A 43,312-nucleotide genomic window follows, 5' to 3' on the forward strand; every position below is an offset into this window, starting at 1 on the left:
ACCTCCCTTTCTTTTAATTGTGGTGTTCCTGCACCACTGTTAATGGTTCAAGAAAGATGGTAGCCTTTTAACTGTCTGTCGGGCAAGGGGCTTTTATAACATAGTCACTCAAGCTGTTCAAGCGGTTCAAACCGTCTTTCCGTTGTCTTGATTTCTCCTGCTCATCTGTTTTATTCTTCCCCTTATGAAGCTGCTTGTCCTTGGGACCGGGACGGCTATTCCGAGAATTGAGCGGGGGTCGTCGGCGTATCTCGTGACGGCGCGCAGGGTGAAGGTCCTTGTCGACGTGGGTCCGGCCGTTGTGAGGCGGCTCCTGGAGAGGGGATATGAAGTCGACGACGTGGATGTCATAATCCTCACCCACTTCCACGTGGATCATACGGCGGACCTTTCCACATTCTTTTTTGCCTGCAACTACGGGAGGGTTCCCCGAAGAAGGCCGCTCACGGTCATCGGCGGGAAGGGCCTCGCCCGGTTCTACCGGGGGCTGTGCGCGGTTTATCCCTGGATCGTACCGAAGACCTACGATTTGACCATGCTGAGGCTGGTCAATGATTCCCGGAAGATGGCGGGGCTCACCGTCACGACGGCTCCCGTGAACCACAATCCGGAAAGCATCGCCGTGAGGATCGACGAAAAGAGGTCCGTCACCTTTTCGGGTGACACCGACGTCTCCGCGAACCTTGTCCGGCTGGCCGACGGGACAGATACACTTGTTGCCGAGTGCGCCTTTCCCGAGCGGAAGGTGAAGGGACATTTGAACTTTGCCGCCCTGGACAGGATAGTAAGGAAGGCGGAGCCGAAACGCGTCATTCTCACCCACCTCTATCCCGACTGGGACGACTGGACCGGTGTGCTCCACGCACCGTACCTCCTGGGGGAAGACGGGATGGAGATGGAGGTGTGAAGACCGTTGCAGGTTTCAAGTTTCAGGTCTCAAGTTTCAGGTCTCAGGTCTCAGGCTAAAGACAAAGAAACAGAATGTTCCTGATGGCTGGCATGTGCCCGCCAGGCATATAGACGTCCGGGGGGCTTTTCTCTTGTTTCCGTGGAAAAATGTGCTTGCATCGTATACAATCAGGAAAATGGGAAAACTCAAGAGGGAACGGGAAGGGAGGTATGCCTTTGTTCACCGGGGGGAGTCGGTGGATATGGCAGAGCTTGTTGCCGGGATCGAGAGGCCCGCAAGGAGGTTCACCGGGGGGCGGGGCGCGCCGGGGGTCTTCGAGTTTGGGGGCAGGACGGTGGTTTGCAGGCAGTACTTCCATGGCGGCTGGCTCCGGGGGGTGACGGGTGCCAACTTCCTCGGCGAGGAAAGGGCTCTCAGGGAACTTGAGGTGACGGCCTACCTGGAGGAAAGAGGATTTCCGGTGATCAGCCCGGTGGGCTATGTTGTCGAAAAGCAAGCGTCTTGCAGGAAACTTTACTTTCTGTCCCTCTTTCTGCCCGATGCCCGTGATCTCGTGGCATACTTTTTTTCTGCCGGTGTGAGGGAACGACTGAGGATGGCGAAGAAGCTCGCCTCCACACTTTTTGAGATGGGTCGGCTGGGGGTCTATCATCCCGACCTGCATCTCAGGAACGTCCTCGCGACCTCAAACGGGGGGCTTTTCCTGCTCGACTTCGACAAGGCATACCGCAAGGAAGTGGCATCGAGCGATTACGAAAGGATGTTCTGGCGCCTCGACAGATTCGTCAGGAAGTACGCCTCTCTCTTCGGCCGCCCCATAGACGACAGGGAACGCCTCATCTTCCTGCGCACATACGAACGTCTCTCCGGCGACAGGATCACAAAAAGGATGTCCCAAAAACGCGACCAAATGAACCGCACCTCAAAACTGGGCTGGACCATAGACCGTTTGATCTATAGAAGAAAGAAGACCTGAAAAGCCAGCGCCACATCCTGCCGACAAGCGGCAATGCCCGTCGGCGGTGCCCCTTCAAGCGATTCAAGCGGGTCTTTTCCTTCCCCACCGCTGGTGGACCCAGAACCATTCGTCGGGGTACTGGCGGATGATGTCTTCGAGGAAGGCGTTGATCTTGCGGGTGTTCTTCGCGATGAGGTCGTCGATGTCGCCGTCGCGTTCCATGAGGATGGGCTGGCCGCACATGATGGTGTAGCGAAGGAATCCCTTGCGCACGGGATAGCAGGGGACGACCTGGCAGCCGGTCTTCATGGCGATCATGGCGGTGCCCTTCGATGTGGGGACCTTGTGGCCGAAGAAATCGACGAAGACCCCGCGGGACCGCTTTTCGCGCTGATCTCCGAGGATGGCGATGATGGCGTTCTTCTTGAGCAGGCGCATGACCTCCCTCGCGGTGTTGGCGTTGACGATGATGGTCAGGCCCGTCGATTCCCGGAGGCGATTGAGAAAGGTGTTGAGACGGACGTGTTTCTTGAGGGGCCGGGCGAGGGCCACGACGGGTTGGTTGAGGAGCCTGGAGGTTATGCCCATGATCTCCCAGTTGGCGAAGTGGAAGGTGAGCGCGATGACACCGCGGCCTGCCCCGAGGGTTGTCTCGACGATGTCCTTCGGCTCGAGGGAGAACCGCTCCGGGACCTCGCGGAGAGGGAGAAAGGGGACGAGAATGAGCTCTATCATGTTGGTGCCGAGCTTCTGGAAACAGGAGAGGGCAATGTCTTTGGCCTCGCCGGGGGCGAGATCGGGGAAGGCCCTGCGTATGTTGGAGATGGCAATGTTCCGACGTCTCCTCAGCAGGGTGAAGCCCATCCTTCCGAGCCATCGACCGGTGCCCCGGCGAGCGCTCTCGGGCAGGGCCATGAGGCAAAGCTGCAGTGCCTTGATAAGAAAGATGATTGCGATATCCGCGATCACACGAACCTATTTCGGATCGTCGCCGTTGATCGGCAGGGCTTCCTCGATGAGCATCACGGGTATGCCGTCCCGGATGGGATAAAGAAGACGGCAGGCGGCGCATGTGAGACCGTCCCCGGAGGCCGTCAGGACAAGGTCGCCCTTGCATTTGGGACAACAGAGGATATCGAGCAGATCCTGGCTAATGGTCATTCTTCTCCTTCCTTCGGATCAATCCGTGGTATCGCCGCCATTCTTCTTCATGGCCGGTTCAAGAATGTCGCCGAGAGTTGAGAAAGCACCTGTATTCTCCTCGCGCGTCTCCGTGATCACCCGGTTCTCTTTCCTGCGAAGCACCCTGGTGCTGAGCGCTATCCTCTTGTCCTTTTCGTCTATGTTGAGGATCGCTGCCTGTATGGTGTCGTCGAGGGTGAAGACCTCCGAAGGCTGTTTACCCTGGAGTTCGTCCATCTCGGAGACGTGGACGAGGCCTTCGATCCCCTCCTCTATCTCGACGAAGACACCGAAATCGGTGATGCTCGTTATGTGGCCTTCGATGACATCACCCGTGGAATAGCGGCTCGCCACCCCTTTCCAGGGATCTTCCTTCAGACGTTTGATGCTGAGGGAGAACTTTTTCTGTGTCTTGTCGATGTTGAGGACAAAGGCGTCTATGGTGGTGCCCTTCTTGAACTGCTCCTGGAACGTCTTTTTCCTCCGGGACCAGGAGAGCTCCGACATGTGCACGAGTCCGTCGATGCCGTTGCCTATACCGACGAACATGCCGAATTCGGTGAAGTTCTTGACCTTGCCTTTCACGATGGAGCCGGGCGGGTAATTCACCTCGAGATCGTCCCAGGGATCAGGGGCCAGCTGTTTGAGGCCCAGGGAGATGCGTTTCTTCTCGAGGTCGATCTTGAGGACGACGAGTTCCAGGTTGTCGCCTTTGTTGACGAGCTTCGCGGGGTTCTTGAACTTCTTGTCCCAGCTCATCTCGCTGACGTGAAGCAGTCCCTCGAGTCCCTGCTCCAGTTCCACGAATGCGCCGTATTCCACGATCCCGACGACCTTGCCCTTGACCTTGCTTCCGACGGGGTATTTCTCGTCTATCTTCAGCCATGGGTCGGTCTTGAGCTGCTTCATGCCTATGGAGACACGTCCTTTCTCGGTGTCGATGGCTATGATCTTGACCTTCACTTCGTCCCCGATCCTCAGGTATTCCTTGGGATGGGTTATCTTTCCCCATGTCACGTCGTTTATGTGGAGAAAACCGTCGACACCGCCGAGGTCGACGAAGGCCCCGTAGTCGGTGATGTTCCGGACGAAGCCATACAGGATCTGTCCGTCCTTGACGTTCTTCCAGAATTCCTGCCTTTTCTTATCCCGTTCCTCTTCGAGGAGCACACGCCTCGAAACGATGATGCTGCCCTTTCTCCGGTTGGACTTGATGACCTTGAATTTCAGGTTCCTTCCCACGAAGGATGCCGGGTTCTTGACGGGTTTGATGTCTACCTGCGAAAGCGGAAGGAAGGCGTTGATACCCATATCGACGATGAATCCGCCCTTGACCTCGTTCAGGATATGGCCTTCCAGGGGTGTCCCGTCTTCGAGGGACCTGTCGATCTTTTCCCAGGTCTTTATCTCGTCGACCCTCCTCTTCGAGAGTCTCAGGAGACCCGACTCCTTTTCCCTGCCGACGACCATCACTTCCACTTCGTCGTCGACGCTGACAGGCTGGGCCTCTCCTTCTTTCGGAGGGAATTCCTGGAGGGAGACTATGCCCTCGGACTTCAAACCCACATCCACAATGACCGAATCGCCGGTGATGTTGATCACCCTGCCTTTCAGGACATTGCCTTCCTGCAGGCTTTTCATCGACGTTTCGTACAGGGCCTGCATGTCCTCCTGTGAGTTATCTTTCGGTGTCCCGGAATCTGTCTCCACCATGGTCCTGTGCCCCCTAAAAGTTTTTTACACGCCCCTCAACAATATCTATGATAAGGTCGGGAGTTGATGCGCCTCCCGTCAAACCCACGCGGGATACGTTCTGAAACCATTCCGGCCGGAGATCGTCAACGGTTTCGATATGATGGGTGTTTGGTTGTACCTTGTGAACGACCTTGTAGAGTTTTGTGGTGTTGGAACTGTTCTTCCCCCCTACTACCAACATCATATCGACACTGCCCGATAACTCTATGGCCTCATTTTGTCGTATCTGGGTGCTTTCGCAAATTGTATTGTAGATCCTCAGCTCCTCCACGCCTGCGATGAGCTCCTTGACGATGCCGACGAAGGTGCCTTTATCGAGGGTGGTCTGGCTTACAACTCCCACCTTCCTGGCGGCCAATGTTGTTGGTTCCTGTAGTACAATACCATCGTTATCCAAATAACTCAAGACACTTTTGACCTCGGGGTGGTTCCTGTCGCCGACGATCACGACCTGGTAGCCGCTCTTCTCGAGGTACTTTGCGTGCTTTCGAACGCGCTTCACGAAGGGGCACGTCGTGTCTATGATCTTGAGGCCCGTTGTCCGGGCATACTCCTCTTCATCCTTCCGTATGCCGTGGGTCCTGAAGACGATGGTTCCGTCCGTGACCTCGCGGACATCATCGACAGGGGTGACGCCCTTTTCCTTCAGGAGGTTCACCATCTGCGGATTGTGGATGATGGGTCCCAGCGTGAAGACCTTTCCACCCGTCTCCCCGGCGGCCTTGAGGACCATCTTGATGGCGCGCTTGACCCCGAAACAGAAGCCGATGTTCTTCGTTTTGACCACCTTCATTCTACGAGCCGTCCTCCTTATCGATATGCGCGAGGACCATCCTGAGGACGCCCTGCACATCTGTTCCCGTTGTGTCGAGGACTATGGCGTCGGACGGGACGACGAGGGGGGCGATGGCCCGTTCGGAATCGTTCCTGTCCCGCTTTTCCATGTCTTCCCTCACTGCGGACAGGGCGTGGCCCGGGTCCCTCGACACAAGTTCGTTATATCTGCGGTTTGCCCGTTCATCGGGACGGGCGTCGAGGTAGAATTTGATATCGGCGTCAGGGAAAACGACGCTGCCCGTGTCGCGCCCTTCCAGGACCACCTTCCCCTGTCCGGCCAGCTTGCGCTGGATCGCGTTCGCGTAATCCCTCACGACCTGTTTTTGTGACAGAGAGGATGCGAGCAGTGAGATATCGGGCTGCCGGATCTCGCCGGAGATGTCCCTGCCCGCCAGGGCGACCCGCGTATCACCACCGAACTCGAAGGATAGAGGGAGCGTCTGGAGGAGTTCCTCGATGGTCTCCTCGTTCTTCCTCGTCTTGTAGGCGTATGCGATGCCGCGGTAAATGGCGCCGGAATCGATGTACGTGTATCCGGCCGTCGAAGCGAGGAGCCTGGCAATGGTCGACTTGCCGGCACCGCTCGGACCGTCTATGGTGATGATCTTGTTCTTTCTCGGAGTCACGTTGTTTCCCGCAGCCTGAAAAACTGATGCCAGGTAGTCAGTATATACCACTTTTCAGTGAAATTCAAAGCCGAACCCCGCAACACCGCGCGGGGAGAGGGGTGGGAGCGGGGGCAAGCTCAAAGACCTTATCTCACGCCCGTTCGTTGTATTCATCGTGCGGTAAGAGCGGGGGCAAACTCAAAGATATTATCTCTCGCCCGCTTCGCTCAAGACCGCAGAGGACGCAGAGAGAGGAGAAAAGAAAGAAAAGATTGCCGCCGGATTTCGAAGCCTACCAAAATCCGGCGGCCTTCTCGTCCCGCCGTCCCGGCGGGAGAGAAACAATATGGGCTCTTTATCCTGAAGAAGTTATCCCCTCTCATCCCCCCCTGTAGTCATAGGTCCTATAAGTCCTATATGTCTCATAGGTCCTATACCCCATCCTCCAACCCCCATACTACCTTACCCCCCAAGACTTCCATCCCCCCACCTGGAAAGGATTCTTTTCATGTCCCTCCCGTCGCAGACGGGATGCAAGGCCGGCTGGATCTTGGAAGGCTTCGAAATCCGGCCGGATCTTTTCTCTGCGTCCTCTGCGGGCTTGAGAGACGAGCGAAGTGAGGAACGGGCGAGAGGCAAGGCTGTTGTTGAGGCGGCTTAAAGGAGTCTTTTCAGCTCTTCGATGCAGCGAGTGTTCTCGTGGGGGGTGCCGAAGGAGATGCGGATGGAGTCGGGCAGGCCGTAGGCTCCCATAAAGCGCACGAGGACCTTTCGCTCAAACAGCCTTTTCGTGATCTCCTCGGCCCGGGGACCAAGCTTGACGAGGACGAAGTTGGCTTCCGTGGGTGTGTATTCGAGGTTGAGCGCCTTCAGGGAGTCGTAGTAGAAGCTTTTCGCTGCCCTGTTGTTGGCGAGGACGGCGGCGAGGCGAACGTCGTCGTTGAGCGCGGCGCGGGCGGCGAGAATGGCGATGAGGTTGATGCTGAAGGGTTGCTTCGTCCTGTCGAGAAAGGAGACAAGCTCTGCGTCGCCTATCCCGTATCCGACTCTGAGGCCGGCGAGACCGTAGGCCTTGGAAAAGGTCCTCAGGATGAGGACGGGGTGCTCTTCTACAAAGGCGAGTGTTCTGGGGAAGGTCTCGATCTCGGCGAACTCGGCGTAGGCCTCATCGACGACGAGGAGAACGTCGGGCGGGATGGAACCGATGAAGCGTTCGAACTCCTCCTGGTGGTATATGGTGCCCGTGGGGTTCAAGGGGTTGTTGAGGAAGATGATCCGGGTCCGGTCGTCCATCGCGGCCGCTATCTTCCCGAGGTCCGTGGAGAGGTCCGTCAGGGGCACCTTTGTCGTCTCGTACCCGTAGATCCGGGCGGCGATGTCATAGAAGGCGAATGAGGACTCGGTGACGATGACGCCCGTGCGTGTGGCATGCTTCATGGCCCTGAAGGTCATCTCGATCAGTTCGTTGGAGCCGTTGCCGATGAGGAAATTGTCCCCTTTGAGGCCGTAGAGGCCCGCAAGGTCGTCCTTGAGCTCTTTTTCTCCTCCCGGATACCGGTTGATCGCGAAGAGGGCGTCGAGTATGGATTCGAAGACCTTCTCCGAAGGGGGATAGGGGTTCTCGTTGGACGACAGGCGGACCCATCCGTCCTCGTGGCCGTACATGAGGGCCTTCGGGTAGTACGGTATGTTCCTGACACTGTCACTGATGGAGAGCTTCATTGTCCTTACCTTGTTATCTTCCGGATGAGCGCTTCCGCGTTCTGCTGCATGGCGGTGAAATCCTCTTCGCCGAGTCCCGCCCCCAGTGCCACCCTCAGGGCCTCCGCGTCGGTGACGAGGTCCGATGGACTGTGTGAATCGGTGTTGAGGACGAGTTTGGCCCCCGCGGCCTTCGCCAGCTTCGCTACATGACCGTTCGTCAGGGAATGCCCCTTCCTCGTTGTTATCTCCAAAAGGACCCCCCGCTCTTTCGCCGCCTCCACCTCTTTCGGCGTGATGAGGCCGGGATGGGCGAGGATGTCGACACCCGCCTCGATAGCCGCGGCGTTGGTCCCTTCCTCCACGGGCTCCGCGATGGTCTCTCCGTGGACGACAACGTAGGAAAAGCCGAGCCTGCGTGCCAGCGCCGTCAGCTCACCGATCTGCTTCGCCGGACAGTGGGTGAGCTCGGCCCCCGCCACGATCCTCAGGCCCTCGTGCAGCTCGGCGTATTTCAGGAGTTTCAGGATGGATACGGCGACATGCTCTATGGTCGTCTGGTCCACATGGTCCGATATGCCGAGTACCCGATAACCTTTGACCTTTGCCCGGCGGGCGAGTTCGAGGGGGAGGAGTTCGCCGTCGCTCAACAGCGTATGTGTGTGCAGATCGATCATGCTACATCTTGTACTTTCCAAAATCGTCCTGAGAGAGGTTCTCCAGTATGTCCTCCCAATCGGAGCTTTCCGTGACCACCTTGTCGCCTTTCTGAGTGGCGAGGTCCACCTTCGCCGAGCGCTGGATGACGCTTTCCTCGACGAAGATGGGGGCGTTCGTGCGAAGAGCGATGGCGATGGCGTCGCTGGGACGCGAGTCTATGACCATCCTCTTCTTGTTCACGTCGAGGTGGATGAGGGCGTAATACGTGTTGTCCTTGAGGTCGTTCACCTCGATCTTGAGGATCTTTACCCCGAGGCTGTCGAGCAGGTTCTTGATAAGATCGTGCGTCATGGGTCTCGGCGTCTCAATGTTCTCCAGGGCTGTTGCGATGCTTGATGCCTCGAGAAGCCCGATCCAGATGGGGAGGACGTCCTTTTCCTCCGAATCCTTCAGGAGAACGATGGGCGTATTGGTAAAAGGGTCGACGGTTATTCCGGCGACCTTCATCTCTTTGAGCATCGTCTACCTCCCCGGGGTATCCGGTAGTTCTCCCCGTAATGAATTAGCATACCCTTTTATTATATCCACTTCCACTAATTTGTAAACCAGCCCGGGGTCGCCCCTGAAGTTGACGATCTTGCCTGTCCGCGTCCTTCCTGACAGTTCATCGGTGGAGTTCTTGCTCTGGCCCTCAACGAGGACCTCGACACGGGTTCCCTCCATCGCCCTGTTGGAGTCGAGCGTTATCGCCCTCTGTCTCTTCTGGAAACGGCTGAGCCTCTCGTGGGCGATGGCCGGGGGCACCCTGCCGGGGAGGAGGGCCGCGGCGGTGGATCTCCGGGCCGAGTATATGAAGGAGAAAACCCCGTCGAACCGCACGGTCTCCATGAGCCTCATGGTCGCCTCAAAATCGCCCTCGTTCTCGCCGGGGAAGCCCACGATGCAGTCGGCCGTGAAGGCGATCCCGGGACATTGTTCTTTGAGGGCCTCGACCCTGGCAAGATACTCCGAGGAGGTGTAGCCTCTGTTCATGAGGGCGAGGACCCTGTCGGAGCCCGACTGGAAGGGAAGGTGGATCGATTCGCAGAGCGTCTTCAAGGTGCCGAAGCAGGCGATGAGCTCCGGTGAGATGTCCTTGGGGTGCGACGTGACGAAACGGAGCCTGGATATCCCCGGTATCGCGTCTATCTCGCACAGGAGCTCCGAGAAGGAGAGGTCATCACTACCATTGTTATAGGAGTTGACGTTCTGGCCAAGGAGTGTTACCTCCACGATGCCCCGCTCCGCCATTTCGCGGACCTCGGCAAGGACGTCCCCGCTTTTCCTGCTTTCTTCCCGCCCCCGCACGTAGGGCACCACGCAGTAACTGCAAAAGTTGTCGCACCCCTTCATGATGGTCACGTAGCCCTTGACCCCCTTGCGGGTGTTATGGGGCCTGATAAGAAGGGACGGCGAGCGCCCGTTGTCGCCGAACGCGGACGTGCGGATGCGGTCCGCGGCGTTCTTGACCGCCTCGGCTATCAGGTGAATGCTGGAGGGGCCCAGGGAAAAATCGATGAAAGGCAACCGTTCGAATACATTTTCCTTCTCCTGCTGGGCGATGCACCCCGTCACGCCCAGGATGGTCCCCTTTTTCCTGCGCAGATGCTGGAGCCTCCCCATGAGGCTGTAGAACTTCTGCTCCGCTTTTTCCCTGATGCAGCACGTATTGACGATGACGACGTCGGCATCGTCGACGTCCTTCGCCGCCACGTGCCCGTGATCGATGAGGACGGACCCCATCTTCTCCATATCATGGTCATTCATCTGGCAACCGAAATTTTCGATAACAAATTTCATATCAAAAGCTCGTGTTAAGTTTTAAGTGAAAGACAAAGACCATGTCAAGCCTTGAGTGGTTGAGGCCTGACACGGTCTTTGCCTAAAACTTAACACTTAAAACTTAAAACGTTTTTATCCTCTAACCTTGAACTTTGGTTCCAGTTTCTCCATTTTCTTTACGATGCCGCCGTACTCCAGCTCGCTGTAAGGGAGCATTGCCGCGCCGGAGAAGCCCTGCTGTCTGATCTCGGTGGCCTTCCGCGAGACGTTGTTCCTGATGTAGTCCCAGTAGGGATGATCGAAGCAGTCGGCCGCTTCCGTCAGCTTGCCTTCGTGGACGCAGAAGCCCATGGCGGATACGACGGGCGGGCCGTCGAAGTAAGACACACTGGAGTTCATCTTGACGGGCATGAGCGGACCCGTGTGGCTTCCGCGCATGAAGCCGGCAACGTAGTGGCCGATGTTGAAGGGCGCGAGCACCTCGCCCGTGGCGGGGAAGGGACCCTGGCAGCGGACGAGCATGACGGGGTCGTCCTTGCCGGTGTACTTGCCGGCTATGTTGTGGAGCCGGGAGGTGCAGGCGGAAGCGGCGATCTCGCCGGTCTCCCGGGAATAGACCGATTCGACGACGTAGCGTTCGTTGTCCCTGAGGAGGGCGGCTATATCATACAACTCTTCAGGAGCATTGAGCTCGATGACCTTGTCGCCCTCGGTGTGCTCCACGTCCATGATGACGAACTTGAAACCCTTCGCCATGTTGGGCGAGAGAATGAGCCCCGAGTTGTACATGGGGTCGCAGAACATGAGGTAAAGGGGCAGGTTATAGGCGCCGGGATCCGTCTTGTCAGCCGCGAACATGACGAAGGGCTCGTTCGGCCTCTCCTCGAACTCCATCTCCGCGACGGCCGGCCCCATGCCCTTGACGTTGCCCGAAAAGGAGTCTTTCAGAAGGTCCTGGCCCGCCCCGTAGAGTCCCTGCTTCTTTGCCACCTGGGTTCCCGCGAGGAAGGCGTCCCAGGCAAGTTTGTGGAGTTTCTCGAAACCGACTCCGTTCGTGTGGGCGAAGAGTATGGCGATGTCATCACCGGTGTGGCTCACGAAAAAGTCGCTCATGAGATCTTTGCCTTCGGACTCTACGAATTCTATCACCCGCTTGATCAGTTTCTTGCTGGGCTTGATATGCCCGCCGATGCTACCGATGTCAGCTTTGATAATGGATAACGTCATCTTCATAACAACCTCCTGAAGTGTTTTTGGTAAATCTTCATCGAACCGGCGTCCGTTATATCGAGACCCAGGGGTGTGATGGAAACGTAGCCCTTCTCTACGGCGTAGAAGTCAGTACCGCGCCTGCGTTCGTATCTTTCACCGTTGCCGCCTATCCAATAGTATTTCCGGCCCCGCGGATCGACCCTTTCGTGAACAATATCATTATATATCCTTTTGCCGAGCCTTGTCACGGAAAAACCTTTGAGCCTTTCCCGCGGAAGGTTGGGAATATTGACGTTCACGACGGTGCCCTCGAGAAAGACCCCTTCCGTCAGTCTCTCCACGACGATGCACGCGACCCCCGCCGCGTCGTCGAAGAGGAACCCCTCCCGTGCGCAGACGGAAACGGCCATCGACGGGATCCCCAGGAAGCCCCCTTCCCTCGCTGCCGCGACCGTGCCGGAATAGTTCACGTCCCGGCCCATGTTCGGTCCCGTGTTTATCCCCGAGACGACGAGATCGGGTCGCCGGGGGAGGACGGCGTGGACGCCGAGGAGAACGCAGTCAGCGGGCGTGCCGTTCGTCGCGTACACGCCGCGGGAAAGCTCGCGGACCCTCAACGGTTTGTGGAGCGTCACCGCGTGGGCGACGCATGTCCGTTCACGCTCCGGGGCGACCATGTACACGTCGTGTTTTTCCGACAGATGCCTGCCGAGGGTGACGATCCCCCTTGAATGGATACCGTCGTCGTTGGTGAGAAGGATAAGCAAGAAGTACCCGGTCTCGAGAAATAGAATATCGGGGCGACGGGATTTGAACCTGCGGCCTCCTGCACCCCAAGCAGGTGCGCTAAACCATGCTGCGCTACGCCCCGATGCACATCAATATAACGGATAGCGGGCCAAAAGTCCATAGTTTTGGGTGGGGCCATGGGCAAGGTACTCCTTTCTATTGACTTTTTCCGCGTCCTTATCATAATATATGTAGTTTTTTTCAGAACCTAAGGTAAGGAGTATCACATGTACGCGATCATTGAGAACGGCGGGAAGCAGTATAGGATCGAAGAAGGTAAGAAAGTGAGGCTCGAAAAGTTCGCCGGAGTGGAAGGCGACGAAGTGAAGATCGAAAACGTTCTTGCCGTCAATACGGGAGAGACCACACTCATTGGAAGCCCCTATGTCTCAGGTGCATATATCAACGGAAAGGTTGTGGCGCAGGGCAGGGACAAGAAGGTCACGGTCTTCAAGTACAAGAGAAGGAAAGACTACAAGGTCAAAAGAGGCCACAGGCAGCCTTTCACGGAACTGCTTGTAGAGAAGATCACAGTGGAGGCATAACATGGCGCACAAGAAAGCGGGCGGAAGCTCACGCAACGGCAGGGACAGCAAGGGTCAGAGACTCGGCGTCAAGATATACGGCGGCCAGGCCATAAAGGCCGGAAGCATCATCGTCAGACAGCACGGAACGAAGATCCATCCCGGACAGAATGTCGGCATCGGCAAGGACGACACCCTCTTTGCCCTGATAGACGGGATCGTGAGGTTCGACATGGCAGGTGACAGAAGAAGGGCGCATGTCGTACCTGTTTGATGAAGTTCATAGATGAAGCGATCATATATGTTGAGTCCGGAAAAGGTGGGAGTGGCTGTGTAAGTTTCCGACGAGAGAAGTTCATTCCGCGAGGCGGACCCGACGGCGGTGATGGCGGGAAGGGAGGAGACGTTATCATAGCAGGGAAGAAAGACCTCGCAAGCCTCCACGATTTCAGATACAAGCGCAACTACAAAGCTGAGAACGGAAAAGCCGGAGCGGGAAAGAACAAGACCGGCAGGGAAGGCAGGGACGTCATAATAAGCGTGCCCCTCGGCACCGTTGTTTACGACCGTGATACCTCGGAGCTTTTGTTCCAGGTTCTCAAGGACGGTGAGACCCGCGTCGCGGCGAGCGGCGGCAGGGGCGGCAGGGGAAACACGAGGTTCGTCACCTCCACCCACCGGGCCCCCCTTGAGTTCGATGCCGGAGAGCAAGGGCAGAAGCGCTGGCTTCACCTTGACCTCAAGCTCCTCGCCGATGTCGGCCTCGTCGGCCATCCCAACGCAGGGAAATCAACGCTCATCTCCCGCCTCACCCAGGCGAGACCCAAGGTCGGCGATTATCCCTTCACGACCCTCACCCCTGCCCTGGGGGTCCTCGATGACAACGAAAAGACCTTCGTCATCGCCGACATCCCGGGCATCATCGAGGGGGCGTCGAGCGGCAGGGGCCTGGGGCTTGCCTTCCTCAAGCACATAGAGAGGACGAACGCGCTTCTCATCGTTCTCGACCTCTCCTCCGGCGACGTGAAGGGAGACTACAGGACCCTTCTCGAGGAACTGGGAAGCTACAGCGAGGCGATGCTTGAGAAGCGAAGGCTCGTGGTGCTCAACAAGGCCGACCTCGTGACCCCGGACGTGGCCGCCCGGTGGAGGTCATATCTCACGAGGAAGGGAGAGAAGGCGGTCGTCGTCAGCGCCCTCACCCTCGCAGGAATTGACGATCTCGTCTCGGCGATCTCCGGGGGTGTCGAGGCGCTGAGGCAGAACCTCACCCGGGCGGTCTGAACCATGAAGAAAAGCGGCGCGCACATGAACCGTCTCGTTATCAAGATAGGGACCTCCGTCCTGCTCGACGAAAAGAAGAGGATCTCCACCGGCAGGATCGGGGACATCGCCCGGCAGGTAAGGAAGGTCAAGGAGAAGGGCATCGACGTCATCATTGTCTCCTCGGGAGCGATCGGCTGCGGCATGGAGACCATCGGCCTCGTCCGAAAGCCGAAAGAGATCGCGAAGCGGCAAGCCCTGGCATCGATCGGCCAGGTGCTCCTCATGAAAATGTACCGCGAGAACTTCGAGAAGAAAGGCATGAAGGTGGGCCAGATACTGCTCACCCATGAAGACATAAAGAACAGGACGCGCTGTCTCAACCTGACGAATACGCTCGATACCCTCCTCAAGATGGACATCGTCCCCGTCATCAACGAGAACGACGCCCTCTCCTTCACGGAGATAAAGTTCGGCGACAATGACAACCTGTCGGCCCTTATCGCCCAGATCGCGACGGCGGACCTTCTTCTTATTCTCTCCGACGTGGAAGGGCTCTTCGACCGCGATCCCAACCGCTATTCCGACGCGAAGATGATCCCCGTTGTCCACAGGATCGACGAGGAGATAGAAGGGACGGCGGCACAGTCGGCGAGCGAGAAGAGCGTCGGCGGCATGGTGAGCAAGCTTGAGGCCGCGAAAAAGGCGGGGTTGTACGGGATACCCACGCGCGTCGTCCTCGGGGGCAGCAAGGACGTGATCCTGAGGGTTGTCGACGGGCGTGAGGTCGGTACCCTCTTCCTCCCCGGGCGGAAGCTTGCCCGCCGCAAGTGGTGGACCGCTTTCGCCTTCAAACCGAAGGGCGTCATAGTGATCGATGAAGGCGCCGAGCGTGCCGTGGTGGAGAACGGCAAGAGCCTTTTGCCGTCGGGCGTCGTCCGGACCGACGGCCATTTCACGAGCGGCGACTGTGTGGAGATGAAGAGCGTTTCGGGGACTGTCGTCGCCCGGGGCATCGCGAACTACTCCTCCTCCGAGATGGACAGGATAAAGGGCCTGAAAAGTCTTGATATAGAGAAGGAGCTTGGATATAAATACACGGAAGAAGTGGTCCACAGGGACAACATGGTGGTGATATGAGACCGGAAAGGCTTGCTCAGAAGGCGAAAGGCGCGTCCGATGTACTGGCACACGCGTCCACGGACGAGAAGAACGGCGTGCTTGAGCGCCTTGCCGACGCGCTCGGGAAGAACCAGGACTACCTGTACGAAGAGAACATGAAGGACGTCCGCGCCGCCGAGAAGGAAGGCATGGCGAAGAGCCTCATCGACCGTCTCCGCATCGACGACAAGCTGATAAGGGAGATGCAGGGGAGCTTGAGGGATGTGGCGGCCCTTCCGGACCCCGTCGGGGAGATCGTCAAGGTCTGGAAAAGGCCCAACAATCTTCTCGTGGGCAGGATGAGGATCCCCATCGGCGTCATCCTCATCATCTACGAGTCCCGCCCCAACGTGACCATAGAGGCCTTTTCCCTCTGCTTGAAGAGCGGCAACTGCGTCATCCTGAAAGGGGGGTCGGAGGCGTACCATTCCAACAGGGCCCTTTACCGGCTCATCGTGGAGACGCTGAAAGGATCGAAGATATCCCCGGATGCCGTCCAGTTCGTGGATACCGCGGACCGCGACTACATCTACACCCTTCTCGAAAGGGAGGAAGAGATAGACCTCGTCATACCGCGGGGAGGCGAGGCCCTTATCCGCAACATCGTGGAACGTTCCCGCATACCCGTTCTCAAGCACTACAAGGGTGTATGCCACGTATACATCGACGACGAGGCGGACCTCAAGATGGCCGTCGACGTCGTCGTCAACGCCAAGGTCCAGAAGCCGGCAACGTGCAACGCCCTCGAGACGCTCCTCGTCCATGAGAAGATCGCGAAGGCCTTCCTCCCGAAGGCACACAGGGAACTCGCCCGGCAGGGTGTGACGATGAGGGGTTGTCCGGGGACGGTGGCCATTCTCAAGGACATCGGCAGGGCGACGAAGGAAGACTGGTCAGCGGAATATCTCGACCTCACCCTGGCAATCAGGGTCGTCGCGGACATGAACGAGGCCATCGACCATATCAGAAAGTACGGGTCGAGCCACACGGAGGCGATCATAACGGCGAACTACGACAGGGCCTGGAGGTTCCTCCGCGAGGTCAATTCCTCGCTGGTGCTCGTCAACGCCTCGACGCGGCTCAACGACGGTTTCCAGCTCGGTCTCGGCGCGGAGATGGGGATCAGCACCACGAGGCTCCACGCCTTCGGGCCCATGGGCCTCGAGGAACTCACAGTGACGAAATTCATCGCCTTTGGTGATGGGCAATTGCGGACGTAGGGACGGTACAATGGCGACAGGCGTCTTCGGCGGAACCTTCAACCCGGTGCATATGGGGCATTTGCGCGTCGCCGAGGAGATCAGGGAGGATTTTCACCTGGACAGCGTCTATTTCATCCCCTCCCACGTCCCTCCCCACAAGGAAGCCGCGGGCGGGCTCCCCGGCGAGCGCCTGAGGATGCTGAGGGTTGCCGTCAGAGGCAATGCCTTTTTCAAGGTCTCCGACATGGAGATACGAAGGGGAGGGGTATCCTACACCATCGATACGCTGAAAAGACTGGAGAGGCGTTTCGATGATATCTATTTCATCATCGGTGTCGATGCCTTCCGGGAGATACACACGTGGTACCATTACGAAGAGCTCTTCTATCATGCCGGTTTTATCGTCATGACTAGGCCAGCCTCGCCCCCGTCCGGTATTCCGGAGATGCTGCCCGGGGCCGTGCGCGGGAAATTGACGGTTCTCGGAGATGGTGTGTACCGCCACGAATCGGGCAGGAAGATACACCTTTACCCGGTGACGAAGATGGACATCTCTTCGACGAAGATAAGAGATCTCCTCAGGGGCGAACGGTCCATCAGGTACCTCGTGCCGCCCGGTGTGGAGAAGATAATAATTGAAAGGGGGTTGTACAGGTTCTCAGATGAAAACCGATGACATGGTGGAGATATGCGGAAGACTGGCGGATGACAAAAAGGCCCTTGATGTTGTCATAATGGACTTAAGCGGTCTCACGGACATCGCCGATCACTTCGTCATCGCCGGAGGCACCAGCGAACGCCACGTGAGGACCGTCGCGGACGGGATACGGGAAGGCATGAAACAGCAAGGAGTGAGGCCGCTCGCAGTGGAAGGGTACGACGAGGGCCGCTGGGTCATCCTCGATTATCAGAGCGTCATCGTCCACATCTTTCTCGAACCGCTCAGGGAACTCTACGACCTGGAAAGCCTGTGGATCGAAGCAAAAAGACATAGGGTCAAGAACGAAAATAAGAACACAGAGGTGGGGAATGAATAAGGAAAAAGTTGAATTCTACCGCAAGAGACTTCTCAAAATGCGAGAGAACATACTCAACAAGGCGAAGAAGCTCAAAGAGGATTCATATAACCTCGGGACGGATGGGATCCAGGACATGGCCGACGCGGCGAGCAACACTTACAACGCGGACATCCTGATGAGCATCAGCGACAACGATCTCACCATCCTCAAGGACATCGACAACTCCCTCGACAAATTGAGCAAGGGGACCTATGGGATCTGCGAGGAATGCGAGGAGAAGATCAGCGAGAAAAGACTTGAAGCAAATCCCGTGGCACGGTATTGTATAACCTGTAAGCGACAAATGGAGGAGAAAGGTTTATAACGGATGCGGTATAAGATATTCTTTTTCGTTCTGGCGCTTTTTCTTGTCTTCTATTTCTACATAGCGCATCTGAACCCCGAGAATGTGAAGTTCTACTACGGAGGGGCGCGGCCCGTAGAACTGTCGCTGGCCGAGTTCATCATCGCGTCCTTCTGCCTTGGTGTCATCATATCCATCATCATCAGCTTCTTCTATGACGTGAAGACCACGATAACGTCCTGGATGGCGAAGCGCTCCGAGCGCAAGAGCGAGGAGTACCTCGGACTCCTGGAAAAGGCGCGACACTACGATCTCAAGGGGGACCGGGAGAAGGCCATCGAACAGCTTGACAGGCTCTCCCGCAGGAACCCCGGCCGCGAGGAAACATACATAGCCCTTGCCGACATCTACGTCTCCATGGAGGACTACGAGAAGGCGAGGGAGACCCTGGATCTTGCGGAGGCGGCCCTGGGGAAGACGGAGAACGTCCTTTTCAAGAAGGTCAAGGTGAACATGGTCTCCAGGGAATACACCAGCAACGAGGGCATACTGAAGGAGATCCTGCGGCTGAACGAATCGAGCCTCAAGGCAGCGCGGCTGCTTCGGGACCTCTACATATGGAAGAAGGACTGGGACGGCGCCTATGACGTGGAAGTAAAGATCAGGCGCCACGTCAAGACCGATGAAGAGACGAGGCGCCTGATAGGCATCCGCTACGAGAAGGTCTGCACCCTCTTCAACGAGCGGTTCTCCGCCAGCGCGGAGAAGATCATCGACGAGCTCAAGGAGATCATAAGCGAGGACAAGCGTTTCATACCCGCCTACATCCTCCTCGGCGAGGCATACAAGAAGACGGGCAGGCTCAACGAGGCCGGTCGGGTCTACGGAAGGGGTTATACAAAGACGGGCCATGTGGAATTCCTGCTGAAAATGGAAGATCTTTACATAGACAGGGGCGATCCGGAGGTCATCCTCAAGATCTACCGCAGGGTCCTTGACATCTCTCCCGAGGACCACCTCATCTCTTTTCTCTACGCGCGGCTTTGCCTGCGCCTCGAGATGATCGACGAGGCGATCGATACCCTCAACACCCTCGTGGCCGAGGGTGAAGATTTCAAGGGCCTTCACCGGGCGATGGCCGAGGCCTACATCCACCGGGGAGAGCTGGAGAACGCCGTCGAGGAATTCCGGGGCGCCTTTCCGATGGAGCAACAGGCGTACATACCTTTCGTCTGCACCAAGTGCCAGGCCATCAAGGAGGAGTGGAGCGACTTCTGCGAGAGCTGCTACAGCTGGAACACGATCAATGTGAAGAAGGAGGAATTCCTCCACGCCGATATGAACGAACTGCGCACGCTCTACGACGAGGCAGAATGGACCCGAGGTGAACCATCATGATGGACGAGCTTCTCTTATCGAACGATAACAAGATCATTTTTCTCATACTCGACGGCCTCGGGGATATCCCGAACCCCGGCTTCGATCTCAAGACGCCCCTTCAGGCCGCCTCGAAGCCGAACATGGACGGACTGGCCATGCAAAGGGGTGTGCTCGGCAGGATCACACCCGTCGGCACGGGCATCACTCCCGGCAGCGGTCCGGGACACCTCAGCCTCTTCGGATACGATCCCGTGGCCAACGAGATCGGCCGCGGCGTTCTCGAGGTCCTCGGTCTCAACATGGACCTCCGTGACGGGGACCTTGCCGCGCGCGCCAATTTCTGCACCATCAGGGAAGACGTGGTGACCGACCGCAGGGCGGGCAGGATCCCGACGGAGGAGACGGAAAGGCTCTGTGCCCTCATTGCCGCCTCGGTGAAAGAGGTCGAAGGTGTCGAGGTGATCATCAAACCGGGCAAGTCCCACCGGTTCGCCGTCATATTCAGGGGCAAGGGTTTGAGTGACAAACTTGCCGACGCCGACCCCCACAAGGACAACAAGCCCTTCGCGTATACTGCCGCGAAGCAGACGGGCGCGGAATTCGCCGCCAGCGTGGTCAACGGTTTCATCGACAGGGTCAGGGACCTGCTCAAGGCCGAGCCGGTGGCCAACGGGGCCCTGCTGCGCGGTTTCTCCCAGAAACCGGACATAACGCCCTTCGCGAACAAATACCGGATGAAGGCGCTCGCCATCGCGACGTACCCCATGTACCGGGGCATCGCGAAGGTCCTTGGCATGGATGTCAAGGAGGAACCCGGCAGTTACGAGGAGGCCGTCAATATCCTGAAGAAGAACTACAACGACTACCAGTTCTTCTTCTTCCACGTGAAGGAGACGGACCTTGCCGGCGAGGACGGCAATTTCAAGGAGAAAGTGAAGGCGATCGAGGATGTGGACAGATTCCTGCCCGGGATATCGGCCCTCGATCCCCAGGCTCTCGTCATCACGGGCGACCACTCGACCCCCTGCCCGCTGAAAGGACACAGCTGGCATCCCGTTCCCCTTCTCATCGTCACCAAAACGGGTGAGACGGACGGCCTTGCCTTTCACGAGAAGAACTGCATTGTCGGGAGCGCGGGAACCATATACAGCAAGGAACTCATGCCTCTGGCCCTTGCCCATGGAGGGCGGCTCGACAAGTACGGTGCTTAGCCTCTTCAACTGCGCGTTAGCCCTCTTCTATCCCGAATCCTGTGTCGTCTGCGGCGCGGATGGCAGCATCCTTTGTTCACGATGCATCGACGATCTGAGGACCGTCAAGGAGACCGAAGTGTGCCCTGTGTGCGGCAGATGGCTGGGAAGGCGCATTCCATGCGCGGCCTGCAGCGCGGCGGAGATGGGTTTCTCCCGGGGCATCTATGGTTTCTATTACGAGAGGGGTCTGCGGGATGCCGTTCATGCCTTCAAGTTCCGGGGCAGGAAGGATGTCGGCAGGCGGCTCGCCCGGCTCGCCGGGGAGAAGGTCCGCCCCTTGAGGGGCGCCTTCGACCGTATCGTGCCCGTACCCGTTTCGGGCAGGCGGCTCAGCGAGAGAGGCTTTAACCAGTCCTACATCATCTCCGAGGAAATATCGTCCATCACGGGTGGAACCCTCGATCACCGGACGCTCGTCAAGCGCGGCGGTACCCGGGACCAGTTCACCCTGTCGCGGAGGGAGCGCAGGAGGAACGTGAGGGGCGCCTTTCATGTGCGGGACGGGTCGTCCATCGAAGGGGAGCGCGTCCTGCTCGTCGACGATCTCTTCACGACGGGATACACGGCCTCGGAGGCCGCGCGGACCCTTAAGGCGGCAGGCTCGGCCGACGTCACTCTTTTCGCCCTCGCAAGGACACCGTGATGAAGAAGGTCGTTGCCGTACTCTCCCTGTGCGTTGTGGCCGTGGTCCTCGGGATCGTCGTCGTGACCCACAACCTGCCCGCGGTCCTGTCCCATGTCCTTGCTCGGTCAACGGGGATCGCCGTCAGGATCGAAAGAGCGGACATGTCTTTCAGCGACGGCACGGTGGGCCTGACCCTGGGGGACATGCAGTTCAAGGGGGCCATATCGGGCAAGGTCGGGACCCTTGCCGCCCGCATGTGGTTCTCGCGGGGAATATTCCTCGAGCGTCTGACGGTCAAGGACTTCGAAGTCGTCGTCGGCAAGGTCGAAATGGACCGCGGAAACCTCTCAACCGCCATCGGGCTCCTCGAGGTATCGAACGGTACCGTGAGCGTCGGGAACCGCAAACTGGTGATCGGATCCATAGTCGCCGAGAATATCAACACGAAGAAACCCCTGCGTTTCGTTGCGTCCATCACCGATCCCGACCATGCCGGCAAGGTCAGGGTGGTCGGGGACAGTATTGTCGACAGGGGAAAACACCGCGTCAAAGGCTCCGTCGAGGTCGACGCCTTCGGTCTCGAGAAGATAGACCCTATTCTGGGCGGGGTCGTGAACGGGAAAGGGGAGTTCGTCTTCTACGAGGGAGCCCTCACCCTGACGGGGAAATGCGATTCACCGAGGCTCACCATACGGGACACCTGGCTCAAGAAGCCCCTTGTCGTCAACAGGGTGACGGCGAAGTCCACGATCACGACGAAAGGACCCGATATTCACATAGCTGTGTACGACACGAAATACGGGGACGCCCCCTTCACCATCGACGTGAGTATGAAGAACATCCTTTTCTCCCGTCTCGATATCACCTCGGGCCTCATACCTATGAGCTCCGTGAGGGAATACCTTAAGATGGACGGGGTGGGGTATGACGTCTGGGCATATGTCAGGGACGGGTCCCTGAAGATCAGGAAGTTGACCTATGAGAAGAAGAAACCCCTTGTCGCCGAACTGGAACTGAAGGGTATCACGGGCGAATACGAGGGCAAGCGCCTCACCGATGTCTCCGGTGTCCTTGAGATGATGGATGACAAGGGGATCCTGTCGGACGGCAAAGGTTTCTTCAAAGCCAGTTCCTTCCACGACCTCAAGGGGACCATGGAGTTCGGGAAGAAGCCCCGTATGCAGTTGGCGGGAAAGTACGTCATCGATCTGCAGCACGTCGGTGAGTTTGTGGACATAAGGGATGTCGTGGTCCACAGGGGAACCGCGGAGGGCACGGTCGAGGTCGACAGCGGACGGGGGAAGGACCCGCTGAAACTGGGAGGGTTGGGCAGAATAAAAGGCGCCGAGCTCTCCTGGAGGGGGCAGTCCTTTGCGGTGGACGGCCCCTTCAAACTCGCCGGCCGGGAGATGACCTTCGACTCCGTGGTGGTGACGGGCAGGGAAACCCACGTGACCATGCAGGGTAAGTGGGGCCCCGAAGGCCTTGCCGCCTCCCTGAAAGGCCACATCGATCCCGGACTGCCCGGCAGGATGGCGGGAAGGACCGTCCGGGCATCGGGAAAGGCCCTCGTCGACGTCCATGTGACGGTGGCCGACGGGCAGATAGGAGCGAACGGGAACGTCAACATGGATGATGTGGTCTTCGCCGTCCCGGGTTTCATACGGAAGACGAAGGGAGTCCAGAGCAGGGCGGCGGTGAGATTCACGCGGAAGCGGACGGGCGAGATAGTTGTGGATGAGATCTCGGGCAACCTCGACACGATCAACCTCCGTGCCTCGGGAAGGATAAGCGACGAGGGCAGGATCGACAGCCGTGTAACCTTGCGCGCAAAGGACACGGGAAAGGCCGCATCGCTCTTCTCCCTCGGTGAGGACGTGAGGGGCGGCGAGGTCTCCCTCGACCTCACCGTCAACGATCTCCGTTTCCCCGTGACGAAGCTTCCCTGGGTCGTCGGGTCCGCATCGATGAGGAAGGGTTTCATGAAGGTGCCCGGGATCCCGAAGGTCCTTGCCAACATCGACCTCACGGCAGGTTTCCGCGGCCACGAGTTCGACGTCACCGTCAGTGGACTGAAAACGGGTGAGAGCGTTCTCAAGACGGCATCTCTGAAGGTCACGGGCTTCGAGCGGCCGAAGTTCGACCTGCTGGTGAGCATGGACAGGCTCAAGATGGCGGATTTCGGGGGCGGCAAGGAGTTCAAACTCGAGAGCATGGGCAAGGATGGTGTCCTCGCACGGTCGAGCGGAAACCTGTCTCTGAGGGCAAAGGAGGTCAGCTTCGGCAGCATTCCGGCCAGGGACCTCGAGGTAAAGGCCTTCATGACGGACCGGAAGATAAACGTGTCCGACATGAAGCTGCGTGTCTTCGACGGCGAGATGGACATGAAGGGCATGCTGGACCTTTCCGGGCGGGTCCCGTCCCTGTATACGAACGGGAGGATGACGCGGGTCAGGGCAGGGCTCTTCATGGCAGCGTTGGGGGGCACGTCGCAGGAGATATCCGGCGAGGCCTTCATCACGGGCACCCTCAAGACGGAGGGAAGGACGATGAAGGACTTCAAGGCCAATCTCGGCGGCGACACGGCCGTGTACAGCAGGGACGGGGTCATCAAGAGGTGGAAGCTTCTTTCCAAGATATTCGCCCTTCTCAACGTGTACGACCTTGTGCGCGGCAAGATCGATTTCGGCAAGGACGGTCTGGCCTATAACAAGACGGGTGCATCCTTCACCATCAATAAGGGGGTCTATCACACGAGCAACTTTCTCCTCGACAGTCCCTCCATGGTCATAACGGGAACGGGCGACATCGACATCAACAAGGAGACGATCACCGGGACGCTCGAGGTGTCGCCGCTTGTAGCGCTCGACAGGACGATCGACAAGATACCCGTCCTGAGGAGCATCCTCAAGAACAAGAACAAGGGATTCCTCTATGTCACATACAACATCTCAGGGTCATTTGACGATCCCGATATCAGCACGAACTACGTGGGAACGGTGGGCACTAAATCACTTGAGATCCTGAGGAACATACTCGTTTTTCCGAGAGAGGTCTTTGAGAAGAAATGAAGATCGGAATCATAGGAGCTGGAAAAGTAGGCATTTCCCTGGGTTATGTTCTCCGGGGCAACGGGGTTGACGTCTGTGCCATCGCCGACAGGCTTCCTTCGGCCCTGGAGACGGCCCGCGGTTTCCTGGGTGCCGACATGGTCTACACGGCGGACGTGATGGAGGTTGTGGGAAGCTGCAACGTCGTGGCCATTGCGACGCAGGACAGGGAGATAAGCAGCCTCGCGCGGGCCATATTCGAGGCGGCCGATGACGTGACGGGAAAGCTTTTCTTCCACACGAGCGGCGCCGATCCCTCGTCGATCCTCTCCCCTCTCGACCGAAAGGGGGCCCACCTGGGATCACTCCACCCGCTGCAGACCTTTCCCGACATCGAAAGCGCCATCGAGGTCCTTCCCGATACGAGCATATTCATCGAAGGTGACGAGAAGGCCCTTGCCGTGCTCCGGGTCATTGCCGGAAACCTCGGGGCCGCGGTCCACACCATCGCGGGAAAGGACAAGGTCCTCTACCACCTTGCCGCCGTCTTCGTCTGCAATCTCCTGTCGGCCCTCATGTACTCCGGGACGGGTGTCATGGACAGGATAGACGTCGGCCTCGATCCTTTCCTCCCCATCATACGGGCAACGATGAAGAACATCGAGACGCGGGGCCCCCTCGCGGCGCTGACAGGTCCCGTCGTGCGGGGAGACGACAAGACCGTCCGTTCCCACCTTGCCGCCATGGAAGACATGCCGCTCCACAGGGAGATCTACCTGGCGCTCTCGAAGATGGCCCTCGAGATGGTAAAGCAGAGGAAGACCCTCACCGAAACCGAAATCGAAACCCTCCGCCGCGCGCTTGAAGGCGGGGAAAAGACTTAAATACATTATCTCTCGCCCGCTTCGCTCAAGACCGCTTAAGGACGCAGAGAAAGACTGAAATGAGAGAAAAGACTGCCGCCGGATTTCGGAGCCTCCCAAAATCCGGCGGCCTTCTCATCCCGCCGTCCCGGCGGGAGAGAAAGAGAATATCCTTATTCTGAGCAAGCTGTCCCCCTCATCCCCCCTGTAGTCATAGGTCCTATAAGTCCTCTATGTCCCATAGGTCCTATAATCATCCTCCAACCCCCATAGTGCCTCAACCTGCAGATTCCCCTCCCCATCACTCCCACCTGAAGTCACAACTTTTCTTTTGCCTCCCGTCTCAGACGGGATGCAAAGCCGGCCGGATCTCGGGAGGCTCCGAGATCCGGCCGAATCTTTTCTCTGCGTCCTCTGCGGGCTCGAGAGAGGAGCGCAAGCGACGAACGGGCGAGAGGCAAGGTCTTTCGCCTTTGCATGGGACTATTTTCCCCTTCCGGAAGTAATAAAACAGGGAGAATCGCTGCGCCGGTGATGGGAGGGGTAAACAAATTCGTAAGAGTGTGTCATAATTGTTTTGAAAGCGTTGGATCATGTCGGGCGGATGCCCTGGGTAGAAAGATGATAGAAAGGATCACGTAAAAAGGAGGAGCCTCAATGATCAAGAAAACGATAAATGTCAACGGCGTCAATCGGACCATCATTGCCCCTGCCGATGAGACCCTGGCGAATGTGTTGCGGGAGCAGCTTGGGTTGACAGGGACAAAGATCGGCTGCGGGCAGGGTGAGTGTGGGGCGTGCAACGTGATCGTGGACGACAGGCTGGTGCGCTCCTGCATCACGAAGGTGGGGAAGGTTCCCGACGGGGCGCGGGTGACGACGATCGAAGGGGTAGGAACGCCGGACAGCCTGCATCCGTTGCAGCTGGCCTGGATCGCCCACGGCGGCGCGCAGTGCGGGTTCTGCACGCCGGGGTTCATCGTTTCGGCAAAGGCGCTCCTGGCACAGAATCCGAACCCATTCAGGGACGAGGTGCGTGAGTGGTTCAATACGCACCGGAATGCATGCCGGTGCACGGGGTACAAGCCGATCGTCGACGCGGTGATGGACGCTGCGAAGGTGATGCGGGGCGAAATGGACGCGTCGGAGCTCCTCTTCAGGATGCCCGCGGACGGCGAGATCTGGGGCAGCAAGTACCCGAGGCCGTCGGCTGTGGCCAAAGTGACGGGCACAATGGATTACGGCGACGACCTGGGTATCAAGATGCCCGCCGATACCCTTCACCTGGCGCTTGCCCAGGCAAAGGTGTCCCATGCGAACATCAAGAACATCGATATCTCGGAGGCCGAAAGGATGCCGGGGGTCTTCAAGGTGGTCACCCACAGGGATGTGAAGGGCAAGAACCGCATCACCGGCCTTATCACCTTTCCCACCAACGCCGGAGACGGATGGGACCGCCCTATCCTGTGTGACGACAAGGTGTACCAGTACGGCGACGCCATCGCGATCGTCTGCGCCGACACGCAGGCTCACGCGGACGCCGCGGCCGAAAAGGTCAGGGTCGACCTCGAGGAACTGCCGGGATACATGAGCGCGCCTGCCGCCATGGCGGAGGACGCCCTTGAGATCCACCCGGGGACGCCGAACATCTATTTCCGGATCCCCATCGTGAAGGGAGAAGAGACGGCGCCCATCATGGCCTCGGCGGCCCACGTTGTGGAAGGGGAGTATTACCTGCAGCGTCAGCCCCACATGACGATGGAGACAGACGTGGGTTTCGCGTATTACGACGACGAAGACCGGCTCACCATCCATTCCAAGAGCATCGGGATCCACCTCCATCACGCCATGATCGCCCCGGGGCTCGGAGTTGAACCGGAGAAACTGCGTCTTATTCAGAACCCCTCGGGAGGCACCTTCGGATACAAGTTCAGTCCCACCATGGAGGCCCTCCTCGGTGTGGCCTGCATGGCAACGAACCGACCCGTCTTCCTCCGTTACAATTACTATCAGCACCTCACCTACACGGGCAAGCGTTCCCCCTTCTGGATGAAGGTGAGATACGGGGCCGACAGGGAGGGAAAACTCCTTGCCATGGAAAGCGACTGGAGCGTCGACCACGGGCCCTATTCCGAGTTCGGGGACCTGGTGACCGTGCGCGGGGCCCAGTTCATCGGCGCCGGTTACGGGATCCCCAACATCAGGGGCGAGGGCAGAACGGTCTGCACCAATCACGCCTGGGGATCGGCCTTTCGGGCCTACGGTTCACCCCAGAGCTTTTTTGCCGGGGAGAGCCTGATGGACGAACTGGCGGCGAAGATGGGAGAGGACCCGCTGGAGCTCAGGGCGCGCAATGTCTACCGGTCGGGGGACACGACGCCGACGGGTCAGACGCCCGAGGTCTTCTGCTTTGCCGAGATGATCGATAAGCTGCGTCCCCTCTACCAGGAAGCAAAAAGGAAGGCGAAAGCGGACTCCACCGGGGACGTCAGGAAGGGTGTCGGCATCTCCCTTGGTATTTATGGTTGCGGCCTCGACGGGCCTGACAGCTCCGAGATCCGCGTGGAGTTGAACCCCGACAACAGCGTGACGGTCTTCAACGCCTGGGAAGACCACGGTCAGGGGGCCGACATGGGTGCCCTGGGCACGGCGCACAAGGCCTTGAGGCCCTTGGGGCTCACCCCGGAACGGATACACCTCGTCATGAACGACACGGCCCTTACGCCCAACGCCGGTCCCGCCGGGGGCAGCCGCTCCCAGGTGATGACGGGAAACGCCATCAAGAATGGCTGCGAAATGCTGGTGGCCGCCATGAGAAAACCTGACGGCACCTATCGCACCTACCAGGAGATGGCGGCCGAGAAGCTGGCCGTTTCCTATTCCGGCGTCTGGACGGCGTCCATGTGCACCGCCTGCTCGCTGGAGACCGCGCAGGGAGCACCTTTTCCCGTTTACATGTACGGCATGTTCATGGCCGAGGTCGCCGTCGATACGAATACGGGGAAGACCGCCGTGGAAGGGTTCACCGTCATGGCCGACGTGGGCAGTATCAACAACAAACTGGTCGTCGACGGCCAGATCTACGGAGGCATAGCACAGGGTATCGGTCTTGCCCTCACCGAGGACTTCGAAGACCTGAAGAAGCATACGACCCTTCACGCCTGCGGACTCCCGTATCCGAAGGATATCCCCGACAGGATCGATATCCATTATATCGAGACACCCCGTGAGAACGGGCCGTTCGGCGCCGCCGGGGTGGGCGAGCTTCCCCTGACGTCGTCCCACGTGGCTGTCATCAACGCCATATACGATGCCACGGGGGTGCGCATCAGGCATCTTCCGGCGCTGCCGGGAAAGGTCCTCGCGGGACTTAACGCCCTGAAATAGAAAGGGCTAAAAGGTGGACCAGCAAGAACTGCGTCAACGGGAAGAACAGTGCATTCAGGACGAGCCGCCGTGGTGTTCGGCGGCCTGTCCTCTGCACGTCGATGTCCGCGCCTTTGTCGGGTGCCTGGCACGGGAGGACGAAACGGGGGCGCTCAAGGTCCTTGAGAGGACCATGCCCCTGCCCGGCATCCTCGGTCGCGTCTGTGACGCTCCCTGCGAGGTGCCCTGCAAGCGGTCTTGCGCGGGAGAGGTCATACGCATCGGCGCCCTGGAACGCTTTTGCGTGTGCCGCCGGGGTTCGGCAGAGACTCAGAAGCTTTTCCTTCTGCCTCCCCGGGGCAAGCGAGTGGCCATAGGCGGCAGCGGCCTCAGCAGCCTCGCCGCCGCGTGGGACTGCCTGCGCAAGGGATACGGGGTCCGCGTCTTCGAACCGCGGGAGAGGCCGGGAGAGGCGCTGGCCCGTCGCTATCCGGACCTCCTCCCCTGGGAGGTCATCGATGAAGAGATAGCCTTCCTCGTGAAACTGGGTATGGAGATCGAGACGGGTGCCGCGACTGCGGAGAGGGATTTTCCGGAGAGGTGCCTCGAGGCCTTCAATGCCGTCTACCTGGGCCTCGACTCCCTGCACGACGGGGCCTGGGACCTCGAAAGGGATGACTCCGGAGGTATACGGGTCGAAGCGGGGACGCAAAGGACGAGCCGCGAGGGGGTCTTCGCGGGCGGGCTGCCCCGCGGGGGGCGGGTATCGCCCGTCTGGCAGGCGGCCGAAGGGCGCTTCGCCGCCAATTCCATGGACCGCTCCATGCAGGGAGTGTCTCTTACCGCGGGACGGGAAAAGGAAGGCCCGGTATCGACGCGCCTTTTCACCAGCATTGCCGGCGTCATACCCCTACCCGCCGTGAGGCCGGCGGACCCGTCGAAGGGATACTCCGGGGAGGAGGCCCTCCGCGAGGCCCGGCGGTGTCTCCAGTGCCAGTGCCTGGAATGTGTAAAGGTCTGTGTTTACCTGGAGCGGTTCGGCGCATATCCCAGGAAATACACGCGGGAGATCTACAACAACGAATCCATCGTGATAGGGGCGCACCAGGCAAACAGGCTCATCAACTCCTGCAGCCTCTGCGGGCTCTGCGAGGCTGTCTGCCCCGAGGGTTTCGCCATGCAGGACCTTTGCCGCGAGGCGCGCAGGGGCATGGTGGAAAGGGGTAAGATGCCCCCGTCGGCCCACGAGTTCGCCCTCGAGGACATGGCTTTCAGCTTGAGCGAACGGTTCATCCTGGCCCGGCATGAGCCGGGACATACCGCAAGCGCCCGGGCCTTCTTCCCCGGTTGCCAGCTTGCCGGCTCCCGCCCCGACAAGGTCATCGCGGTCTACGAGCACCTCCGTTCCCGGCTTGAGGGAGGGGTAGGACTCGTCCTGGGGTGCTGCGGGGCACCTGCCTTCTGGGCCGGCTCGGATGAGCGCCTTGCCGCGGGCCTCGAAGCCGTGAGAGGACAGTGGAACGCCCTCGGCAGGCCCCGGATGATCCTTGCCTGCTCGACATGCCTTCGGATGTTCAGGGACCACCTGCCGGAGGTCCCTGTCGTCTCCCTGTGGACGGTCATCGACGAGATGGAAGGACCCGTATCGCACGGGGTCCCCGACAAACCGTTCCTCATCGTCCACGATCCCTGCACCACGAGGTCCGAGCCGGGTATCCAGACGTCGGTGCGGCACATACTGGGCCGGCTGGGGGTGAGGGCCGGAGAGCTGGAACTCGGCCGGGAGAAGACGGAGTGCTGCGGGTTCGGGGGGCTCCAGTACAATGCCAACGCGGAGATAGCCCGCGAAACGGCGCGCGTGAGGGCCCACAGGAGCGACGCCGACTACCTGGCCTACTGCGCCATGTGCCGGGACAGACTGGCATCGGCGGGCAAGAGGGTCCTCCACCTCCTGGACCTTCTCTTTCCGGACCCGCGGGTGTCCGATCCGGCGGCCCTCGAGGACCCCGGCTGGTCCGAGCGGCAGGAAAGGCGCTCACTGCTCAAGGAGGGTCTCCTCCAGGACCTCTGGTCCGGGAAGCCATCGAAGGCCGAAGAGCACCGGAGGATCAAGTTGGAGATGCGGCCCGGGGTGCGGACCCTCCTGGAGGAGCGGCGTATTCTCGATGAAGACCTGCAGCGGGTCATTCATCATGCCGAGACGAGCGGGAAGAAGTTCCGCCATCCCGGGACGGGCCGCTTCAAAGCCTCCTTCAGACCGCGCGCGGTCACCTTCTGGGTGGAGTATGACAGGACCGCCGAAGGGTTCATTGTCCACAGCGCCTACAGTCATCGCATGGAAGTGACGGTCTTATGAGCGGTGAAGAAACAGGACAGGATGAATTGAAATGGCAGTGCGAGCGATGCCGGCGGGACCTGGTGACGGGACCCGTCACCGTCACCTACATGGGAAATCGTTTCACCACCGATCTGCCCCACTGCCCCTCTTGCGGGATGGTCCTTGTCTCCGAGGAGATCGCCCTCGGCAAGATGGCGCAGGTGGAACAGATGCTGGAAGACAAGTGACACCGACAAGACAGAAGGCGACGGTCCTTTAAGTATTCGGATTGCCCGCCGAAAATATCCTAGTACGACGCGCAACCATCTCTGAGACTTCATAGGGTCGTACGAAAGGGCTTCTGCTCGGCAGGATGGGTGTGCGCACCGATTACCGACGAGGAGGAACCTTCAGGATGAGACTGCATGATCTGAAAATAGGCAAACGGCTGGCGATCGGATATGCCATTCTGTTTTGCATCATCGCGGCGCTGTGCGTCATCAGCTTCAACAATCTGACCAACACGGACAGACGTGTGGACGAGATCACCGATGTCAGTTTCCGGAAGGCGACACTCGCCAGTTCCGTGCTCGCGAACCTTCTGGTCATCAACAAGGACCAGGCAAAAGCTGTCTACACCAGGGACAGGTCAGCCCTTGAAGGGTCCGGGGAGAGGAGAAAAGCCTACCAGGCGGACCTTGAGAAACTCGAGAAGATGGAAACGAGCAAAGAGGGCAAGGACATCATCGCCCGGTACAGGGCTGGTGCCGCCGAGGCCCGGGAGATCAACGGGAAGATGAACAAGGCCATCGATGAGGGCAATTGGGACGAGGCTCTCAAGTTCATGAAGATGAAGGCCGACCCGCCTCCCTATATGAAGACCGTCGATGAGCTTATCAGATTCCAGGTGGATGGCGTGCAGAAGAAGTACAGGGAGATCCGCGACGCGAACAGGAACCTTAAGTTCGTCCTCATCATCGCGGGGGTCATCGGCCTTGCCCTGTGCGTTTTCGTCAGCATCGTCACCACGAGGAGCATCACCAGTCCCATCCGGAAGAACATCGAGACGGCAAAGACCCTTGCGGACGGCAACCTGGCGGTGGAGGTGGCGTCGGGCCGCGGCGACGAATTCGGCGATGAGGCTGAGGCATTCAGGACCATGGTCGACAAGTGGCAGAGGCTCATCTCGGGTGTGAAGGGTTCGGCCGCGAGTGTTGCCTCCGCGAGCCACCAGCTGAGCGCAAGCGCCGAGCAGCTGGCGAGAGGCGCCGCGGCCCAGGTCGAGCGGACCATCCAGGTCTCGACGGCGTCGGAAGAGATGTCGCAGGCATCTCTCGATATAGCGAAGAGCACATCCAACATCTCCGATTCCGCGAAGGAAATGCTTTCCACTGCCGAGAAGGGGAGCACCATTGTCAACAGGTCCGTTTACGAGGTGAGGGAGATAGCGGAAACGGTAAAGAAGTCCTCGGAGTTCGTGAAGGCCCTCGGGGACCAGTCCGAGGAGATCGGGAAGATCATAAACGTCATCAACGACATAGCGGACCAGACCAACCTTCTCGCCCTCAACGCTGCCATAGAGGCCGCGCGGGCGGGCGAGGCGGGCCGGGGTTTCGCGGTCGTAGCCGACGAGGTCAAGAAGCTTGCCGAGAGAACGAGCAAGTCCACCCAGGAGATAGCCGGGATGGTGACGTCCATAAAGCAGGGTGTGGACGGGGCCGTCGGGTCCATGGGAGAGGTCACGGAGAAGGTGGCGACCGGTGTCGAGCTCTCCAATGAGGCGGGTACGGCGCTCAATGAGATAGTGGGAAGCGCCTCCAACCTCCAGTCCATGCTCCACCAGATAGCGGCCGCCATCGAGGAAATGAACTCGACGACCGCCGAGATCGCGAAGGATATCGAACAGGTGGCGCTGGTCACCAAGGAATCCTCCGGCACCGCGGAGCAGGTGACCCAGGCCGCCCTCGAGCTCTCCACGCTTTCCGTTTCGCTGGAGGGTGCGGTATCGGAGTTCAAGGTGTGAAGGGACTGAAAGCGTAGGGACCTGTCTCACGCCCCTTCGTCGCCTTCGCTCCTCACGTGAGCCCGCGGAGGATGGAAAGAGAAAAGACCGCCCCGTGTTCCCGGCACCCGCCGGGAGCGCGGGGCATTTTCGTCCTGACCTCCCCGGATATGCCCGGGACGGGTTGTTTTTTCTTTGGCGGCATGCTAGAGAATAGTGGGGATCACATTCGATCTGTTAACGGGGGGTTGCATGATGAATGAGAAGCTTTCCCGGCTCTTTTCTCCCGGCTCCGTTGCGGTCATCGGGGCCTCCAACAGTTTCGACAAGCTTGGCTACCACGTGATGAAAAGCCTTGTCGGCAATTACCGGGGGAGGATCTTCCCGGTAAATCCGAAGGGCGGGAAGGTCTGGGATATCTCATCCTACCCTTCCCTGGAGTCGATACCCGGCGATGTGGACCTCGCGGTCATCGCCGTGCCGGCGGGTATGGTGGCCGGGACGCTGCACGCCTGCGGGCGCAAGAATGTGAGCGGCGTGGTGCTCATCACGGCGGGTTTCAAGGAGATCGAAGACCCCGGCGGCGCTTCCCTCGAGGGAGAGATAAGGGACATCGCCGGGCAGTACGGTCTGCCGATCATCGGGCCCAACACCTTCGGTTTTGTCAACCTGAGCTCCTCGGTGAACGCGTCATTCACCTCGGAGTTTTCCAGAATAGAGAAAGGGGGCGTCGCGCTCGTCAGCCAGAGCGGGGGCATCTGCCACCTCTGCGGTTTTCTGGCCATCGAACAGAGGGTGGCCATGTCGAAACTCATGAGCCTCGGCAACCGGTGCAACGTTGATTTCCCGGAGCTCCTGACGTACCTGGTCGACCATGACGACTCCACGAAGGTGATCGCCCTGTACATAGAAGGTCTTGACGAGCCAAGGAAGCTTCTCGATGCCGCGAGGGCGCTTCAGGGGAGGAAGCCCATCGTAGCCCTGAAGGCGGGCAAGAGCGAAAAGGGCGATAGTGCGAGCCGCTTCCATACCGGATCGCTCGCCGGCAGCCACGCTATCTGGAAAGGCGCCCTGCGCCAGGCTGGTATCCTGGAGGTCGCCACGGCGGAAGAACTCCTCGATACGGCAAAGGCCATAGACTCGTGTCCCCTTCCACGGGGAGGGCGTGTTGCCGTCCTCTCGGGTCAGGCGGGTCCCGGGATGATCGCCTCCGATGCCCTCGAGCCTTGCGGGCTCACCCTGTCACGTTTCTCGGAAGAGACCCAGCGGAGGATCAATGACCTCCTGCCTCCCATCGCCATCCGCACGAATCCCGTGGACATGGGACCTGCGTGGTATAATCCGCGGAACATCATTGAGATACTGAGGGCGGTCCTCGATGACGAAGGGACGGACGGTGTCATCTTCCTCGCCATGTACGCGTCGGCAAACCTGAGGCTGGCGGACGGAATGGTCGAGCACATGAAGACGGCCGATCCCTTCGGGAAGCCTGTCATTGCCTGTTTCACCGCTCCTCCCGGCATATGGGACGGACCGATAGGCGCCCTCGACAGGAAAAAGGGGATTGCGATCCTTCCGACGCCTGAGCGGGCCGCGCGGGCCATGGCCAACCTGTGGAGGGTGAACGCGCTGGTAAACGGGAAAGGAGTGAAGACATGGGATCATTGATGCTTTCCGTGGATGCCGTCACGTTCCTTGAGAAGGAAGGGTTCCCCGTCCTCAGGAGCCTTCTGGCGGCAACCGAGGACGAGGCCGCCGCGCGGGCGGCGGAAATAGGTTTTCCGGTCACGCTCAAGCTCTCGTCACCGGACGTGATACACAAGACGGAGGCCGATGGCATACGGGTGGCCTTGAGGGATGCCGCCGAAGTAAGGCAGGCTTTCAGGGAGATCGTCGGGTCCTTCACCACGGGCAACCCCGGTAAGGGACTCGACGGGGTAATGGTGCAGGAGCAGGGCTCCGGCGCCGAGGTGATCGTGGGGATGCTCACCGACGCGCAGTTCGGCCCCGTTCTCATGTGCGGGCTGGGAGGCATCTTCGTGGAAGCGATGAAGGACGTGACCTTCAGGCTCGTTCCGATAGAGCGCCGTGACGCAAGGGAGATGCTGGAAGAGCTGAAGGGGTACGGAGCGCTCAGGAATCCCCGAAAAGGCCCCATCGACCTTGCGGAGGTCGAGGACTTCCTGCTCGGGGTCTCCGCTTTTCTCAGAGACCATCCGGAGGTCCGTGAGATGGACCTCAACCCCGTGTTCATCTCCACCCGGGGCGTCAGGATCTGCGACGCCAGGATAAAAACAGGTTGACGGCGCTTTTTCGCCTGCGCTATCCTGTTATACTGCGGGTGTGTGGCAGGCGGGCGAACCGATGGCCGCATACCCTTCCACAACACTCACGGTACTGTAATGCCCATGATAGTCAGGATCCCAGAACCATTCACCCCGCGGCGCATCAAACGTATCTGGACGGGTACCCTGCTGGGGATCGCGGTGGGCATCGTGTCGGGTCTGGGCGGGATCGTATTCAACTGGGCGATCAAGACGGGTACGAATTTCTTCACCCATGACCTTGTCCTGTACCTCACGCCGGGCCGCCTCCCGGACCTCACCTTTCTCGGTTTCCCTTTCAGTCGATGGATGATGCTCTGGATCCCCGCTCTCGGGGGACTCATCTCGGGCTTTATCGTGTTCCGCTTTGCCCCGGAGGCGGAGGGACACGGCACGGATGCGATGATCGACAGTTTCCACAGGAAAAAGGGCTTTGTGCGCAAGCGTGTGCCGGCCATCAAGACCGTGGCCTCGGCCATCACGATAGCATCGGGAGGATCGGCAGGCAAGGAAGGGCCCATCGCGCAGATCGGGTCGGGGTTCGGGTCCATACTCGCGTCCTTTCTCAAGCTCAGTGACAGGGAGCGGCGGATCCTGCTCCTTGCCGGGGCAGCGGGCGGGATAGGGGCCATATTCAAGGCGCCCCTGGGCGCAGCCCTTTTTGCCGCCGAGGTCCTTTACAGCAGCGCCGATTTCGAATTCGAGGCGATCATCCCCTGCATCCTGTCCTCTGTTGTGGGGTTCATGGTCTTCACGCTCTACGACGGGACGGCGACGATCTTTCAGATCCCCGCCTTCGCGCTGGCAACCCCCGGGCAGTTGCCGTTCTATGCCGGACTGGGGCTCCTGTGCGCCTTTGTGGGGTATCTCTACGTCAATACGTTCTACGGCACGAGAGACCGGTTCTTCAGGCGCCTTGAAATGCCGAAGTGGCTGAAGCCCGCCCTGGGGGGGCTCATGCTCGGCGTGCTCGCTTTCTTCCTGCCGGGCGTGCTCGCGGGAGGCTATCAATGGGTCCAGTCGGCCATCGACGGGCAGCTTGCCCTTGGACTGATGGCCGCCCTCGTGTTTGGCAAGATCGCGGCCACCACTCTCACCATCAGTTCCGGGGGGAGCGGTGGCGTCTTCGCCCCGTCCCTTTTCATCGGTTCCATGCTCGGAGGTTTTTACGGGAATCTCTGCGGAAGGATATTCCCGGAGATCGTGACCCAACCGGCAGCCTTTGTCCTCGTCGGCATGGGGGGCTTCTTCGCCGGGGTGGCGAAAACCCCCATTGCGGCGCTCATAATGGTCGCCGAGATGACGGGAGGCTACAGCCTCATTCTCCCCATGATGATCGTTTCCGCCCTCGCGTACCTTCTTCTCGGGAAGACGACCCTCTACGAGAAGCAGGTGATGACGCGCGTCGATTCACCCGCTCACGTGGGGGATTACTCCGTGGACATCATGGACCACCTCCTGGTGCGGGACGCGGTGGTGCCGGGCAGAAAGGTCGAGACCATCCCCGAAGAGATGGGTTTCGAGGACATGGTCGATCTCATGGGGGATTCCTATCAGCAGGATTTCCCCGTGGTGGACAGGAACGGCAATCTTTCGGGGATCATATCCATGACCGATCTTCGCACGGCCATGGCGGACACCTCCCTCCACCGCCTCCTGGTGGCGCGGGACATAGCCGTGACGGGGGTGACGGCGATTACCCCGGAGGACTCCCTGAACACGGCCCTGCAGCTCATGGCTGACATGGATGTCCGGGAGCTTCCCGTGGTGGAGAGGGAAAACCCGGGCAAGATCGTGTCAATGGTCAGCAGAAGGGACATCACCCGTGCGTACCACAACGAAATGGAACGAAGAAGCACCCGCAGGGCATAAGGGGCAGGGGATGCGGCCCGGGTTTGCGAGGGGGGCAGACGAATGTTACCGGGGCCCCTTCTTTTCTTGAGCTCCTGAACTCTGAAACTCTTGAACCGTCTTTTCATCTTTGACGATCTCTATTTCATTCGATATGGTCGATGTCGGCATCTGTTCGAAAGGTCTCTGGCAGAAATCGAAGCGGACCCTGTATCGGCCCGGTGCCAGGCCCGCGGGGAGGGTTGCGTGGATGGATCGCGACGCGTTCCGGTCCTTTATCATAACGCACTCTTCCCCGTCCCGCCCTTCGACCGTCAGCGCCGTCGTGCCGTTCTTCCCGTCACCGTCCTTGAGCAGCCCGGCGGTCTTCCGGACCCCGAAGGCGAGATCACTCAATGATGTGAGGAAGAAGCGGACCCTTTCCCCCTGCCTGTAGCGGTCGTATTCCGCCGAGAGATAGAGCTTGCGGTTGAATTCGCTCTCCTTTGTGCCCGTCTTCGACGTCGCCGCTTCCCAGAAGCGGGGCCTTCCGGAATCGAAATGGATGTATTTGCCTCCATAATGACCGACGCCGCAGCAGTTTTCCCTGCGGATCATCTCCCAGAGGACCTTGCCGTCAACCCCGTCCAGGTAGAAGTCAAGCGCCATGCCGTCCATGTGGGTGCTCGTCCTCGCCACGTTGCCGCCGGACTTCTTCAATTTCAGGTTATAGGCGGGGCTTCTGTACCCGGAAATGAGGTGGATCGTCTCGCCCGGGGCGATCCTGTCGGTGAAATAGTCGAGCAGGACGAGAAGTCTCAGGGAAATATGCTCTCCCCTCCGGCTGCCGGCAAAACCGAAGACCCTGTCGATGGCATCGAGAGCGTTTTCATTGAACCCGCCATCGGCATCAAAAAGGTTCACCGTCGCCTCCCGCCCGTTGTGCTCGTTCCGTATGCTCATCTTTCCGTCCCCCATCCGGAAGAAGCGGACAGGGTCGGACGATGACATACCCGGGCAGGGGAAGAGTATGAGCAATGAAACGGCGATCAACAGAGACCGGTTCAACAGTGAAAGGCGCGAAGCTGCCATGTCGGACAAAATCATGGAGAATTATAATAGGTTACCAGGGGATATGCAACCCAAAGGCTGTTCAAGGGATAACAAATGTTCCAGGTTCCCGGTTCCAGGTTCCAGGTTTCACGGAACAGACAGTTGCGGGTTCCGGTTGCGTAGTGCGAGTCAAAGCCAAAAGAGTGCAGTTCTGACCCGATCGGTTGCACTGGTCAATAATTGTGTTGACAGGCGCCCGGTACGGAGTTTGTCTTTTTCCTGGAACCTGAAACGTGGAACCTGGAACCGCTTTCCGGTTTTGCCTCTTGCAATAAGTCGGCAATTCATGGACAATGGAGAGAAATCTGGGGCATGAGCAGGGTTCCCGAAGATTCATTTGCCTGCCAGGGAACATCTCAGTCCCAAGACACCCTGGAAGGAGTGCCCGAATATGAGAAAGAGATACATCATCCTTGTCGTTCTTGCGTTTCTCGTGTGCCTTGCCCCGGCGGTTCGGTCTGCGGATGAAAAGGTACAGGACGCTTCCTTCTGGAGGACTGAAGGCGACAAGTATGTCCAGATGCGGGAATACGACAAAGCGGTCGAATGCTATAAGAAGTCCCATGCTATGGACCCCCTGCATGCCCGGACCGTTTTTCGCATAGCGTTCTCCTATGATGCGCAGGGAAAATTCGGTGAGTCCCCGCCTTATCTTGACAAGGCGCTGGAACTTGTCAAGTCGGGGAAGGACAGTTCAAAGCTTCCCATCGGCGACATTTACGCGGAGAAAGGCTACATATTGACATTGACGGGAAAGTACAGGGACGCCTTGCCTGTCTACGACCTTGCCATCGAGAGCGATCCGAAATGGTCCTATCCGGTATTCTGGAAAGCCTACGCGCACTTCAAACTGAATGATTACGGAAAGGCCCTTGAGCTGTGCAACAAGGTGCTTCAGATGGAACCGAACCACAAAGATGCCCTGAAGCTCAAAGGGATGATAGAGCAGCAGCAACCAGCACCGCCGTCATCACCGAAGAAATAGGGGCTGGAGCCACGCTTCGGACTACGCCCGGGGAGAGACGGTTTAAAGTTTCAGGTTCCAGGTTAAGGACAAAGAAAAGAAGCCGGCGGCATCCCGCCACGCAGCATTTGATAATAGTCCGACGTCATGCTATAAACTTCACCTCATCCATACAGAAAGAGGAGGTATTGGAATGGTCACACTTATCGCCAGGCTGCCGATCGTGGAAGGAAAGATGGATGAAGCGTTGGCGGCGTTCAAGGCATTGATGTCTGAAGTAGCCAAGGAAGGAGGTACGGTCCTGTATTCTCTCAACGTGGAGAAGGCCAACCCGAACACCCTCGTCGTGGTCGAGCAATACAAGGACAAGGAGTCTCTGAAGTTCCACTCGTCGACGCCCTACCTGAAAGAGTTCTTTGAAAAGAGCGCTTCATTCACCAGAGGAAAGTCGGACGTCGCCATTATGGAAGAGATAGACAGGGTTTGAGAGCCTGCGGGTTTTCCCGACGCAGTGTCACCCCGTCTGCCGCCCCGGCTACTCCATGATCGTTCCTTTGCCCGTCTTCTGGTATTCGAGGACAACATGCTCGGCGAAGGCCGTTCTCGCCTGGGAATTGGGTATGAATCCCCGCGATCTGCACCAATCGAGAAACGTTTCCGGATCGAAGTCCGCGCGGATGGCTATATTGCCGGCTCGCCTGATCTCTTCGAGCTCCCTCCTGACGAGGGTCTTCCAATCTTCAAAGGTGTCGGGCATGTCCTTCGAATCGGTAAACATCTCCCGCGCCCTGCGGTAGGCAGACTCATCCTTGAAGAACACAATACCTACGATATAGCTCAATGTGCCACCTCCTTCACTATTCTTGCAGACGGGAACCGTCACGAGGACCCGTACCGCACACAGGAGCATCCTCTAGCCGTCCCGGTCCGTCCCCTGCCCGTTCACATCACTGACAACAACCCCTGACAGACGATTCAGCCAGAGACTGAATAAGGGATCGACGATGCGGAACGTCCCTTGAGCGTCCTTTTCGATATAGTCGAGACCGGTCAGCTTCCCCAGGGCCCCCTGGACACCTCCGATGGAACCGAGGTTGTGACGCGTCATGTACTCCGTGGAATAAGGGCTGGCGGTAGGCTCTTTCGCTATGGCGGTGAGAAGCCTTATCTGCATGGGGGCGATCGTCTGGAGATAGGATTCATAGACAGGCTTCTGCTCGCCATGGACCTCCTCGATGCCCTTCGCCAGGTCTTCGCGGGTGATCGTGCCGCCTTCCGTCAGTTCCCGGATGGCATAGGGGATCTTCTGGATGTAGTAGGGGTATCCACCTACAAGGTCATAGATCCTCGCGGCGATATCCTCCGGGCAGGTCTTTCCGTCGGTCCGGAACCTTTCCATGACAAATTGCACCGCCTCCGCCTTCGGCAGGGGGCCAAGTTCGTAGTTGATCGCGCTTTTGTAGAACGGGCGTTTGCTGAGATTGAAGATATCCATCAGGATCCGGCGCCGGCTTCCCACGAAGAAGTAGGAGACGTTGGAATGCCCCTGAATGTGGGAGCGCATCGCCCCTTCTATCTTCAGGGAATCAGGCAGCTGCGTGATCTCCTGGAACTCATCGAAGACCACATGGAAACCCTCCTCGTGCCCTTCGGTGAACTTCCCGAACTGGGAAAGCGTCTCCTCGAGAAGGTCCGTGCCCCGGGAGCGAACCAGCGGCTCGGCTGTGATGATAAAGCCCGGATCCGGATCGGGTCTCACGGTGATGACCGGCCGCCAGGAAGACAGAACGCGGGAGACCTTTGTGAGAAGGGACATCTCTCTGGCGTAATGGGAATACAAAGCCCCGGCAAGCTTCTGTGCCGCCGTCTCCACGGAGTCCACCCCGAAGAAGTCGATATATATCGTGATGGCACCCTTGCCGGTGAGACGGGACTGCACCCGTCTGACCAGCGACGTCTTGCCGTACCTCCTGGGAGAATAAAGGACCACATCGGCCCGGTTGACGGCGTGTGATTCGAGTTCCTTCAGTTCCTTTTCCCGGTCGCAAAACGGCGCCGTGACCGGCAACTCCGTCGCGTAAAAGGGATTTCTCACAACCCTTCTCCTTATTACTCCATCGTAGTTACTACACTATAGTAACTCTCTTATAGTATGTCAAGAAAGATCAGTTGCCCCGCTTTTTTTGATATCGGCATTGCAGGAGAGAACTCACCTTCGATGGCCCTGGTCATCCAGTCAATATCGCCGGCAGACATATCAAGTTCCGGCGTTCGGACCACCTTGACCGTCATCGGTGTGTTCTCCCCTGTATCTTCCTGCCGCCTCCTCAGCCCGCGGGCCCTTTCAAGTCTGCCGTATGGCCTCGGGCACTCGTTGCGTTCCCTGTGTCATCAGTCCGCCTTCTCGATCTCCCATCCGTTGGCATCGCACCAGGCCTTCGCTGCTGCGTACCAGAACTCGTTGTACGGCGTGATCTCAGTGACTGGAGTTATTACCTTTGGCCTGACGTAAACAGCCTTCATGTTGAAAACGCCGAGCGTTGACAGGGAGATAGTCCTTATTAGAGGGATGTGCCCGCAAAGGACGGTGACGTACTTGCTATAGATCGTGGGGCCGTCAGTATATTCGGTCAAAACCAACCAGTGGTTCAGGTCGTAGGACAGTATCAGGACCGGACGCCCCGCATTCAGTTCGGACTTGATATCCGCCCATTTCACCGTGGATCTGGTCAGAACCACCTCCGCCTCATATCCTTTGTCTGCAAAGTATCTTGCAAGTCCGCTTCTCATGGTGTCGGGGTACGTATAAGTCCCGGTGTAGCCGCTGTAGACGAGCATTGTCCGGAACAGTTCATACATCGCGGCCGACGTGTCCGGGATCTCCCCTGAGGGTTGCCCGTTCATCAGATTGGGGTATCCGTTCCGGGCCCAGTAGGCGACAAGCTCCGTCGCAACCGTGGGTCCGCAGATGTACCTGTAACCCAGTGTGGCGGTGAAGATGTCCTGATCGATTGCCGGGACATCCAGAGCCGCGTTCCCGACCGTTACCATCGCCAATGCTATGGCAATCGCGAGCAATACACTCTTCATGATCGCTTTGCCTCCCTGATGTTGCTTCTTGTCCCTGGATGTTCTCCACCGGAACAAAACGGGGACGCTTCCGTTGTGCCAATAGCGTGTGTGCTATCCTGTTTGTCTTCTGTGATACGTTCTTGACGGCATGTATGTGTCAGCCTGGTTGTCTTTCCCGGGACTCCGTAGCCTTCAAGCGTGACCTGGCAACACGAACGAGAACAAGCAGAAGGAAAAGATCTGCAACTGGACGGGTTTCCGTTGTGCGCTGTCGTTCCCTTGCCTCGTTTCCGTTTTTCACATCCAACTTGCGGACCTTCGAGGAGACGGGCAGACGTTCTCCCACGAAACTTCATCATGGCCCGCGTTCCGAGAAGGCGGCGTTCGATCGCTTCCGGTCGTGTACGGGTATACCTCACGCCATTATTCTTATTTTGTCGCTGATCGGTCCCTACAAGATCTAAATGGTGGTCGTGCTTCTGTGCCTCACCGGGCCTGAACGAAAATGACACTGCGGCTGGATACTGGGAAATTCCTGCAACCGAAGGTTCCTGGAGGGTAAAGCCATATTGAGAAGGTGCTGCTGCGATAGCTGTCATCAATGCCGCAATAACGATGAGCGACAGGCCTGCTGCATAACGCATTCCTTTCCCCTTCGGTGGAGTGCTCGTTTCCGAAACCTCCATCTTCTCAACGCCAGACAACAATCTCGATGATCTCTTCGTAATCTCTGCGATGGTATTTGTTATCCCGGGGAAGAGATGACGGGCAAAGCGCGTTTGTTCTCCCTGATGGCTGCAACACCAACCGGCGCGGAGATGCTTGCTCAAGCAAAGCAACCGGAGCCTCCCGCGCAACGCGCAAAGATCCTTATGTCTTATCCGCTTTCCTATGGATCCAAATACTCACTGCGCCCGACTGATACTGCCCCTGATGCGCTCGATTGGATATAATTGAAGGACGGATACCGTTGACCCGTCTCTGTGGTGGCAAAACCAGATGAAGAGTTCTTCGTGACTGTCCTTATGCTATCAAGGTATCATGGACGGTATAGCACCTAATTCTCTTGCTGTCAAGGGGGCCACAAACCGGCAAGCACAAGCCGGTAAGACCGCTCCAGAGTTCAAGGGCCAGAGATGAAGAAGGGGATTACGGGGTGCTGACCGGAATGGACAGGTTTCGCTCGGGCCGTGCCTGTCAATGTCGTC

Annotated in this window: 40 protein-coding genes and 1 tRNA gene; 24 read left to right on the forward strand and 17 right to left on the reverse strand. The window is 58.7% G+C overall.

Going from position 1 to position 43,312, the window contains the following annotated elements:
- The first annotated feature begins 184 nt into the window (after nt 1-184).
- A complete protein-coding gene (locus tag GXX82_01185) occupies nt 185-907 on the forward strand; it encodes an MBL fold metallo-hydrolase (GenBank protein NLT21640.1) in 723 nt (240 codons plus the stop codon).
- 244 nt (nt 908-1,151) lie between these two features.
- On the forward strand, nt 1,152-1,886 hold the full coding sequence (locus GXX82_01190; protein NLT21641.1) for a hypothetical protein: 735 nt from the start codon (nt 1,152-1,154) through the stop codon (nt 1,884-1,886).
- A gap of 63 nt (nt 1,887-1,949) precedes the next feature.
- Here GXX82_01190 and GXX82_01195 read toward each other — a convergent pair whose 3' ends face one another.
- From GXX82_01195 to GXX82_01250, 12 genes are all read right to left on the reverse strand, one after another.
- Nucleotides 1,950-2,837, reverse strand: a complete 888-nt coding sequence (locus GXX82_01195; GenBank protein ID NLT21642.1) for a lysophospholipid acyltransferase family protein — start codon at nt 2,835-2,837, stop codon at nt 1,950-1,952.
- A 6-nt stretch (nt 2,838-2,843) separates the two neighbouring features.
- Nucleotides 2,844-3,029, reverse strand: a complete 186-nt coding sequence (locus tag GXX82_01200; protein NLT21643.1) for a Trm112 family protein — start codon at nt 3,027-3,029, stop codon at nt 2,844-2,846.
- 18 nt (nt 3,030-3,047) lie between these two features.
- The gene (locus tag GXX82_01205; GenBank protein NLT21644.1) at nt 3,048-4,763 is read right to left on the reverse strand and encodes a 30S ribosomal protein S1; all 1,716 of its coding nucleotides are present in this window, start codon (nt 4,761-4,763) and stop codon (nt 3,048-3,050) included.
- Between the two features lie 13 nt (nt 4,764-4,776).
- On the reverse strand, nt 4,777-5,598 hold the full coding sequence (ispH, locus tag GXX82_01210) for a 4-hydroxy-3-methylbut-2-enyl diphosphate reductase (protein NLT21645.1): 822 nt from the start codon (nt 5,596-5,598) through the stop codon (nt 4,777-4,779).
- A gap of 1 nt (nt 5,599) precedes the next feature.
- Complete coding sequence (locus GXX82_01215; GenBank protein NLT21646.1) at nt 5,600-6,268, reverse strand: (d)CMP kinase; 669 nt, start codon at nt 6,266-6,268, stop codon at nt 5,600-5,602.
- A 639-nt stretch (nt 6,269-6,907) separates the two neighbouring features.
- A complete protein-coding gene (gene hisC, locus GXX82_01220; GenBank protein NLT21647.1) occupies nt 6,908-7,972 on the reverse strand; it encodes a histidinol-phosphate transaminase in 1,065 nt (354 codons plus the stop codon).
- Nucleotides 7,973-7,977: 5 nt separating this feature from the next.
- The gene (locus GXX82_01225; GenBank protein NLT21648.1) at nt 7,978-8,628 is read right to left on the reverse strand and encodes a histidinol phosphate phosphatase domain-containing protein; all 651 of its coding nucleotides are present in this window, start codon (nt 8,626-8,628) and stop codon (nt 7,978-7,980) included.
- Nucleotide 8,629: 1 nt separating this feature from the next.
- Nucleotides 8,630-9,130, reverse strand: a complete 501-nt coding sequence (locus tag GXX82_01230; protein NLT21649.1) for a bifunctional nuclease family protein — start codon at nt 9,128-9,130, stop codon at nt 8,630-8,632.
- Nucleotides 9,131-9,133: 3 nt separating this feature from the next.
- Nucleotides 9,134-10,450 (reverse strand): tRNA (N6-isopentenyl adenosine(37)-C2)-methylthiotransferase MiaB, encoded by a 1,317-nt coding sequence (miaB, locus tag GXX82_01235; protein ID NLT21650.1) that lies wholly within the window; start codon nt 10,448-10,450, stop codon nt 9,134-9,136.
- A 114-nt stretch (nt 10,451-10,564) separates the two neighbouring features.
- Complete coding sequence (locus GXX82_01240) at nt 10,565-11,665, reverse strand: fructose 1,6-bisphosphatase (protein NLT21651.1); 1,101 nt, start codon at nt 11,663-11,665, stop codon at nt 10,565-10,567.
- Nucleotides 11,662-12,411: a 5'/3'-nucleotidase SurE gene (gene surE, locus GXX82_01245; protein NLT21652.1), complete on the reverse strand. Its 750-nt coding sequence runs from the start codon at nt 12,409-12,411 to the stop codon at nt 11,662-11,664. Before surE ends, GXX82_01240 begins: the two co-directional genes overlap by 4 nt.
- A 28-nt stretch (nt 12,412-12,439) precedes the next feature.
- Nucleotides 12,440-12,515, reverse strand: a tRNA-Pro gene (locus tag GXX82_01250).
- A 145-nt stretch (nt 12,516-12,660) separates the two neighbouring features.
- Here GXX82_01250 and rplU point away from each other — a divergent pair.
- The 20 genes from rplU (at nt 12,661) to GXX82_01350 (ending at nt 36,997) form a co-directional block, all read left to right on the forward strand.
- Nucleotides 12,661-12,978, forward strand: coding sequence for a 50S ribosomal protein L21 (rplU, locus tag GXX82_01255; GenBank protein NLT21653.1), 318 nt, complete (start codon nt 12,661-12,663; stop codon nt 12,976-12,978).
- A 1-nt stretch (nt 12,979) separates the two neighbouring features.
- Nucleotides 12,980-13,231: a 50S ribosomal protein L27 gene (gene rpmA / locus GXX82_01260; GenBank protein ID NLT21654.1), complete on the forward strand. Its 252-nt coding sequence runs from the start codon at nt 12,980-12,982 to the stop codon at nt 13,229-13,231.
- The gene (obgE, locus tag GXX82_01265) at nt 13,231-14,241 is read left to right on the forward strand and encodes a GTPase ObgE (GenBank protein ID NLT21655.1); all 1,011 of its coding nucleotides are present in this window, start codon (nt 13,231-13,233) and stop codon (nt 14,239-14,241) included. The genes rpmA and obgE overlap by 1 nt, the downstream gene beginning before the upstream one ends.
- Before the next feature lie 3 nt (nt 14,242-14,244).
- On the forward strand, nt 14,245-15,360 hold the full coding sequence (gene proB / locus GXX82_01270) for a glutamate 5-kinase (GenBank protein NLT21656.1): 1,116 nt from the start codon (nt 14,245-14,247) through the stop codon (nt 15,358-15,360).
- Nucleotides 15,357-16,601: a glutamate-5-semialdehyde dehydrogenase gene (locus GXX82_01275; GenBank protein NLT21657.1), complete on the forward strand. Its 1,245-nt coding sequence runs from the start codon at nt 15,357-15,359 to the stop codon at nt 16,599-16,601. Before proB ends, GXX82_01275 begins: the two co-directional genes overlap by 4 nt.
- Nucleotides 16,602-16,611: 10 nt before the next feature.
- Entirely contained in the window at nt 16,612-17,259 is a 648-nt protein-coding gene (gene nadD, locus GXX82_01280; GenBank protein NLT21658.1) for a nicotinate (nicotinamide) nucleotide adenylyltransferase, read from the forward strand.
- Nucleotides 17,246-17,620, forward strand: coding sequence for a ribosome silencing factor (rsfS, locus tag GXX82_01285; protein ID NLT21659.1), 375 nt, complete (start codon nt 17,246-17,248; stop codon nt 17,618-17,620). The genes nadD and rsfS overlap by 14 nt, the downstream gene beginning before the upstream one ends.
- Nucleotides 17,613-17,966, forward strand: a complete 354-nt coding sequence (locus GXX82_01290; GenBank protein NLT21660.1) for a TraR/DksA family transcriptional regulator — start codon at nt 17,613-17,615, stop codon at nt 17,964-17,966. The genes rsfS and GXX82_01290 overlap by 8 nt, the downstream gene beginning before the upstream one ends.
- Nucleotides 17,967-17,969: 3 nt before the next feature.
- Nucleotides 17,970-19,343, forward strand: coding sequence for a tetratricopeptide repeat protein (locus GXX82_01295; GenBank protein ID NLT21661.1), 1,374 nt, complete (start codon nt 17,970-17,972; stop codon nt 19,341-19,343).
- Nucleotides 19,340-20,536 carry a 2,3-bisphosphoglycerate-independent phosphoglycerate mutase gene (locus GXX82_01300; GenBank protein NLT21662.1) on the forward strand — a complete coding sequence of 399 codons (1,197 nt, stop codon included), beginning with the start codon at nt 19,340-19,342 and terminating at the stop codon, nt 20,534-20,536. Before GXX82_01295 ends, GXX82_01300 begins: the two co-directional genes overlap by 4 nt.
- Nucleotides 20,529-21,221 (forward strand): ComF family protein, encoded by a 693-nt coding sequence (locus tag GXX82_01305; GenBank protein ID NLT21663.1) that lies wholly within the window; start codon nt 20,529-20,531, stop codon nt 21,219-21,221. Before GXX82_01300 ends, GXX82_01305 begins: the two co-directional genes overlap by 8 nt.
- Nucleotides 21,221-24,274, forward strand: coding sequence for a hypothetical protein (locus GXX82_01310; protein ID NLT21664.1), 3,054 nt, complete (start codon nt 21,221-21,223; stop codon nt 24,272-24,274). The genes GXX82_01305 and GXX82_01310 overlap by 1 nt, the downstream gene beginning before the upstream one ends.
- Nucleotides 24,271-25,137: a DUF2520 domain-containing protein gene (locus GXX82_01315; GenBank protein ID NLT21665.1), complete on the forward strand. Its 867-nt coding sequence runs from the start codon at nt 24,271-24,273 to the stop codon at nt 25,135-25,137. The genes GXX82_01310 and GXX82_01315 overlap by 4 nt, the downstream gene beginning before the upstream one ends.
- A 636-nt stretch (nt 25,138-25,773) precedes the next feature.
- Nucleotides 25,774-28,503 carry a molybdopterin-dependent oxidoreductase gene (locus GXX82_01320; protein NLT21666.1) on the forward strand — a complete coding sequence of 910 codons (2,730 nt, stop codon included), beginning with the start codon at nt 25,774-25,776 and terminating at the stop codon, nt 28,501-28,503.
- Nucleotides 28,504-28,516: 13 nt separating this feature from the next.
- Nucleotides 28,517-30,838, forward strand: coding sequence for an amine oxidase (locus tag GXX82_01325; GenBank protein NLT21667.1), 2,322 nt, complete (start codon nt 28,517-28,519; stop codon nt 30,836-30,838).
- Nucleotides 30,835-31,047, forward strand: a complete 213-nt coding sequence (locus GXX82_01330; protein ID NLT21668.1) for a hypothetical protein — start codon at nt 30,835-30,837, stop codon at nt 31,045-31,047. Before GXX82_01325 ends, GXX82_01330 begins: the two co-directional genes overlap by 4 nt.
- 167 nt (nt 31,048-31,214) lie before the next feature.
- Nucleotides 31,215-32,822 carry a methyl-accepting chemotaxis protein gene (locus GXX82_01335; GenBank protein NLT21669.1) on the forward strand — a complete coding sequence of 536 codons (1,608 nt, stop codon included), beginning with the start codon at nt 31,215-31,217 and terminating at the stop codon, nt 32,820-32,822.
- 231 nt (nt 32,823-33,053) lie between these two features.
- Entirely contained in the window at nt 33,054-34,469 is a 1,416-nt protein-coding gene (locus tag GXX82_01340) for an acetyl-CoA synthetase (protein NLT21670.1), read from the forward strand.
- On the forward strand, nt 34,457-35,104 hold the full coding sequence (locus GXX82_01345; protein ID NLT21671.1) for an acetyl-CoA synthetase: 648 nt from the start codon (nt 34,457-34,459) through the stop codon (nt 35,102-35,104). The genes GXX82_01340 and GXX82_01345 overlap by 13 nt, the downstream gene beginning before the upstream one ends.
- A gap of 99 nt (nt 35,105-35,203) precedes the next feature.
- On the forward strand, nt 35,204-36,997 hold the full coding sequence (locus GXX82_01350; GenBank protein NLT21672.1) for a chloride channel protein: 1,794 nt from the start codon (nt 35,204-35,206) through the stop codon (nt 36,995-36,997).
- Nucleotides 36,998-37,042: 45 nt separating this feature from the next.
- On the opposite strand, the gene GXX82_01355 is transcribed toward GXX82_01350, so the two are convergent.
- Nucleotides 37,043-37,918 carry a DUF882 domain-containing protein gene (locus tag GXX82_01355; protein ID NLT21673.1) on the reverse strand — a complete coding sequence of 292 codons (876 nt, stop codon included), beginning with the start codon at nt 37,916-37,918 and terminating at the stop codon, nt 37,043-37,045.
- A gap of 541 nt (nt 37,919-38,459) precedes the next feature.
- Here GXX82_01355 and GXX82_01360 point away from each other — a divergent pair.
- The gene (locus GXX82_01360; GenBank protein NLT21674.1) at nt 38,460-39,053 is read left to right on the forward strand and encodes a tetratricopeptide repeat protein; all 594 of its coding nucleotides are present in this window, start codon (nt 38,460-38,462) and stop codon (nt 39,051-39,053) included.
- Between the two features lie 172 nt (nt 39,054-39,225).
- Nucleotides 39,226-39,519, forward strand: coding sequence for an antibiotic biosynthesis monooxygenase (locus GXX82_01365; protein ID NLT21675.1), 294 nt, complete (start codon nt 39,226-39,228; stop codon nt 39,517-39,519).
- Between the two features lie 48 nt (nt 39,520-39,567).
- Here GXX82_01365 and GXX82_01370 read toward each other — a convergent pair whose 3' ends face one another.
- From GXX82_01370 to GXX82_01385, 4 genes are all read right to left on the reverse strand, one after another.
- On the reverse strand, nt 39,568-39,873 hold the full coding sequence (locus GXX82_01370) for a hypothetical protein (GenBank protein ID NLT21676.1): 306 nt from the start codon (nt 39,871-39,873) through the stop codon (nt 39,568-39,570).
- Nucleotides 39,874-39,945: 72 nt separating this feature from the next.
- Entirely contained in the window at nt 39,946-41,127 is a 1,182-nt protein-coding gene (locus GXX82_01375; protein NLT21677.1) for an ATP-binding protein, read from the reverse strand.
- Between the two features lie 50 nt (nt 41,128-41,177).
- Nucleotides 41,178-41,324: a hypothetical protein gene (locus GXX82_01380; protein ID NLT21678.1), complete on the reverse strand. Its 147-nt coding sequence runs from the start codon at nt 41,322-41,324 to the stop codon at nt 41,178-41,180.
- A gap of 99 nt (nt 41,325-41,423) precedes the next feature.
- Nucleotides 41,424-42,122, reverse strand: a complete 699-nt coding sequence (locus tag GXX82_01385; GenBank protein ID NLT21679.1) for a hypothetical protein — start codon at nt 42,120-42,122, stop codon at nt 41,424-41,426.
- Nucleotides 42,123-43,312 lie beyond the last annotated feature (1,190 nt).

Origin of the sequence: Syntrophorhabdus sp. (assembly GCA_012719415.1) — a bacterium.
Lineage (GTDB): Bacteria > Desulfobacterota > Syntrophorhabdia > Syntrophorhabdales > Syntrophorhabdaceae > Delta-02.

Coding starts and splice junctions, on each gene's coding strand:
- GXX82_01200 (NLT21643.1), bottom strand. CDS start 3,029: ATGACCATTAGCCAGGATCTGCTCGATATCCTCTGTTGTCCCAAATGC.
- GXX82_01190 (NLT21641.1), top strand. CDS start 1,152: ATGGCAGAGCTTGTTGCCGGGATCGAGAGGCCCGCAAGGAGGTTCACC.
- obgE (NLT21655.1), top strand. CDS start 13,231: ATGAAGTTCATAGATGAAGCGATCATATATGTTGAGTCCGGAAAAGGT.
- GXX82_01380 (NLT21678.1), bottom strand. CDS start 41,324: ATGACGGTCAAGGTGGTCCGAACGCCGGAACTTGATATGTCTGCCGGC.
- GXX82_01300 (NLT21662.1), top strand. CDS start 19,340: ATGATGGACGAGCTTCTCTTATCGAACGATAACAAGATCATTTTTCTC.
- GXX82_01355 (NLT21673.1), bottom strand. CDS start 37,918: ATGAGCATACGGAACGAGCACAACGGGCGGGAGGCGACGGTGAACCTT.
- GXX82_01335 (NLT21669.1), top strand. CDS start 31,215: ATGAGACTGCATGATCTGAAAATAGGCAAACGGCTGGCGATCGGATAT.
- GXX82_01385 (NLT21679.1), bottom strand. CDS start 42,122: ATGAAGAGTGTATTGCTCGCGATTGCCATAGCATTGGCGATGGTAACG.
- rsfS (NLT21659.1), top strand. CDS start 17,246: ATGAAAACCGATGACATGGTGGAGATATGCGGAAGACTGGCGGATGAC.
- GXX82_01350 (NLT21672.1), top strand. CDS start 35,204: ATGCCCATGATAGTCAGGATCCCAGAACCATTCACCCCGCGGCGCATC.
- GXX82_01315 (NLT21665.1), top strand. CDS start 24,271: ATGAAGATCGGAATCATAGGAGCTGGAAAAGTAGGCATTTCCCTGGGT.
- GXX82_01345 (NLT21671.1), top strand. CDS start 34,457: ATGGGATCATTGATGCTTTCCGTGGATGCCGTCACGTTCCTTGAGAAG.
- GXX82_01330 (NLT21668.1), top strand. CDS start 30,835: ATGAGCGGTGAAGAAACAGGACAGGATGAATTGAAATGGCAGTGCGAG.
- hisC (NLT21647.1), bottom strand. CDS start 7,972: ATGAAGCTCTCCATCAGTGACAGTGTCAGGAACATACCGTACTACCCG.
- GXX82_01240 (NLT21651.1), bottom strand. CDS start 11,665: ATGAAGATGACGTTATCCATTATCAAAGCTGACATCGGTAGCATCGGC.
- GXX82_01310 (NLT21664.1), top strand. CDS start 21,221: ATGAAGAAGGTCGTTGCCGTACTCTCCCTGTGCGTTGTGGCCGTGGTC.
- GXX82_01205 (NLT21644.1), bottom strand. CDS start 4,763: ATGGTGGAGACAGATTCCGGGACACCGAAAGATAACTCACAGGAGGAC.
- nadD (NLT21658.1), top strand. CDS start 16,612: ATGGCGACAGGCGTCTTCGGCGGAACCTTCAACCCGGTGCATATGGGG.
- GXX82_01275 (NLT21657.1), top strand. CDS start 15,357: ATGAGACCGGAAAGGCTTGCTCAGAAGGCGAAAGGCGCGTCCGATGTA.
- GXX82_01290 (NLT21660.1), top strand. CDS start 17,613: ATGAATAAGGAAAAAGTTGAATTCTACCGCAAGAGACTTCTCAAAATG.
- ispH (NLT21645.1), bottom strand. CDS start 5,598: ATGAAGGTGGTCAAAACGAAGAACATCGGCTTCTGTTTCGGGGTCAAG.
- GXX82_01365 (NLT21675.1), top strand. CDS start 39,226: ATGGTCACACTTATCGCCAGGCTGCCGATCGTGGAAGGAAAGATGGAT.
- GXX82_01360 (NLT21674.1), top strand. CDS start 38,460: ATGAGAAAGAGATACATCATCCTTGTCGTTCTTGCGTTTCTCGTGTGC.
- GXX82_01295 (NLT21661.1), top strand. CDS start 17,970: ATGCGGTATAAGATATTCTTTTTCGTTCTGGCGCTTTTTCTTGTCTTC.
- GXX82_01230 (NLT21649.1), bottom strand. CDS start 9,130: ATGCTCAAAGAGATGAAGGTCGCCGGAATAACCGTCGACCCTTTTACC.
- proB (NLT21656.1), top strand. CDS start 14,245: ATGAAGAAAAGCGGCGCGCACATGAACCGTCTCGTTATCAAGATAGGG.
- GXX82_01225 (NLT21648.1), bottom strand. CDS start 8,628: ATGATCGATCTGCACACACATACGCTGTTGAGCGACGGCGAACTCCTC.
- rplU (NLT21653.1), top strand. CDS start 12,661: ATGTACGCGATCATTGAGAACGGCGGGAAGCAGTATAGGATCGAAGAA.
- miaB (NLT21650.1), bottom strand. CDS start 10,450: ATGAAATTTGTTATCGAAAATTTCGGTTGCCAGATGAATGACCATGAT.
- GXX82_01340 (NLT21670.1), top strand. CDS start 33,054: ATGATGAATGAGAAGCTTTCCCGGCTCTTTTCTCCCGGCTCCGTTGCG.
- rpmA (NLT21654.1), top strand. CDS start 12,980: ATGGCGCACAAGAAAGCGGGCGGAAGCTCACGCAACGGCAGGGACAGC.
- GXX82_01320 (NLT21666.1), top strand. CDS start 25,774: ATGATCAAGAAAACGATAAATGTCAACGGCGTCAATCGGACCATCATT.
- GXX82_01185 (NLT21640.1), top strand. CDS start 185: ATGAAGCTGCTTGTCCTTGGGACCGGGACGGCTATTCCGAGAATTGAG.